59 protein-coding genes and 1 pseudogene (1 of these 60 only partly in view) are annotated in these 57,671 nt (G+C 46.7%); 38 read left to right on the top strand and 22 right to left on the bottom strand.

Going from position 1 to position 57,671, the window contains the following annotated elements; translation table 11 throughout:
* From lgrD to ACFVS2_RS04675, 14 genes are all read left to right on the top strand, one after another.
* A protein-coding gene (gene lgrD / locus ACFVS2_RS04610; protein ID WP_390231504.1) for a linear gramicidin non-ribosomal peptide synthetase LgrD crosses the window boundary here: on the top strand, nt 1-3,193 show its 3' end. 12,059 nt of this gene lie to the left of the window's left edge; only the last 3,193 of its 15,252 coding nucleotides appear in the window; the start codon falls outside the window, past its left edge; it ends in the stop codon at nt 3,191-3,193.
* Nucleotides 3,194-3,297: 104 nt separating this feature from the next.
* On the top strand, nt 3,298-3,492 hold the full coding sequence (locus ACFVS2_RS04615; RefSeq protein ID WP_007729128.1) for a PLD nuclease N-terminal domain-containing protein: 195 nt from the start codon (nt 3,298-3,300) through the stop codon (nt 3,490-3,492).
* A 32-nt stretch (nt 3,493-3,524) separates the two neighbouring features.
* Complete coding sequence (locus ACFVS2_RS04620) at nt 3,525-4,442, top strand: ABC transporter ATP-binding protein (RefSeq protein ID WP_390231508.1); 918 nt, start codon at nt 3,525-3,527, stop codon at nt 4,440-4,442.
* Nucleotides 4,442-5,227: an ABC transporter permease gene (locus tag ACFVS2_RS04625; RefSeq protein ID WP_173619275.1), complete on the top strand. Its 786-nt coding sequence runs from the start codon at nt 4,442-4,444 to the stop codon at nt 5,225-5,227. The genes ACFVS2_RS04620 and ACFVS2_RS04625 overlap by 1 nt, the downstream gene beginning before the upstream one ends.
* 15 nt (nt 5,228-5,242) lie before the next feature.
* On the top strand, nt 5,243-6,004 hold the full coding sequence (locus ACFVS2_RS04630) for a CPBP family glutamic-type intramembrane protease (RefSeq protein ID WP_390231512.1): 762 nt from the start codon (nt 5,243-5,245) through the stop codon (nt 6,002-6,004).
* 9 nt (nt 6,005-6,013) lie between these two features.
* Nucleotides 6,014-6,331, top strand: coding sequence for a heavy metal-binding domain-containing protein (locus tag ACFVS2_RS04635; protein ID WP_007729137.1), 318 nt, complete (start codon nt 6,014-6,016; stop codon nt 6,329-6,331).
* A 3-nt stretch (nt 6,332-6,334) separates the two neighbouring features.
* A complete protein-coding gene (locus ACFVS2_RS04640; RefSeq protein ID WP_173619277.1) occupies nt 6,335-6,559 on the top strand; it encodes a hypothetical protein in 225 nt (74 codons plus the stop codon).
* A 467-nt stretch (nt 6,560-7,026) separates the two neighbouring features.
* Nucleotides 7,027-7,701 (top strand): response regulator transcription factor, encoded by a 675-nt coding sequence (locus tag ACFVS2_RS04645; RefSeq protein ID WP_390231516.1) that lies wholly within the window; start codon nt 7,027-7,029, stop codon nt 7,699-7,701.
* Nucleotides 7,698-9,518, top strand: a complete 1,821-nt coding sequence (locus tag ACFVS2_RS04650; protein WP_390231519.1) for a sensor histidine kinase — start codon at nt 7,698-7,700, stop codon at nt 9,516-9,518. Before ACFVS2_RS04645 ends, ACFVS2_RS04650 begins: the two co-directional genes overlap by 4 nt.
* Before the next feature lie 113 nt (nt 9,519-9,631).
* Nucleotides 9,632-10,318 carry a GDSL-type esterase/lipase family protein gene (locus ACFVS2_RS04655; RefSeq protein ID WP_390231522.1) on the top strand — a complete coding sequence of 229 codons (687 nt, stop codon included), beginning with the start codon at nt 9,632-9,634 and terminating at the stop codon, nt 10,316-10,318.
* 21 nt (nt 10,319-10,339) lie between these two features.
* Nucleotides 10,340-11,746: an MBOAT family O-acyltransferase gene (locus ACFVS2_RS04660; RefSeq protein ID WP_390231525.1), complete on the top strand. Its 1,407-nt coding sequence runs from the start codon at nt 10,340-10,342 to the stop codon at nt 11,744-11,746.
* A 16-nt stretch (nt 11,747-11,762) separates the two neighbouring features.
* The gene (locus tag ACFVS2_RS04665; RefSeq protein ID WP_390231528.1) at nt 11,763-12,902 is read left to right on the top strand and encodes a DHHW family protein; all 1,140 of its coding nucleotides are present in this window, start codon (nt 11,763-11,765) and stop codon (nt 12,900-12,902) included.
* A gap of 5 nt (nt 12,903-12,907) precedes the next feature.
* On the top strand, nt 12,908-13,381 hold the full coding sequence (locus tag ACFVS2_RS04670) for a DUF4358 domain-containing protein (protein WP_390231531.1): 474 nt from the start codon (nt 12,908-12,910) through the stop codon (nt 13,379-13,381).
* A 657-nt stretch (nt 13,382-14,038) separates the two neighbouring features.
* A complete protein-coding gene (locus tag ACFVS2_RS04675; protein ID WP_390231534.1) occupies nt 14,039-14,221 on the top strand; it encodes a hypothetical protein in 183 nt (60 codons plus the stop codon).
* Between the two features lie 133 nt (nt 14,222-14,354).
* On the opposite strand, the gene ACFVS2_RS04680 is transcribed toward ACFVS2_RS04675, so the two are convergent.
* Together ACFVS2_RS04680 and ACFVS2_RS04685 are read right to left on the bottom strand one after the other, a co-directional pair.
* Entirely contained in the window at nt 14,355-14,783 is a 429-nt protein-coding gene (locus tag ACFVS2_RS04680) for a hypothetical protein (RefSeq protein WP_390231537.1), read from the bottom strand.
* A 134-nt stretch (nt 14,784-14,917) separates the two neighbouring features.
* The gene (locus tag ACFVS2_RS04685) at nt 14,918-15,181 is read right to left on the bottom strand and encodes a hypothetical protein (protein WP_173619286.1); all 264 of its coding nucleotides are present in this window, start codon (nt 15,179-15,181) and stop codon (nt 14,918-14,920) included.
* A 111-nt stretch (nt 15,182-15,292) separates the two neighbouring features.
* Here ACFVS2_RS04685 and ACFVS2_RS04690 point away from each other — a divergent pair, with 111 nt between their 5' ends.
* Both ACFVS2_RS04690 and ACFVS2_RS04695 read left to right on the top strand, forming a co-directional pair.
* Entirely contained in the window at nt 15,293-15,499 is a 207-nt protein-coding gene (locus ACFVS2_RS04690) for a hypothetical protein (protein WP_390231539.1), read from the top strand.
* A gap of 122 nt (nt 15,500-15,621) precedes the next feature.
* Complete coding sequence (locus ACFVS2_RS04695; RefSeq protein ID WP_390231542.1) at nt 15,622-17,577, top strand: GTP-binding protein; 1,956 nt, start codon at nt 15,622-15,624, stop codon at nt 17,575-17,577.
* 78 nt (nt 17,578-17,655) lie between these two features.
* Here ACFVS2_RS04695 and ACFVS2_RS04700 read toward each other — a convergent pair whose 3' ends face one another.
* Together ACFVS2_RS04700 and ACFVS2_RS04705 are read right to left on the bottom strand one after the other, a co-directional pair.
* On the bottom strand, nt 17,656-18,288 hold the full coding sequence (locus ACFVS2_RS04700) for a Crp/Fnr family transcriptional regulator (RefSeq protein WP_390231545.1): 633 nt from the start codon (nt 18,286-18,288) through the stop codon (nt 17,656-17,658).
* A 26-nt stretch (nt 18,289-18,314) separates the two neighbouring features.
* Nucleotides 18,315-18,962 (bottom strand): Crp/Fnr family transcriptional regulator, encoded by a 648-nt coding sequence (locus tag ACFVS2_RS04705; RefSeq protein ID WP_390232416.1) that lies wholly within the window; start codon nt 18,960-18,962, stop codon nt 18,315-18,317.
* Between the two features lie 331 nt (nt 18,963-19,293).
* Here ACFVS2_RS04705 and ACFVS2_RS04710 point away from each other — a divergent pair, with 331 nt between their 5' ends.
* The 16 genes and pseudogenes from ACFVS2_RS04710 (at nt 19,294) to ACFVS2_RS04785 (ending at nt 33,191) form a co-directional block, all read left to right on the top strand.
* Nucleotides 19,294-20,781, top strand: coding sequence for a 4-hydroxyphenylacetate 3-hydroxylase family protein (locus tag ACFVS2_RS04710; RefSeq protein ID WP_390231548.1), 1,488 nt, complete (start codon nt 19,294-19,296; stop codon nt 20,779-20,781).
* A 28-nt stretch (nt 20,782-20,809) separates the two neighbouring features.
* Nucleotides 20,810-21,346: a 3-hydroxyanthranilate 3,4-dioxygenase gene (locus ACFVS2_RS04715; RefSeq protein WP_390231551.1), complete on the top strand. Its 537-nt coding sequence runs from the start codon at nt 20,810-20,812 to the stop codon at nt 21,344-21,346.
* Entirely contained in the window at nt 21,337-22,341 is a 1,005-nt protein-coding gene (locus ACFVS2_RS04720) for an amidohydrolase family protein (RefSeq protein ID WP_390231554.1), read from the top strand. The genes ACFVS2_RS04715 and ACFVS2_RS04720 overlap by 10 nt, the downstream gene beginning before the upstream one ends.
* The gene (locus ACFVS2_RS04725; RefSeq protein WP_390231556.1) at nt 22,338-22,799 is read left to right on the top strand and encodes a RidA family protein; all 462 of its coding nucleotides are present in this window, start codon (nt 22,338-22,340) and stop codon (nt 22,797-22,799) included. Before ACFVS2_RS04720 ends, ACFVS2_RS04725 begins: the two co-directional genes overlap by 4 nt.
* A gap of 10 nt (nt 22,800-22,809) precedes the next feature.
* Nucleotides 22,810-24,276, top strand: coding sequence for an aldehyde dehydrogenase (locus ACFVS2_RS04730; RefSeq protein ID WP_390231559.1), 1,467 nt, complete (start codon nt 22,810-22,812; stop codon nt 24,274-24,276).
* Nucleotides 24,277-24,308: 32 nt separating this feature from the next.
* Nucleotides 24,309-25,154, top strand: a complete 846-nt coding sequence (locus tag ACFVS2_RS04735; RefSeq protein WP_390231562.1) for a 2-keto-4-pentenoate hydratase — start codon at nt 24,309-24,311, stop codon at nt 25,152-25,154.
* Nucleotides 25,117-26,004, top strand: a complete 888-nt coding sequence (locus tag ACFVS2_RS04740; protein ID WP_390231565.1) for an acetaldehyde dehydrogenase (acetylating) — start codon at nt 25,117-25,119, stop codon at nt 26,002-26,004. The genes ACFVS2_RS04735 and ACFVS2_RS04740 overlap by 38 nt, the downstream gene beginning before the upstream one ends.
* 25 nt (nt 26,005-26,029) lie before the next feature.
* Entirely contained in the window at nt 26,030-27,052 is a 1,023-nt protein-coding gene (gene dmpG / locus ACFVS2_RS04745; RefSeq protein ID WP_390231568.1) for a 4-hydroxy-2-oxovalerate aldolase, read from the top strand.
* Between the two features lie 11 nt (nt 27,053-27,063).
* On the top strand, nt 27,064-27,852 hold the full coding sequence (locus ACFVS2_RS04750) for a 2-keto-4-pentenoate hydratase (RefSeq protein ID WP_390231570.1): 789 nt from the start codon (nt 27,064-27,066) through the stop codon (nt 27,850-27,852).
* Nucleotides 27,853-28,019: 167 nt separating this feature from the next.
* Nucleotides 28,020-29,042 (top strand): heparan-alpha-glucosaminide N-acetyltransferase domain-containing protein, encoded by a 1,023-nt coding sequence (locus ACFVS2_RS04755; protein ID WP_390231573.1) that lies wholly within the window; start codon nt 28,020-28,022, stop codon nt 29,040-29,042.
* A gap of 89 nt (nt 29,043-29,131) precedes the next feature.
* Nucleotides 29,132-29,281 (top strand): hypothetical protein, encoded by a 150-nt coding sequence (locus ACFVS2_RS04760; RefSeq protein WP_390231576.1) that lies wholly within the window; start codon nt 29,132-29,134, stop codon nt 29,279-29,281.
* A gap of 219 nt (nt 29,282-29,500) precedes the next feature.
* Nucleotides 29,501-30,028: pseudogene (locus tag ACFVS2_RS04765) on the top strand (serine hydrolase domain-containing protein); the annotation flags it as partial.
* 490 nt (nt 30,029-30,518) lie between these two features.
* Nucleotides 30,519-30,992 carry a carboxymuconolactone decarboxylase family protein gene (locus tag ACFVS2_RS04770; RefSeq protein WP_390231579.1) on the top strand — a complete coding sequence of 158 codons (474 nt, stop codon included), beginning with the start codon at nt 30,519-30,521 and terminating at the stop codon, nt 30,990-30,992.
* Nucleotides 30,993-31,034: 42 nt separating this feature from the next.
* Nucleotides 31,035-31,682 (top strand): NAD(P)H-dependent oxidoreductase, encoded by a 648-nt coding sequence (locus tag ACFVS2_RS04775; protein ID WP_390231582.1) that lies wholly within the window; start codon nt 31,035-31,037, stop codon nt 31,680-31,682.
* Between the two features lie 281 nt (nt 31,683-31,963).
* Nucleotides 31,964-32,833, top strand: coding sequence for a PhzF family phenazine biosynthesis protein (locus ACFVS2_RS04780; protein WP_390231585.1), 870 nt, complete (start codon nt 31,964-31,966; stop codon nt 32,831-32,833).
* A 199-nt stretch (nt 32,834-33,032) separates the two neighbouring features.
* Nucleotides 33,033-33,191 carry a hypothetical protein gene (locus ACFVS2_RS04785; protein ID WP_390231588.1) on the top strand — a complete coding sequence of 53 codons (159 nt, stop codon included), beginning with the start codon at nt 33,033-33,035 and terminating at the stop codon, nt 33,189-33,191.
* Nucleotides 33,192-34,320: 1,129 nt separating this feature from the next.
* Here the strand turns inward: ACFVS2_RS04785 and ACFVS2_RS04790 are convergent.
* The 9 genes from ACFVS2_RS04790 to ACFVS2_RS04830 all read right to left on the bottom strand — a co-directional run bounded on the left by ACFVS2_RS04790 (nt 34,321) and on the right by ACFVS2_RS04830 (nt 41,509).
* Nucleotides 34,321-35,010 carry a DUF4241 domain-containing protein gene (locus ACFVS2_RS04790; protein WP_390231591.1) on the bottom strand — a complete coding sequence of 230 codons (690 nt, stop codon included), beginning with the start codon at nt 35,008-35,010 and terminating at the stop codon, nt 34,321-34,323.
* A gap of 80 nt (nt 35,011-35,090) precedes the next feature.
* Entirely contained in the window at nt 35,091-35,798 is a 708-nt protein-coding gene (gene deoD, locus ACFVS2_RS04795; protein ID WP_173619343.1) for a purine-nucleoside phosphorylase, read from the bottom strand.
* A gap of 183 nt (nt 35,799-35,981) precedes the next feature.
* Nucleotides 35,982-36,734 carry a glycosyltransferase family A protein gene (locus tag ACFVS2_RS04800; RefSeq protein WP_390232418.1) on the bottom strand — a complete coding sequence of 251 codons (753 nt, stop codon included), beginning with the start codon at nt 36,732-36,734 and terminating at the stop codon, nt 35,982-35,984.
* Entirely contained in the window at nt 36,694-37,569 is an 876-nt protein-coding gene (locus ACFVS2_RS04805) for a glycosyltransferase family 2 protein (RefSeq protein ID WP_390231594.1), read from the bottom strand. Before ACFVS2_RS04805 ends, ACFVS2_RS04800 begins: the two co-directional genes overlap by 41 nt.
* Nucleotides 37,570-37,756: 187 nt before the next feature.
* A complete protein-coding gene (locus tag ACFVS2_RS04810; protein ID WP_390231597.1) occupies nt 37,757-38,977 on the bottom strand; it encodes a D-alanyl-D-alanine carboxypeptidase family protein in 1,221 nt (406 codons plus the stop codon).
* 71 nt (nt 38,978-39,048) lie between these two features.
* Nucleotides 39,049-39,864 (bottom strand): GTP pyrophosphokinase, encoded by an 816-nt coding sequence (locus tag ACFVS2_RS04815; RefSeq protein WP_173619346.1) that lies wholly within the window; start codon nt 39,862-39,864, stop codon nt 39,049-39,051.
* Between the two features lie 14 nt (nt 39,865-39,878).
* The gene (locus ACFVS2_RS04820; protein ID WP_390231600.1) at nt 39,879-40,754 is read right to left on the bottom strand and encodes a M23 family metallopeptidase; all 876 of its coding nucleotides are present in this window, start codon (nt 40,752-40,754) and stop codon (nt 39,879-39,881) included.
* A 104-nt stretch (nt 40,755-40,858) separates the two neighbouring features.
* On the bottom strand, nt 40,859-41,116 hold the full coding sequence (locus ACFVS2_RS04825; protein ID WP_390231603.1) for a hypothetical protein: 258 nt from the start codon (nt 41,114-41,116) through the stop codon (nt 40,859-40,861).
* A 186-nt stretch (nt 41,117-41,302) separates the two neighbouring features.
* Nucleotides 41,303-41,509 carry an alpha/beta-type small acid-soluble spore protein gene (locus ACFVS2_RS04830; protein WP_007729231.1) on the bottom strand — a complete coding sequence of 69 codons (207 nt, stop codon included), beginning with the start codon at nt 41,507-41,509 and terminating at the stop codon, nt 41,303-41,305.
* A 248-nt stretch (nt 41,510-41,757) separates the two neighbouring features.
* On the opposite strand from ACFVS2_RS04830, the gene ACFVS2_RS04835 reads away from it, so the two are divergent.
* Entirely contained in the window at nt 41,758-42,636 is an 879-nt protein-coding gene (locus ACFVS2_RS04835) for a 5'-3' exonuclease (protein ID WP_390231607.1), read from the top strand.
* 60 nt (nt 42,637-42,696) lie between these two features.
* Here the strand turns inward: ACFVS2_RS04835 and ACFVS2_RS04840 are convergent, their stop codons facing one another.
* From ACFVS2_RS04840 to ACFVS2_RS04850, 3 genes are all read right to left on the bottom strand, one after another.
* Nucleotides 42,697-42,996, bottom strand: coding sequence for a MarR family transcriptional regulator (locus ACFVS2_RS04840; RefSeq protein WP_390231610.1), 300 nt, complete (start codon nt 42,994-42,996; stop codon nt 42,697-42,699).
* 157 nt (nt 42,997-43,153) lie between these two features.
* Nucleotides 43,154-44,872 carry a hypothetical protein gene (locus tag ACFVS2_RS04845; protein ID WP_390231613.1) on the bottom strand — a complete coding sequence of 573 codons (1,719 nt, stop codon included), beginning with the start codon at nt 44,870-44,872 and terminating at the stop codon, nt 43,154-43,156.
* A gap of 12 nt (nt 44,873-44,884) precedes the next feature.
* Complete coding sequence (locus ACFVS2_RS04850) at nt 44,885-46,186, bottom strand: AAA family ATPase (RefSeq protein ID WP_390231616.1); 1,302 nt, start codon at nt 46,184-46,186, stop codon at nt 44,885-44,887.
* A gap of 235 nt (nt 46,187-46,421) precedes the next feature.
* Here ACFVS2_RS04850 and ACFVS2_RS04855 point away from each other — a divergent pair, with 235 nt between their 5' ends.
* The 4 genes from ACFVS2_RS04855 (at nt 46,422) to ACFVS2_RS04870 (ending at nt 50,447) form a co-directional block, all read left to right on the top strand.
* Nucleotides 46,422-47,816, top strand: coding sequence for a hypothetical protein (locus ACFVS2_RS04855; protein WP_390231619.1), 1,395 nt, complete (start codon nt 46,422-46,424; stop codon nt 47,814-47,816).
* A 155-nt stretch (nt 47,817-47,971) separates the two neighbouring features.
* Entirely contained in the window at nt 47,972-49,003 is a 1,032-nt protein-coding gene (locus ACFVS2_RS04860) for a YkvI family membrane protein (RefSeq protein WP_390231622.1), read from the top strand.
* 554 nt (nt 49,004-49,557) lie between these two features.
* Entirely contained in the window at nt 49,558-50,064 is a 507-nt protein-coding gene (locus ACFVS2_RS04865; protein ID WP_390231625.1) for a hypothetical protein, read from the top strand.
* On the top strand, nt 50,064-50,447 hold the full coding sequence (locus ACFVS2_RS04870) for a hypothetical protein (protein ID WP_390231628.1): 384 nt from the start codon (nt 50,064-50,066) through the stop codon (nt 50,445-50,447). The genes ACFVS2_RS04865 and ACFVS2_RS04870 overlap by 1 nt, the downstream gene beginning before the upstream one ends.
* A 133-nt stretch (nt 50,448-50,580) precedes the next feature.
* On the opposite strand, the gene ACFVS2_RS04875 is transcribed toward ACFVS2_RS04870, so the two are convergent.
* The 6 genes from ACFVS2_RS04875 to ACFVS2_RS04900 all read right to left on the bottom strand — a co-directional run bounded on the left by ACFVS2_RS04875 (nt 50,581) and on the right by ACFVS2_RS04900 (nt 56,626).
* Nucleotides 50,581-51,516, bottom strand: a complete 936-nt coding sequence (locus ACFVS2_RS04875) for a DUF4261 domain-containing protein (protein ID WP_390231631.1) — start codon at nt 51,514-51,516, stop codon at nt 50,581-50,583.
* Between the two features lie 45 nt (nt 51,517-51,561).
* Nucleotides 51,562-52,203, bottom strand: coding sequence for a hypothetical protein (locus ACFVS2_RS04880; protein ID WP_390231635.1), 642 nt, complete (start codon nt 52,201-52,203; stop codon nt 51,562-51,564).
* 511 nt (nt 52,204-52,714) lie between these two features.
* The gene (locus ACFVS2_RS04885) at nt 52,715-53,173 is read right to left on the bottom strand and encodes a DUF2628 domain-containing protein (protein WP_390231638.1); all 459 of its coding nucleotides are present in this window, start codon (nt 53,171-53,173) and stop codon (nt 52,715-52,717) included.
* Between the two features lie 320 nt (nt 53,174-53,493).
* Nucleotides 53,494-53,691: a hypothetical protein gene (locus ACFVS2_RS04890; RefSeq protein ID WP_390231641.1), complete on the bottom strand. Its 198-nt coding sequence runs from the start codon at nt 53,689-53,691 to the stop codon at nt 53,494-53,496.
* A gap of 28 nt (nt 53,692-53,719) precedes the next feature.
* Complete coding sequence (locus tag ACFVS2_RS04895) at nt 53,720-56,083, bottom strand: peptidase G2 autoproteolytic cleavage domain-containing protein (protein ID WP_390231644.1); 2,364 nt, start codon at nt 56,081-56,083, stop codon at nt 53,720-53,722.
* A 378-nt stretch (nt 56,084-56,461) separates the two neighbouring features.
* Nucleotides 56,462-56,626: a hypothetical protein gene (locus ACFVS2_RS04900; RefSeq protein ID WP_390231646.1), complete on the bottom strand. Its 165-nt coding sequence runs from the start codon at nt 56,624-56,626 to the stop codon at nt 56,462-56,464.
* 259 nt (nt 56,627-56,885) lie between these two features.
* Between ACFVS2_RS04900 and ACFVS2_RS04905 the strand changes: the two genes are divergently transcribed.
* Nucleotides 56,886-57,644, top strand: a complete 759-nt coding sequence (locus ACFVS2_RS04905) for an SDR family oxidoreductase (RefSeq protein ID WP_390231648.1) — start codon at nt 56,886-56,888, stop codon at nt 57,642-57,644.
* Nucleotides 57,645-57,671: the final 27 nt, after the last annotated feature.

Consider the following 57,671-nt stretch of genomic DNA (forward strand, 5'->3'; position numbering starts at 1 on the left):
GGTGACCATGTTGGAGACATCAGACGGTCTCATCGCAACCTTGGAGTACAACAAGGCGTTGTTTGATCACAGTACGATCATTCGAATGTTTGATCATTTCCACAAGCTTCTGGAAGAAATCATTGCCAACCCGGATCAGTCAATCACCTTGCTACCGCTCATGCGTGAGGAAGAGGAACAACGACTCATTACCGAATGGAATCGTACAGAAGCGCCATACCCGAAAGAAAAATGCGTGTATGAAATGATTGAGGACATGGTGGCGAAAGCCCCGGACAACATCGCTCTCATCGTAGGAGATCAAACGACTACCTACAGGGAGTTGAACAGACAAGCGAACCAGCTGGCTCATTATTTACGCAAGCAAGGAGTAGGACCCGAAGTGCTCGTCGGTGTCTGCACACAGCGGACAACCGAGATGATGATTGGACTTTTGGCCATTATGAAAGCTGGTGGGGCCTATGTGCCAATCGACCCAAGCTACCCAGCAGATCGCATTGCCTACATCATCGAACATTCACAGGTTCCAGTCCTATTAACGCAAGAAAATCTGCTGTCAACTCTGCCTGAGCACCACGCCAAAGTGATCTGCCTAGATAATGATTGGGAAGCAGTTGCCGACGAAAGCGAGGAGAACCCGACCAAGCTTGGGAATTCCGACAATTTGATCTATGTCATCTACACGTCCGGTTCTACAGGCAATCCAAAAGGAGTAGCACTCGAGCATCGCAGCGTCAGTTACTTCCTATCGTGGGCACACGACACATTTACACCAGAAGAGATGAGCGGCGTACTGTTCTCCACATCAATCTGCTTTGACTTGTCTGTCTATGAAATGTTCGCAACACTGACCATGGGTGGCAAAGTTATCATGGCGGAAAATGCATTACAATTGCCAGCCTTGCCAGCAGCCAATCAGGTGACACTGATCAATACCGTCCCGTCCGCAGCGATGGAGCTGGTGCGTATGAAAGGTATTTCAGCGTCGGTTCGCGTCATGAACCTATGCGGCGAGCCACTTTCTAACAAGCTGGCGCAGGAATTGTATACCTTTGAAAACGTAGAAAAAGTCTTTAATCTCTACGGGCCGACAGAGGACACCGTTTACTCTACACACTCCATCGTGAAAAAAGGAGCCATTAGCGAACCACTGATCGGACGACCGCAGTTCAATACGCAAGTATTTGTATTAGATAGCCATCGCAAACCAGTGCCAGTAGGCGTGCCGGGAGAATTGTACCTCAGTGGATCAGGCTTAGCACGTGGCTATCTCCACCGCCCCGATCTGACCATGGAACGCTTTGTGCAAAATCCGTTCCGTGAGCCAGGGGAGAGAATGTACCGGACTGGAGATCTCGTACGCTACTTGCCAGATGGGAATCTTCAGTTTATGGGACGTGTTGATTACCAGGTCAAAATCCGCGGCTACCGTATCGAGTTGGGAGAAATCGAATCTGTTCTGAGACACCACCCTGAAGTCAAGGAAGTCGTGCTAGTCGCTCGTGAAGACAGAGAAGGGGACAAACGTCTAGTAGCGTACATCGTGTTCGAAGAGAATCACACAAGTACGTCTCATGACCTGAACCACTTCCTGACTGACAAGCTTCCAGCCTATATGATCCCGCAACACTTTATGATCATGGAGAGCTTACCGAAGACGCCAAACGGTAAACTGGATCGCAAAGCGTTACCGAAGCCGGAATACGACCGCTCGGAATCAGGCGTCGAATACAAAGCGCCGCAAACGCCAGTCGAGATCATGTTGCATACCCACTGGGCCGTCGTGCTGGAAATGGACAAAATCGGTGTTCACGACAACTTCTTTGAGGTTGGTGGTCACTCATTGCTCGCTACCCAGCTTATCTTCAAGATTCGCGAAGAGCTACAGCTTGAGGTACCGCTGCGAATCCTGTTCGAGACCCCGACTATTGCGGGTATGGCCAAGACCATCGAGGAAATTCTCAAACACGGTCTTTCTGCTGTTTCCCATGACATCGACGCAAAGGATCTCAAGGATGAAGTCGTACTCGATCCAGCGATTCAGCCTGAACATCCGTACATGGGTGATCCAAGCCAGTTCCAAGCGGCATTGTTGACAGGAGCCACTGGTTTCCTTGGTGCTTTCTTGTTGCGTGACCTGCTACAGATGACAGACGCTGACATTTATTGCCTCGTTCGAGCTTCTGACGAAGAGGAAGGAATGGCACGACTACGCAAAACATTAGAGCTATATGAGTTATGGAATGAGGAGCAGGCGCATCGGATTGTTCCTGTAATCGGTGATCTGGCACAGCCACGGCTCAATCTGACCGACGATCAGTTTTCCGAGCTGGCTGAGAAAGTGGATGTGGTCTACCACAACGGTGCTCTCGTTAACTTTGTCTATCCGTACGCAGCTCTGAAGAAAGCAAACGTAAAAGGGACTGAGGAAATCCTCCGCCTTGCTGCAGCCAAAAAGACCAAGCCTGTGCATTTCGTCTCAACGATTTTTACGTTTGCATCCGAAGAAACAGAAGAATCTATGGCCTTCCGCGAAGAGGACATGCCAGAGAACAGTCGCGTTCTCACTTCCGGTTATACACAGAGCAAGTGGGTAGCCGAGCATCTCGTCAATCTCGCACGCGAACGCGGCATTCCAGCGGCGATATACCGTTGCGGCCGGATGACTGGGGACAGCGAAACAGGAGCATGCCAGAAGGACGACCTGATGTGGAGAATTGCAGCAGGGATTATAGATCTAGGCAAAGCTCCTGACATGAGCGGCGATCTGGACATGATGCCAGTTGATTTTGCAAGTAAAGGAATCGTTCATCTCTCCATGACAGAACAGAGCTTGAGCGAAAACTTCCACTTGCTCAACCCGAACTCAACCGATTACGAAGACCTGATTTCAGCGATTGAAAACAGAGGATTTGTTTTGGATCGAGTCACCATGGATGAGTGGATTGAAGCGGTGCAAGAAGATACGAAAGAAAAAGGCAACGAGGCCAATTCAGCCGCTCCACTCGGCAACCTGTTCACAGACGGCCACACTAGCAGAGGAAGTGTAGTCTATGTAGGCAATAAAACGACTCGATTGCTGCGCCAAAACGACATTGAATGCGCGGAAATCGACGAAGAAGTTTTTGGCAAAGTCCTTGATTACTTTATCAGAAGCGGCCAACTAAAATTACCGGAACAAGCTTTACAATAAAAAAATGAAAGCCCATCCGTCACCTCATTTCATGGCGGCGGGTGGGAAAATTATCAAAATAATGATAAACTTTATAATAACTATAAAAATTGGAGGTTTTATCCATGCCATTCGACATTCAGCTTCTTGCGCCTATCATTGCTATTCAATTGATACTAGCAGTTATTGCTTTAATTGATTTGGCTAGACGCGAAGCGTACCGAGTTGCAGGTGGAAAAAAATGGCCGTGGGCTCTCGGCATTATCTTTATCAACACCTTGGGTCCGATCGTGTATTTCTTTGTAGGCAGAAAAGACTAGCTCAAGAGAACCGAGGAAAGGGTTGACATTCTTTGCGAGTTATTGAATGTGAAGGCCTCACAAAGGAATATAAAGACCATAAAGCGTTAAAGAACGTAACCTTTTCCGTCGATGGCATCGGTTGTGTCGGTTTTCTTGGGGGAAATGGTGCCGGGAAAACGACTACCATTCGCATCCTAACCGGATTAGCTGCACCGACCAGAGGAAAAGTGAGAGTAGTAGGCTACGACGTCGTGACCGACCGCAATAAAGTCACAAGTGAAGTAGGGTATTGTCCACAAATCCCAGCCTTTTACAACTACATGACAGCGACAGAGTGGATGCATTGGGTGGGTAGACTTTATGGATTGGACAAGCGCACAATTACGCAGAGGACAGATGAACTCTTGGAGTTATGCGGAATCAATGAGGCGAGGAACCGCCCAATAAGCGGTTACAGCGGAGGGATGAAACAGCGTCTGGGGATTGCCCAGGCGCTCATCCACAACCCCAAGCTACTCGTCTTGGACGAGCCCGTTTCGGCGCTAGACCCAATGGGCAGATATGACGTCTTATTGCTAATAGAAAAGTTGAAGCAACATATGACTGTCTTCATGTCGACCCACATTTTGGATGACATCGAAAGAATCGCCGACCATATCGTCATCATCAAGGACGGTACAGTGGTGCTGTCGTCCAGTTTGGATCAGCTGCGAGCAAACCATGTGGAGCCGCTGATTGAGTTCAAGCTTGATCAACAGGACATCGATTTAACCGATGTATTGAATGGGCTAACCTGGATCAGAGAATGGAACCGAGACGGCGGTATTTACAAAGTTCTTACCGATGACATGGAAAAAGCCAAGGCACTCCTGCCTCACATTCTTCTGGAGTCTGGCGGGACACTGGCGTATTATCGCTTGTCCGTATCGACCCTCGAAGATATTTTCCTAAAGGTTGTGAATAACTGATGACTTCCCACCCAATGATCAGAAAAGAATTTAATGAATTGGTCAAAACCTACAAGATACTCATTGTCCCGATTGTGTTTATTGCTTTAATGATTACACAGCCGATTACGATGAAAATGCTCCCTGATATTTTGGCCAATTCCACTGGACTGCCGGAAGGGGCAGTCATCAAAATTCCAACCCCGTCTGCTCCGGAAGTGCTCTCGACGGCGATTAGCAAATTTAGCTCACTCGGCACGTTTGTGCTAATCCTTATCGTCATGGGATCCATTGCAGGAGAGAAAGCCTCTGGGGTAGCATCCATGGTATTCGTCAAGCCCATCAGTCGAGCTAAATACTATCTCGCCAAAGCCATTACCTATTACACGTTGACAATGGCAAGCATGCTGATCGGGATGGGGATAACCGCCTACTATACAGAGATCCTTTTCGGAAAACTAGATTGGACCCATGTATGGATAGGTACGTTGATGTATATACCGAATCTATTCCTTGTCGTCACAACAACGCTGTGCGCCTCCAGCTTTTTTAACAATGCTGTTGGTGCGGGTGGAGCCTCGCTGGTATTCAATATCCTGATCTTCACGGTTCCACAATTTCTCGGTAAATTTTTGGATATGGTATCTCCAGGTGGATTGTCAAATGCGGCGATGATGATTATTCAAGAAAACTCAACTCTGTCGCAAGCATTCATCACAGGTTTACCGGGTCTCGCAGGTGTCTTTACACTCAACATCGTGTTTTTCTTCATGGGCTGGTACTTTTTAGAACGATCAGAAATCTAAAGAGGAGGCGTAGAAATGGAACATTTTTGGCTGATCTGGTTGGTTAGCGTACTGTGCGCGCTATGCACTATACCTATTCAATCCAACACGATTCGCCAACATGTGCAGCTGCAAGCAGCCATCTACCCTAACAAAAAAGTCCCGCCTATTTCCGTCATGGTTGCGGTTATGATCATTCAGACTTGTGTATTTCTGACTGTGGCGACTGCTATAGGCTTATGGCTCATGCCTTCCACTGGTCTTCGACTCTGGATTCTCGATCACTGGGTGTCTGGAGCGGAGCTGCCTTTTTCCATCTGGTCGTTGTGGACAGTAGCGATTGGTTCAGGTATCGCCGTAGGCCTCTTGGTAAAATGGGTGGACCGTTCTTTCTTTCAACAACACATGACTACAATAATGGGTAAAGAACCTATTTCATCACGGTTCTACGGCTTTCTCTCGTCTTTTTACGGAGGGGTTTGCGAAGAAGTGCTCATGCGTCTAGGGGTTATGACTGTTGTCGTGTTTTTGGCACAGAAGATGGGATGGATGGGAATCTCCTATTGGCTGGGCATCTGCGTCGCCGCCATTGTTTTCGCTGCATCCCATCTCCCAACCAATTACATGACGTACGGAAAAAGCAACGTGGTCACTGTATGGACGTTGTTGCTAAACGGTATCTTAGGCATCTTGTTTGGCTTCCTATATTGGCGATACGGTTTAGAAGCTGCGATCATTAGTCATTTTAGCGCTGACATCGTGCTACATGTGATCTTCAAAAATAAAAGCAGAAAGTAGGAGAAGCAAATGATCGTCGTAACAACAGAAAACATTCCAGGATATCGTGTCGTTGAAGTAAAAGGAACGACATTCGGTTTGATCGTTCGAGCACGCGGAATTGGGGGAGACATCATGGCAGGTCTTCGTTCAGTAGTTGGCGGAGAAATCAAGGAATACACCGTGCTCCTAGAGGACGCGCGGAAACAGGCGCTTGACCGCATGATTAAAAACGCAACTGCCATGGGAGCTAACGCTGTGGTAATGTGTCGTTATGACTCTGGAAATATGGGAAATATGGGGGAAGTTGTCGCTTACGGTACAGCCGTTGTCGTTGAAAAGGTGTAATGAATGATTTATGTCCTTTATTACATTGTGTTTCAGATCTTGCTTTTCATCACCTTGCTAATCATTTCCAAAATCAAGGACAAGCGACTGCACGCAGACCACGGAGAAATCGTCCCGCCCGGATTTGAGTCGACGAATGAAGTGACAATCGATCCGGTAACGCAGGAAAAGCGTCGTGTCTACTTCAATCCAAAGACCGGGGATCGCTATTACAAAGTTGAAAAATAAGCGATGAGGATGATTGTCCAACTCGTGGGGCATGCTGGTTTTATCATTTGGTGGAAAGTATGTAGTTAGATTTGTAGTAGAAACGAGCCAAATCTTGTTAGATGACAAGATTTGGCTTTTGTTGTGCGCCGAGCATGAGAGATAGCTCTAGGGTGTAAGTCCCGAACGGGGTTGGCTGGACCAACCTTACCATTTTTTTCATCGTTAACTAATAAACAACAGGTAAACCAATCATCTATGAAGTACAAATTGAAAAAATAAAGGAGGCAGTCGGTCAATTTAACCGACTGCTTTCCCTAATTCATGGATAACGCCCCGCTGTGCAGAGATAATAAAGTTTTAGACTGATTAGAAAATGGCGTCCTCTAGGACCTTCGGCAATACTGCCCATATTGTGATGACCCCAAAGTCATGATAACATTCTAAAAAATATCTTTTGGAGAGATAGAGGACGAGAGGTCATTAGCATGACGAAAACGATACTGATTGTGGAAGACCAACAGGTTTTGCGAGAGATTATGAAGGAATACTTGATGGACGAGGGATACGAAGTGCTGGAAGCGGGGGACGGGAGTCAGGCGCTGACGTTATTTCAAGAGCATGAAGTGCATTTGATCATTCTGGACGTTATGCTGCCGGAATTGGACGGGTGGTCAGTATGCAGACGCATTCGCAAAGTCTCCAACGTCCCCATTCTGATGTTAACAGCTCGTTCGGATGAGGATGACACGTTGCTTGGATTCGAGCTCGGGGCGGACGATTATGTGGTGAAACCGTGCAGTCCTCCCATCCTTCTGGCACGCTCCAAACGGTTGCTGGAAAACCGGCAAATGCGCGAACCGGGGGATATGTTGTCCGGCGGCGGGATTACGATTCACTTGCCGTCTCGAACCCTCTCGATTGAGGGAAAGAATTATAGCCTGACTCACACGGAATTCGAAATTTTGGCCTACTTGATGAAAAACAAAGGCATCATCCTCACCAGAGAACAGCTCATTACAAAAATCTGGGGTTACGACTTTATCGGCGAGGATCGAACGCTCAGCAGCCATGTTCGGAATTTGCGTTCCAAGCTGGGAGAGCATGCGAAGCATATCGTCACAGTTGTTCGTTCCGGTTATAAATTCGAGGACCGGCCATGAGAACAAGCATTGTACGCAAGCTGTTTCTGCTCACGACAGGATTATGCCTGTCTGTGATTGCGAGCATTTTTATCGGACAAACCGTATTTTTCGAGCAGTATTATGTGCATCAAAAGGTAGAAAAGGTGAAGGAAGCCCTTCAATCCTATCGGCAAAACGAGTTGAATCATGCCGGAGCTTCCCAGGATGAAGTCAGGAAGGAACAGGAGTTCTATCAAAAGACGAATGCCTGGCTTGCTCGATTGGATGATAGAGGCTATTTAAAATACACGAACGATTTCCAGATGGAGGTCCGTCTGGAGCACTCGGACGCCCCCCCTGCTTTTTCTGGCAAGTCGATTGTCGTTCCGCTGTACACGGTCATGGATGTGGAGGATGTAAGCACCGATAACCCCTTCATCGATACCTTTGTTAAAGCGGGGCAACAAATTGCCATGGAAGGGATCATGATCGATAATCATTTGTTTCCGCAGCGGATCGGGAGGAGTGTCTCCAATCTCAGAGAGGAAGATCGACTGGAGAATCAGCAACTCGTCAAAAAAGAGTATGAGGTCGTCCCGAGATTCAAGAGTCCAACCGAATACCATGAGCGTTATCCCAGCGTTTTGGTGCGCGGAACCATCACACAGGTCCGGACACCGCAAGGCGCGGATGTATCCCGCTATACGAACCGCTTATTTCTTGAACGGGTGAAAGCTTTTCAAGCGGATCTTCTATACGGAGATGATAGGGAGCAAACGAGCACCATAACGGACTACAAAGAAAACAATATCGATTACAAAATATTCGTTGAGCGCGTGACCGATCAAACAGGGAAACCCACCTATTTGTTCGCCATGACATCGCTGCAGCCCGTAAACGAAGCAGCGGGGATCATGAGAAGTTATTACGGTTACATCATTGCAGGTACCTTGCTGCTCGTTCTGCTCGCCTCCTTCTATTATTCCCGCAGAATAGCAGCTCCTTTGCTCCGCATGGACGACATGACGCAAAAAATGGCCAAGCTGGATTTCTCTGAAAAAATTCCGATCAAAACAGAGGATGAAATCGGCAGCCTGTCACGGAATATTAATCGGCTTTCGGATATGCTACATGACCATATTGTCCGGCTGGAGCAGGATATTGAGAAAGAAAAGCGGCTGGAGCAAACGCGCAAAGAATTTATAGCTGGCGTGTCGCATGAGCTGAAAACTCCGCTTAGCGTCATGGAAAGCTGCCTATACATTTTGAAGGATAAGGCGGACAGCCCGAAGCGGGACTACTATTTTGCTGCGATGGAAGATGAAGTGAAGAAGATGAACCTGCTGGTTGCGGATATGTTGGAGTTGGCAAAATATGAATCCGGTACGTATAGAATGCAGATGGATTCGTTCCGGATTGATGTGCTACTGGAGCAAATCTGCGTAAAGTTGGCACCAGACCTCGCCGGCAAGCAATTGCAGTTGCACAATCGGTTATCCCCAGTTGAAGTCATCGCCAATCAGCATCGAATCGAGCAGGTGATCGTGAATTTCCTGACAAACGCCATACGCTACACGCCGGAACAAGAGGATATTGTCATTTCGACGGTTGAAGGGGAGGATGCTGTCAAGATCTGCATCGAAAACAAAGGCGTCCAGATTCCTGCCGAGCAGCTGGAGAAGATATGGGATCGTTTCTACCGAGGCGAGCATTCCCGCAACCGTTCGACCGGAGGAACCGGATTAGGCCTGGCTATTTCCAAGCAGATACTAGAACTCCATGGGGCGTTCTATGGAGTAACGAATACGGAGGATGGCGTCTTGTTCTATTTTGAATTGAAGAAAAAGAAAGTGTAGAACTTCGGTTCTGCACTTTTTTTATTGCATTTCTACCCAATCTGCACACGATCTGCATCTGATCTTGATCTCCGACGATTACTCTTTACCTTGTTCAAGAAGAAAGGGGAAAGATGAAAATGCAAAGGAAAATGATGGGTATTACACTGTTCGCAATGGTCGCCTTATCGGTTGCGGCATGTGGCACCAATGGACAACCAACCGCTTCCGAGATTACCAGGCAGGCCGGGGACATCTCCACTCCGGAGCAAACCTCATATGCATCACAGTATCAAACAAGCGTTTTTCTCGGAGATTCGATTACGGAGGGATTGTCTTACCATGATGTGCTGAAAGAGGAGAACGTGCTGGCAGGTGCAGGGAAAACGGCTGAATTCGCGCTGGAAGATGTGGACGAATTAGTCAAGCGAAAGCCCGAGCATATTTTTATCCAACTGGGTTCGGACGACATTTTATGGCCGACCGATCATCCCAAGGAATATTCGTTGTCGTACTACGCCCAATTGATCGACCGCATCAAAGAAAGGCTTCCTGAGGCGTCCATCACGATGTTATCCGTTACCCCGGTTACGGAAAAGGCAGAAAAAACGGAACCCCGCTATCAAAATATCGGGGACTACAATAAGGGACTGAAAGAGCTGGCAAGTAAGGTACAAGTCGGATACATCGATGTGTCGTCAATTGCGGTCGATCATCCTGACATGTACGATGCGGACGGCATTCATTTCCAAGCCAAATTTTATCCGATCCTGCTCGATTACGTAAAAGATGAGCTGGGTCGTAAAAAGAGCGTAAAATAACGGCGCGGGAGGAAAGCAACATTGGTATTCAGTAGTCTGATTTTCCTGTTTCAATTTTTGCCCGCCGTGCTGCTCGTTTATTATTTGTCGCCCAAGAAGCTGAGAAATGCTGTTCTGTTCGTATCGAGCCTCATCTTTTATGCATGGGGCGAACCGGTCTATATCATCCTCATGATTTTTACAACCGTATTTGATTATATCAACGGGCTTGTGATCGACAAGTACAGTCACCGCAAGCCGATCGCCAGAGCAGTGTTGTTCGGCTCCATCTGTGGCAGTCTGGCGATTCTCGGTTTCTTCAAATATGCCGGGTTTGTCGTTCAAAATATGAATGATCTATTCGGTCTGCATATACAGGTGGCTGATCTGCCACTACCCGTCGGTATTTCCTTCTATACGTTCCAAACGATGTCCTATGTAGTGGATGTATACCTAGGAAAAGTGCCAGCACAACGAAATTTCGTCGCTTTCGGCACTTACGTCACGATGTTTCCTCAACTGGTCGCAGGTCCAATCGTCAAATATGGAGATATCGCGGAGCAACTGGTCTTTCGTAAAGTGACACTGGAGCGGTTCGGAGAAGGAGCGGAATGGTTCATCCGGGGATTGGCCAAAAAAGTGCTGCTCGCCAACAATATCGGACTGCTATGGACCAATGTGAAGTCGACGCCGATGGAGGACTTGACTGTCCTTTCCGCGTGGCTCGGCATCCTGGCATTTACGTTTCAAATTTACTTCGATTTCAGCGGGTATTCGGATATGGCGCGCGGGCTCGGCAAAATGTTTGGTTTCGAATTCCCAGAAAACTTCAGGTATCCGTATATTTCACGAAGCGTCACAGAATTTTGGCGCAGATGGCATATCTCCCTCGGTTCCTGGTTCCGGGAGTATGTCTATATTCCGCTCGGAGGCAACCGAATGGGCTTGGGCAAGCAGTTCCGTAACCTCTTGATTGTATGGTTCTTAACCGGTCTGTGGCATGGGGCGAGCTGGAACTTTATCGTATGGGGCTTGTATTTCGGCTGTTTCGTTGTGTTTGAGAAGCTGTTTTTGCTGAAATGGCTGAAGCATTGGCCGAACTGGGCAGGACATCTCTACACGCTGCTGATTGTCGTTGTCGGGTGGGTCTTTTTTGAATTCGAACATTTGCCTTCCGCGTGGATGTTCATCAGTGCGATGTTTGGTTTCGGGGCACACGAATGGGCGGATCGCCAGGCACTCTACGACCTGACGACGTATGGGGGATTGCTCGTTCTGTTGGCCTTGTGCGCGACACCTCTGCCCCGCAAAGTATTGGAGCAGGTGAAAGCCCGATGGAATTCAGTAGGCATGATCGCTGCTTTGGCACTTTCTATCATCAGTTTGGTTTTGTCTTCCGCTTATTTGGTCTTTGAGGATTACAATCCATTCTTATATTTTCGGTTTTGAGAGGGAGGGAGCGATCTTGACCACCTATGACAAACGGACACGAGCAGTGACGGGCTTGTTGTTCTTGCTGTTTATCCTCATGGTGGCTGTTTTGAACATACTGACCCCTGATCAGGCGTTCTCGGAATCGGAAAACAGGGTGCTCGAGAGGAAGCCGCCATTTTCACTGCGATCACTGCTGGCGGGGAAGTTCACTTCTGATTACGAGACCTATATCACCGATCAATTTGCTTTTCGGGACGTTTGGATCGGGCTAAAAACGGATGCGGATCGTGTTATGGGCAAAAAGGACAGCAACGGTGTTTATATGGGCAAGGATGGGTACCTAATTCAACATTTCTCATCGCCGCTGGACGCCGAGGTGAATGACAGAGTTCAGGCCATCCATTCGATTCACCAGACAACGCCTGACCTTCGCAAGTACTTCATGCTGGTACCGACCGCCGCCGCGTTGCTTCGGGATAAACTGCCCTCCTACGCACCAATTGGCGACGAACATGCGGCTCTGAATCGAGTTCGGCAATTGCTTCCACCTGATATTCGCTTCGTTGATGTCTATCCCGCGCTGTTTGCCAGACGCGAAGAAGCCATTTTTTATAAAACGGATCATCATTGGACGAGCAAAGGCGCTTATTATGCTTATCGGGTGTTGTGCAAGCAGATGGGGATTGTTCCAAAAGACGAAGCTGCGTTCAACATCCGGCAGGTGACCGATGCATTCTACGGATCGCTCTATTCGAAGAGCGGCTTCCGTCATCTGCAGCCTGATCGTATCGATCTTTATCTGCCGAAAGAGGAAAGCAAAAAGAAGGTGGAGTACGTGGACGAAGGCCGTACCGCGGCTTCCATATATCAGATGGACAATCTGGCCAAAAAGGATAAGTATGCAGTATTTCTGAACGGCAACCATGCACTGGTCCGAATCACAACCGGCCATCCGGAAGGGAAAAAGCTGCTGGTAATGAAAGATTCATACGCCAATAGCCTGATTCCCTTTTTAGCCGAACACTTCGCAGAGATTGATGTCGTTGACCTTCGATATTATGAGGGATCCGTAACAAAGCTCATACAAGATCGGCAGTTTCATGACATGCTATTCCTTTACAACGTCAAAACGTTTTTTGAAGACACCTCTATTCTGAACATCATGGAGTGAATGTAATGAAGCGATTTTTGTCTGTACTGCTTATGTTTGCTATCGGAATGGGAATGTTGGTCGGATGCTCCAATGACGACGTGACTTCCGGAGAACTTTCGGCCGCAGAAGTGGGAGAAAGAATTCAACAAACGGTAAGTTTTCAGGATATGAAGCAAGGGGATCTGGAGAAACTGCAAAAATTGTATCAGATCGAGGCAGGAAAAGTGGATGATTTCATCCTGTACACGGCTTCCTCCAATGTGAAAGCGGATGAACTGGCTGTTATCAAAGTCAAAGATGCGAGCGACAGCGAAAATGTAAAAGAGAAGATACAACAACGGATCGAGGCCCAAACAATCAAATTCAAAGACTATCGCCCGGAAGAGTATTTTCTTATCGAAAAGCATGTTTTGAAGACGAAAGGGCAGTTTATTTTATTCGCGGTGTCGAAAGAGGTTGATCAAATAGAATCTGTGTTTGAAGAAGCTCTGAAGTAAAAACAAGCTGCTCAGAGACCCAAGTAGGGAGAGCAGGAAGATTTAGCAACCCTTAACTATAAAAGGACTCATCCTGATTCTGATAGGGTGGGTCCTTTTTCTGACAAACTACGAAGAGAAGGATTTCTAGTGGTTATAAACCGTACCTCACGCATAAAGAGCATGAGAGGTTCAACATGACAAAACAAGTTGTGTATGTTGTAACAAAAGAAAACGGTAACCCTATTAGTTACCGTTTTCATACGGACCCATTTATCTTACTCGGATAAACACCAAAACATTATCTCTTGATAACACACGTTGGAACCCGTTATTCAAGAGACAACGTGCAGCTGGACCCACACGTCTACCAATCATTAAAAATCGGTTGCATGGTGCGGCACTTCCAATGATGCTAACGTCGCGAATAATTCGCCTCCGTACGCCATTCACTCTGATACGTCTGAATAGGATTACTACTACATCAGTCATATTAATCACCTCGCTTCTCTCTGCATGATATAGAGCATGCAAATGGGGGAAGCTTGGCAACTGATACGAGCCTATAGTAAATGAAAATGTGCTAATTGATACGGCAATTTACAAGAAAGCGTTAGTCAAAATTCAGAATAACTAAGTAATCATGTTAGTGACAAATTAGTTAGGGAGGAAAGTGCAATGAATAGACAAGCATTTTTGGACATTCTGAACAGCCTGCAAGTCGTTGATAGTGAAGGTGGCGAATCTGCGTATATCCTGGTCGAAAATAACGAGGAAGTGCTCCGGAAACTCAACGCCGTAGGTATTGTTGATGAAGTTATCAACCAATACGGCGATGATGAATCGTTTGATTTACTATGACGCTCTACAGTGAAAGTATTTCATAGGATGAACAGGTACTCGTTCGCATCTATGTAGACCATAATAGCGGTGAATTAAAAGTCGGGGGATCAGATTCAGATGATTAACACATCGGTACTTATTTAAATAACTTTTATGGAAGTACAAGAGCGCTTAGAGATCTATATCCAACTTTGACATTGGAGAGATTACCCGCTTCCCCTACATTCATCTCGATATAATAATTGTGAGATCCAGATGACACTAAATGTACCCAATTTAAATTGATCGGAAAGTTAATGGTAAAAGATAGTGGTACAGTGACGACGTGAGTATTCACCTTTCTAACAAACAATTCTGTAATCACTTGCCTTGAAGTTTGATTAGACTCAATCAAGGCAAGATACATAACCAATATGTAGTCTGAGCCGATTCCCAGACTTAATTCAACATTTATCATTGAATCAAATTTAATTTGTTGATTATACCCTGTTGTTATCGTAGGAATATTTAGAACACGTTGAGGATATCCAGGTCTGAGAGATAAGTTGTCATAGCGCTGATCAAAAACGAGATAAGCCATAATGATTCACCTTCTTTGGTGGGTGTTATCTCAGTGTATTCAAGGTCTGAAAAATCATTCTAGCATGTGAGGAGAATTTTGGACTCATCGTTCTTCGATCGCTCCAAAGAAAAGACATCAGAAAACTTGGAACTTCACCTTTCCATAACGGCTTCATCGAAAATTTTTCTGTAATGGTGCAAATCAAATTGAGAGGCTAATGCGTCGACTGTAGACCAAAATTCATCTTCATTGAAGCCAACAAAATCTACGACGATAAACTCTGCGAGATTATGGAATGCATGCACTATACGGAAATTTCTATAAAAGGTAGCCTCGTCAAAAGAACCACTGTTTTTTAGGTCTAGGAAAGCTTGATGAATCAACTTCTTATAACCGATCTTCTTTACTTCAGTCATCAGATCATCTCCTTTACCTGAATAAATAGGACAGGGGGGTGGAAAATTCCTGCGTGAAGAAAGCAGTTCATTTATCAAAACATTACGTTTGTACCCAGGGAGGGATAGAACATGGTTGAAGTCTTGAAAACGCCTAAATATCCATGCTCTATCTGCAAAAGGAAAGAGGCGACGCAGTTCTGTGATTTTGTAATCGGGTATGGATTACTAGCGCGAACGACGACCAGCAAAAATGATGGCAGATATAGCATTTGGGAGGTAAGCGGAATGAATTTACAGGCACTTTTCGAAAAACACAACAGCTTGACGTTAACTTGACATTCATTCCAAGAGAGGTGAACGCACGCATGGTTCAAGCTGGCAAGCCTATTCTTCTTCTCAATTTTTATGTTTTAATGAAAAAAGAAATTGCAGTCGAGTAGCTATGGAAGAGGGATAACATGAAGCGTCTAACGATCGGCTTGTTTGCCCATGTGGATGCGGGCAAGACTACTTTCGCCGAACAGTTGCTATATCATACGAACAGTATCCGGTCGCGGGGCCGGGTGGATCATCAAGATGCCTTTTTGGACAGCCACGATATTGAGAGGAAAAGAGGCATTACCGTGTTCGCCGATCAGGCGGTTATGCACCATAAGGGCGACGTTTATTATTTGATCGACACGCCTGGACACGTCGATTTTTCTTCCGAGATGGAACGGGCGATCGGGGTAATGGATTATGCGATCGTGATTGTCAGTGCGGTAGAAGGTGTCCAGGGTCATACCGAGACAGTCTGGCAGTTGTTGCGCAAACATCGGATACCAACATTTTTCTTCATCAATAAAACAGATCGCATAGGCGCGGATGCCAGTAGGACGGAAGAGGAGATACGCAGTCAGTTGACAGGGAATGTCTGTTCCGTCAAGGACAACTTCGCCAACGGTATCGTTGGTGAGGAGCTACGGGAGATGATGACGGAGCGGAACGAGGCACTGCTAGAAGCGTTCATAGAGGAAAGGGACGATCAAGCTTTTTGGCTGGGTGCCTTGCAGGAGATGATACGAGAGGGGAGTCTTTTCCCCTGCGCGTGCGGCTCGGCACTGCAGGATGATGGCGTTGTAGAGTTCCTGAATCAACTATCCTTGTTGACGACTGCGTCTTATGACGAGACGGCTCCGTTCGGGGGGCGCATTTATAAAATTCGACACGCAGCAAACGGGTTGAGGCTAACATTCGTCAAGGCGCTGAGCGGCAAGCTGAAGGTACGGGAGCTGCTTAGCTATGAAAGCGGTGGACTTCGATACGAAGAGAAGATTACACAAATCTTACTGTTTAATGGTAGGAAATCACACTCGGTTGACCAAGTAACTGCCGGCGATTTGTTCGCGGTCGTCGGCTTGTCCGAGGCCGAGGCTGGACAAGGGGTGGGGCTCTACTCAGACAAGTTTGCTTATGAGACTGAGCCGACACTACAGTCGAAAGTACAGTTTGACGGTTCGCTTCACGTGCAGCAAGTGCTCAGTGCGTTTCGCATTCTGAATGCGGAGGATCCGTCTCTGAATGTGGTTTGGGAAGAGAGCTTGCAAGAGATTCACATTCGCGTCATGGGTCTGATCCAATTAGAAGTGCTGGAGCAGGTTGTAAAGGAACGCTTCGGTTTCGTTGTCTCTTTCGGCCAACCGGAAATCTTGTATAAAGAAACAATACAGTCTGCTGTGACGGGATATGGACACTTCGAGCCACTCAGGCATTATGCGGAAGTGCACCTCCTGCTTGAACCGGGAGAGCGAGGCAGCGGGATTCACTTCACTAGCATATGTCATCCTGATGAACTGAGTTATAACTACCAGAATTTGGTTCAGTCTCATCTCTACGAACGGGAGCATCATGGGCTATTAACAGGCATGCCGGTCACCGACATGAAAATTACGCTCCTAAGAGGCCGTGCGCACAACGAACATACGCATGGTGGCGACTTTCGTGAGGCCACCTTCCGCGCGCTGCGGCAGGGGCTGGAGAAAGCGGAGAATATGCTGTTAGAACCCTATTATGACTTCAAAATAAAGGTGGGAATGAACGAGATGGGGAGGGTACTTTCGGATATTCAGCGCGCCTCAGGTTCATTCGAGCCACCGCAAATGTCGGATACGCATGCGGTCATTACGGGAAGGGTGCCCGTAGCAACATTCATGAATTACAGCACCGAATTCGCTTCTTTCACGCATGGACGAGGCAGCATCCGCTGTGTATTTGGCGGATACGATCGCTGCCATAACGCGGAGGAAGTGATTGAAAGGAAGAGCTATGAAAAGGATGCAGATCCGGTTTATACATCCTCCTCGATCTTTTGCGCCAAGGGAGCAGGCTACTCGGTGCCGTGGGACGAGGCAGAAGCCAAGATGCATCTGCTCTAAGCAGCGTCGAACAGTGCTGTATCAAGAGTTTCAAGGGTTATTTTCAATGCAGAGGGGCGAGCCTGATTAGGCCTCGCCCTATTTACATTGGATGCGAGAATAAATCTCACGCAATCCCTCTATATCCACAACTCGAATGGCACTACGCTCAGATAGCTCAATCAAGCCTTGCTGTCGCCATTTCTGCAAAGTCTTGTTCACCGTAATGCGAGACGTATCAATATAGCGTGCAAAAGACTTCTGATCGATAGGGATATGATTATTTCCATGCACAGCTATCAGTTTGAGCAAATAATTAGCCATCGCAAGCTCAATCGGACTGTCAGTGAACGCGATGATTTCAGCTAGGAGACGGAGCTTATAGATTTGTGAATTGGTGAAGATCACTGCCGACTGTGGGTGGTCTTGGCATACGCGCGATAAGACCTCGTCGGAGAAAAAGTAAATGACGGAAAGAGAAGTAGTTATGGCTGATGTCAGGTATGAGCCGTTATAAGCGCCGTGCTCCCCGAACAACCCACCTGTGGGAATGTAATCGATAGATCGCTCATGCCCGTTCTCAGATAAGAGAGTGATCTTTACGCTCCCTTTGTCTAGATAATAAAATCCAGTTCCCACATCGCCTTGATGGTAGATAGTTGTATGTTTTCCCATTTCGATCTTCTTGCCATACATGAGGTACGGGGTCCACTGATAGCGGAGACAGGCCATTGTGACCACCTTTCACATGGATAGGCTTACACTGTGCGAGCAGTGTGTGCCGTAAGTTGTGGAGGCTTCAGCATATCTGGGCGTTTGACGACAAAGGATCGGTTTTTGATTTCAATGATGCCATGTTCCTTCCATGTCTTCAGGATCTTGTAGACAGTGATACGGGTGAGGCCAGCACATTCAGCAAGCTCTTGTTGCGTGAGGGGAACCTCGTGGTTTTTAAAGTCTTCGCAAATGTTGAGCAAAAGACGAGCGATTTGTTCTTCTGAAGTCAGTGCCTTCATGTTGATGGCGGTTAGAAGAATCCGCATTTTTTGATTGATGGTTTGGGTGAAAAGAGACAAGAGTTCAGGGCGTACCTTCAGCATTTCGAGGAATTGCAAACAGGAGAAATGGTAGACGACTGCATTTTTTACAGCAATAGCCGTGGTGAAATGGGGTTGTTGATCCATCGTTTGAAGTCCCATGATTTGACCAGGGACTACGATGTTCACCAGGCGATCCTTCCCCTTGAAGGTAGAGGTCACAATCTTGACTAATCCCTTATGAAGATAATAAAAACCTTCTCCCATCGTCCCTTGCTTATAGATAGCTGTTTTTCCTTTCACAAATTGACGGTTGCCGTATTCTAAAAGGGTTTCCCATTTCAAATCTGTTTCAAAAGGGGATACCATCTTCACCGCTCCTTTCCTCATCAATGATCTTGCCTCTTCCAAGCATCCATCCAAGGTTAAGTCTTAATTTTCTGAACTTACTACTTTTGATTATATGAAAATAAAAAGCTCCTTACCAATATTTCAACGTGAAAATGACGTGCATTCGAAAGAAAAACAGAATTGATGTTAATTCGTTTACATATCCGCAGTGGCCCGTGAATCAGGTGAGAAGCATTTTATATTTTTCAGCTGTGATGTTAAGTGGGTTACATTTTTCAGAATAGCCAGACACTATAATGCGGTTTAAGAACAAAATCGATTCAACAAAAAACAACAAGGAGGAATTGTGGTGGGGATCCGTACAGGTGACCAATACATTCGGGGCTTGAAATCACGGCAACCGGAGATTTGGCTACAAGGCCGCAAGGTGACAAATGTATGTGAGGAAGCTGTTTTTCGACAGCCGATTCATGAAATAGCCAAACTATATGACATGCAGCATGACGAGAAGTACCAGGAGAAGATTACCCATATTTGTCAGGAGACCGGCGAGCGTGTGAACAACGCCTTTCTCGTTGCAAAGACCCCTGAGGAATTGCAGGCGAAACGAGCCTTGTACGAAGCTTATGCGGAAGCCACTTTTGGCTTGATGGGAAGAACGCCGGATTTTCTCAATGTCGTCTTGACGTCGCTATACAGCAATGCGTCTTTCTTGGAAAAGTACAATCCGCAGTGGGCGGAAAACGTGAAAAATTATTACAAGGATGTTCGCGACCAAGACCTGTTTTTAACGCATGCGATTATCAATCCGCAAAATGACCGCAGCAAGTCCTCGCACGAACAAAACGATGTGTACACCCATTTGGGAGCAGTAGAAGAGACGCCGGAAGGGCTGATTGTCAAAGGAGCGAAAATGCTTGCGACACTGGCGCCGATCACGGATGAAGTCATCATTTATTCGTTCCCTGGGTTCAAGCCAGGAGATGAGCGATACGCCTTGGCATTTGCCATTCCGATTAACACGCCGGGCTTGCGCATCATTTGTAGAGAGCCTATGCAGGATGGAATTCGTTCCGTTTACGACCATCCTTTGGCATCGCGCTTCGAAGAAATGGATGCTCTTCTTGTCTTTAATGACGTACTCGTACCTTGGGAGCGCTTATTCCTGTACAACAATGTAGAAGCAGCCAACCTGCTTTATCCAAAGACAGGAATCGGACAGCAGCCGGCGCACCAGACAGGGGTGAGAGGACTGTTGAAGCTCCAATTTGCCACGGAAGTTGCCATGCGGCTTGCAGACTCCATCGGGGTAGACGTCTATCCGAATGTCCAAAACAATCTCGGGGAGCTAGCGCAATCGCTGGAATCGGTCAGAGCGCTCCTAAGGACAGCTGAGCTGGACTACGAGACTTTGCCGTCGGGCGAGCTCATGCCGGGATACGTACAGCTCGAAACCATTCGCGGACTGCTTCCGAAGCTGTACCCACGGGCGATCGAAGTCATTCAAATTATTGGAGCAGGCGGATTGCTCATGTCCCCGACTGACAGTGATATGGAGCATCCCGAGTTGGAGGAGGATATGGAAAAGTTTTATGCCGGACGGGAGGGTATCACCGGTACAGAGCGGGTTCGCCTGTTTAAGCTCGCGTGGGACATGTGCGGGGAAGCCTTCGGACAGCGTTTGCTGCAATACGAGCGGTACTATACTGGTGATCCGGTGCGCAAATTGGCGATTTTTTACAACAATTATAAGAAGTCTCATGCATGCACGATGGTGGATGACGCGCTCAGCGTTTTTGCTGCCAAATCGACATCGCAGACGGAGCAGATTCTTTAAACAAGTAAAAACAAGGAGGGAATAGAGCATGCGTACATTGGCACCTATCCATTTGTGGAAGTTTATCGAGGATCACATCGATCAGCTCAAGCCACCGGTTAATAACAAGGTGATTTGGAAAGATGCAGAACTAATGGTAATGGTAGTAGGAGGGCCGAATAAGCGGCGGGATTTTCACATTGATCCATCCGAGGAAGTCTTTTACCAGCTCAAGGGTGATTGCTTCGTAGAGATCATCAATCCGGATGGGAAGCGTGAGATCATTACGGTCAGAGAAGGCGAAATGTTCCTTCTTCCTGCAAATGTCCCGCATTCCCCTCACCGGATCGCGGATACGATCGGACTCGTGATTGAGCGCAACAGAGATGAGGGAGAACTGGAGGACTTTGCTTGGTTCTGCGAAAACTGCGACCACGAAATGCACCGCGTACGGATTCAACTAACCAACATTGAGGTGCAGGTAAAAGAGGCGATCGAAGGATTCAACAGCAATCTGGAGCTGCGAACATGCCAAAAATGCGGGCAGGTTATGTCTCCGGAAGCGAGTGAGTGGAAATGCGAGTAGACTTTCATACCCACATTATTCCAGAGGATCTTCCCAACCTGGCTGAGCGCTTTCAAGGAGAGCGCTGGCCAGTTCTGCACCGCACTTGCACATGCGGGGCAAATATCATGGTCGGGGGAAAAGTATTTCGCGAAGTGACGGATCAAGTGTGGGATCCCCAAAAACGGATTCATGACATGCAGCGGGAAGGCGTGGATATGCAGGTGCTGTCACCCATTCCGGTCACGTTTTCCTACTGGGCCCCGGCAGCCGAAGCGGAAGTGATGGCGCGGATTCAAAACGATTTTATCGCAGAGACGGTCAACCAACATCCGAATCATTTCATCGGACTGGGTACAGTTCCATTGCAAGACACCGAGGCAGCCATTCGGGAAATGGATCGCTGCATGCACGAGCTCGGCCTGAGAGGGATCGAAATCGGTACCAATGTAAATGGCAACAATCTCGATGACCCGGGACTGATTCCTTTTTTTGATATGTGTCAGACATGGGATGTGCCACTCTTCGTACATCCATGGGAGACGCTGGGCAGAGAACGGATGCCGCGGCACAACCTGATGTACACAGTCGGGATGCCAAGCGAGACAGCGCTTGCCGCAGCAAGTCTTATCTTGGGAGGCGTGATCGAGAAGTTTCCGCGCCTGAAAATCTGCTTTGCCCATGGCGGCGGCTCTTTTCCTTATATTCTACCCAGGCTGGACCAAGGCTGGAAGGTATGGCCGCATCTGCGTCTGACCGATCAACCGCCTAGTGTGTACGCGAAACAATTCTACTTTGATTCCTTGACGTACGACCCACTGAACATCCAATACATGATAAAGCGCTTTGGCGATAATAAAATCATAATGGGATCGGACTATCCCTTCCTGCTTCGTGAAACACCTCCCGGGGAAGTCATCGATCATACTTTGGAGCTGACTGACGGACAGAAGCGGGCGTTGCTGGGTGAAAACGCGCTTTGCTTCCTGAACATAAAGGAGATGAACGGACTGTGAAGCATCAGACTGAAACGCCGGAACAACGTTTACAGGCTATGGGCCTAGTCCTGCCCGAACCGAGACAGCCGGCCGGTAATTATGTCGGTTGTGTCCAAGCGGGCAATCTCCTCTTTCTGGCAGGCCAAGGGACAAACGAATATCGAGGGAAGCTAGGACAGGATGTCACGATAGAGGAAGGCTACCTAGCTGCCAGGCAGTGCATGCTCAATCTGCTGACTGTTGCCAAACATGAGCTAGGGGAACTGGGGAGAGTCAAACGAGTGGTCAAAATACTCGGATTCGTTAACAGCGACCCAGCTTTCATAGATCAGCCTAAAGTCATGAATGGGGCATCCGATTTGTTGGTGGAGATATTTGGAGAGAAAGGCAGGCATGGGCGGTCCGCTGTAGGGATGGCACAGCTCCCGCTAAATAACGCCGTAGAAGTAGAGATGATCTTGGAAATCGAGAATTAGGAGGATTCCCATGAGTCAGACTGCCAAGGAAAACCAAGTACGAAAAGACGCCAAGCTATTCATAGACGGAGATTATGTGGACGCTGTTTCCGGTGAAACCTTCGAGACGATCAATCCAGCGACAAATCTCAAGCTGGCTTCTGTGGCTAATGCAAGTGAGCAGGATGTAAAAAGAGCGATCGACGTGGCCCAGCGTACGTTTGAGTCAGGTGTTTGGAGTGAGATGTCTGTAGATGAGCGCGCCAAGATTCTTTGCAAAATGGCTGACCTGGTGATGAAGCGTGTGGATGAACTCGCTTTGGTGGAGACGCTCGATGTCGGCAAACCGATCAAAGAAAGTCGGGGCTTCGATATTCCGAGGGCGGCGGCCAATTTGCGCTTTTTTGCCGAAATGGCTAAATACATGGTCCACGAGCATTATGAAATGCGCCATTTTATGTCCTACGCCAAATATGCTCCGGCAGGTGTGACAAGTCTGATCATTCCATGGAATTTGCCCTTCATGCAGATGACATGGAAAGCATCGGCGGCTTTAGCAGCGGGAAATACCGTCGTTGTAAAGCCAGCCTCGTACACGCCTCTCTCGGCGGTGATGCTTGGAGAGATTGCCAATGAAGCAGGTCTGCCTCCTGGCGTGCTCAACATCCTGACTGGTCCGGGCGGGACTGTCGGAACTGCGATGACGACGAATCCCCATGTGCGCCGGATATCTTTTGTGGGAGAATCAAACACTGGCAAGACCGTCATGCAGAATGCCGCTTCGCATTTGATTCCGGTATCGCTCGAACTGGGAGGCAAATCAGCCAATATCGTGTTTGAGGATGCCGATCTTGATGAAGCGGTAAAAGGGTCGGTCGAGGCAATATTCCGCAACCAGGGCGAGATTTGTCTGGCAGGATCGCGTTTGTTGGTACAAGAAAGCGTATATGATCAGTTTCTGGACAAATTTGTGGCGGCTGTTCAAAGGATCAAGGTGGGAAATCCTCTGGAACCGGAGACGGATATGGGAGCGTTGGTGTCCCGCAGTCACTTAGAGACGGTGGAGCACTACATCCAGATCGGACTGGAAGAAGGAGCCAAGCTCGGTTACGGCGGAAAACGAATCAGCGGGCTGGGTGACGGCAATTTCCTAGAGCCAACCGTTCTCTATGATGGTAACAACAAAATGAGGGTGGCGCAGGAAGAGATTTTCGGTCCAGTCATCGTGATCATTCCATTTCGTACAGAAGCGGAGGCTATTCGGATCGCCAATGATTCGGCTTACGGCCTGGCAGGAGTGGTTTGGACCAACGACCTGAGGCGCGCGCATCGCGTGGCTGATCGAGTGAAGTCAGGTCTTTTATGGATCAATTGCTGGTATGTGCGTGACTTGCGAACTCCGTTTGGCGGTGCCAAGGACAGCGGTATTGGCCGAGAAGGCGGGCGTCACAGCTTCGAATTCTACTCCGAGGTCAAGACAGTCACAATGAAATTATAGTGAGAAGAACAGCAAATCAGGGAGGGGACCGTGTGGACATAGAAAAGATCACACGATATGCCGATCATTTAGCGGCGGTGAGTCGTGAAGGGGTGGGAGTAGCGCCACTCACTTTACTGGATCCGCAAATCAGCGAGAGAGAGGCATACCACGTTCAATTGGAGACGATTGAACGAAAAGTGAAAGAAGGCGCGAGGATTACAGGGAAGAAAATCGGCCTGACCTCTCGTGCCATGCAGACACTGCTTGGCGTAGAACAGCCAGATTATGGACATCTATTGGACGACATGGTCGTGGAAAACAACGGAGAACTGCCTTTTGAGCATGTCCTTCAGCCAAAAGTAGAAGCAGAAATTGCCTTCCTGTTGAAACGCGATCTGGAAGGGCCACATGTAACCATCTATGATGTCTTGATGGCAACGGAATATGTAGTGCCTGCTTTGGAAATCGTGGACAGCCGTATAGCCAACTGGCAAATCAAACTAGAAGACACAATTGCGGACAATGCATCCTCAGGCTTCTATGTGCTGGGTGGACATCCCGTGAAACCGCAAGATCTGGATCTTCCTCTGGTAGGAATGGCGTTTTATAAAAATCAGGAGCTGGTCAATACCGGTGTGGGTGCCGCCGCATTGGGCAATCCCGCATCCTGTGTGGCGTGGTTAGCAAACAAGCTGTACGAATTAGGGATTACACTCAAAGCAGGAGAGATCATCTTGTCTGGTGCGTTATCGGCAGCGGTTGAAGCTAAGCCTGGCGATGTATTTCACACACGGGTTGCTGGACTTGGTTCAGTAGGAGTCAGGTTTGGCAAGTTAAAAATAGGAAAGGAGTGCCTGTATGAAGAAAGTAAAAGTAGCCATACTGGGCTCGGGTAACATCGGGACAGACCTGATGACCAAGCTGGGAAGGTCGCCAGTTCTTGAGCTGACGTCCATGATTGGAATCGATTCTGATTCGGATGGTCTGCGTAGAGCAAAGGCAGCTGGATACTACGTATTTGACGGCGGATTAAAACCGTTTTTGGAAAGCGGTGCGGAGCTTGCGGATATCGTCTTTGACGCTACTTCAGCCCATGCACATATTCGGCATGCCACGGCGCTCAGGGAGGCAGGAAAGTTCGCCATCGATCTGACGCCTGCTGCTGTAGGCCCTTATGTAGTACCATCTGTGAATCTAGGTGCGCATTTGAATGAAAAGAACATCAATCTGATCACATGCGGCGGCCAGGCTACGATTCCGATCGTTCATGCGATAGGGAGTGTGAGTCCGGTCAGTTACGCAGAAATCGTGGCCACTATTTCCAGTAAAAGCGCGGGACCTGGCACACGTTCCAACATCGACGAATTTACGGAGACGACTGCACATGGTATCGAAGCGATTGGCGGCGCGAAGAAAGGCAAGGCGATCATCATCCTGAATCCGGCGGAGCCGCCGATCCTGATGAGAGATACGGTCTATGCCGTAGTGGAGGAAGGTGCCGACCGACAGGCGATCGTGAAAGCTATCCACCAGACCGTTGCCTATATTCAATCATACGTTCCTGGTTACCGCCTGCGCACAGAACCGATCTTTGATGAAAACAAAATCACCGTTTTTTTGGAAGTGGAAGGCGCGGGCGACTACCTCCCTACTTATTCAGGCAATCTGGATATCATGACGGCGACAGCGGTGAAGGTAGCAGAGGAATATGCCAAGCATGCTGTCGGCATCGGCACAGGTATATAGCCACGAATGAAAGGAGGAACCGCATATGAGTCGTGATATTGTGATCACAGAGGTAGCGCTTCGAGATGGAAGCCATGCGATCAATCACCAGTTTACTGTAGAGCAAGTAGTCGAAGTGGCGCGCGCATTAGATGAAGCTAACGTACCGTATATTGAAGTCTCCCATGGAGATGGGTTGGCCGGATCGTCTCTACAGTATGGGCTGTCCAGGACCCCTGAACTGGAGCTGATCGAGGCTGCCGTTTCCGTTTGTAATCAAGCGAAAGTGGGCGTGCTCTTGCTGCCGGGAATCGGCACGATCAAAGATTTGAAGACAGCTGCAGGGCTAGGGATAGGCATGGCAAGAATCGCCACACATGCGACCGAAGCGGACGTCTCCGCTCAGCATATTTATCGGGCGAAAGAGCTTGGTTTGACGACAGTTGGTTTTTTGATGATGTCTCATATGGCTGCCCCGGAAAAACTGGCGGAGCAAGCTGGACTTATGCAAAGCTATGGAGCCGATGTCGTGTACATCGTCGATTCGGCTGGCGCTCTGCTACCTGATCAAGCAGGGGAACGAGTCCGGGCGTTGAAGCAATGTCTACATATTCCTGTTGGCTTCCATGCACACAATAATTTGTCTTTAGCTATGGCTAATACGCTCGTCGCCATTCAAGAGGGTGCGACCTGGATTGATGGCAGTGTTCGGTGCTTGGGTGCTGGTGCGGGCAATACACAAACCGAGGTTCTCCTTGCTGTACTGGATCGAATGGGCATTCAGACGGGCGTCGATCTGTACAAAATGATGGACCTAGCAGAGGAAATCGTGTCGCCGATTCTTCAAGTACCACAGGAAATTACCAGAGACGCTCTGGTTCTCGGATACGCGGGTGTCTATTCCAGCTTCCGGCTTCATGCCGAGCGTGCAGCCAGAAGATTCGGCATCGACTCCCGGGATATTTTGATCGAGCTCGGAAGGCGAAAGGCCGTGGGGGGACAAGAAGACATGATTGTGGATGTCGCAGCGGAAATCGCCCAACTGAACAGCTCTTCCAAAATCAGATAGGGGGTATCAGCGTGCAATCGGAACTATTGTACAAAAGGTTGGCTCAGAAGCTGGTGGATGCGGAGTTGAATAGGGAGGAGATCGTGAAACTGACGGCTGAATACCCCGAGCTGACAGTGGAAGATGGATATCGTATTCAAAATGAGCTGGTATCCCTCAAGCTTGAGCAGGGACATCGAATCTTTGCCTCTAAAATGGGTTTGACCAGTCAGGCAAAAATGAAGCAGATGAATGTGCACGAACCGATTCGGGGCTACATTTTTGACTATATGAATATCGAGGACGGCATTCTGCGGATCAATGAATTGATTCATCCCAAGGTGGAAGCGGAAATCGCCTTTGTTTTGAGTGAGGATTTGGAAGGACCGGGCATCACGGAGGCTCATGTTCTGGCATCCACTGACTATGTGGTTCCCGCACTTGAGATTATCGACAGCAGGTATGCGCAGTTCCAGTTTGCCTTACCAGATGTCATTGCCGACAACACTTCGTCTTCCCGTGTGTTTATCGGATCGACATGGAAAAAGCCTGATGAACTTGAACTCGATTTGGTAGGTGTTACTCTTTCGATCAATGGCGAGCTCAAAGACTTGGGGGCTGGTGCGGCTGTTCTCGGTCATCCAGCCCACGCGGTCGCGATGCTGGCGAACATGCTTGCTCGCGAAGGGCGCAAGCTGCACAAGGGAGATTTGATTTTGTCCGGGGGCATTACCGGTTCCCACCAGCTACGGGAAGGGGATGTCGTAAGCGCCAAATGGGGTGGCCTCGGAAGCATTGAGTTTGTGGTGAAAACGGGATAGGCAGTAAAGGCGAAAAGCCGAGAAGAATGCAGGGAGTTATCCCGTATTCTCTCGGCTTCTTTTTACGTTGGCTTTCTTGACATTAGGTCTGACCTAAAGTTTACGCTTCTATTAAAAAGTCGGAGCAACCTGTCAAAATGAATACAAATCCTGCGGAGGTAGATGTTATGGAGAAAAATCTGGCTCAAGGAGAGTCAAACCGTATTTTTTATCTAGATTTTGCAAGAGGATTGGCTGTGTTTTTTATGATTATGCAGCATGCTATGATCATGCACGAAAGAACATCAGGCGAAGGCGACACCCTGTTGGGCAATCTGTTTGTTTTATTAGGTACCGCACCTGCTGCGCCTGTATTCATATTTATTATGGGAGTTTTCGCAGTACGCTCAAAAAAAAGCGTAGCAGAAAATATGATACGCGGCTGTAAAATATTCGCTTTTGGATATGTCTTAAATGTACTTCGATTTACCATTCCTTTTTCATTGGCCGGTGATTCGGGGGTAGCGATGTCACATTTGTTCATGGTAGATATTTTTCAATTAGCAGGATTGTCACTGATCTTTTTCTCCGCTTTAAAAAAGCTTGCAGAGCATGCATTCATTCTGCCGGCATTCATCCTGGGCATACTGCTGATCTCACCCTACTGGTGGGGATTGAAAAGCGATTTGTATATTTTCGACCCGCTTTGGGGGGCTGGCGCCAATACTCAATTCCCCTTATTTCCATGGGGGGTATACTTCCTTTTAGGCATGTATGTAAGTAAACACCTTCAAACACAGAAATTGGAGGAGCAGATCAAGAAAAAATATTTGATGGGATGTCTGATTTTAGGGATAGCTGGTGCTGCAATGTTTCCGCTATTTCCAATAGGTGATTACAACCGAAGTGGACTGGCTATTCATTTGCTGATGATGAGTTTTATCTTTTTATGGATGGTTCTAGCTGATTACTTTGTTAAAAAGTTAAATAAAGCCGGATTTCAGAAGCTGTTACATCCAATATATTTCTGGAGCAGTCATGTCACTGGGATCTATATCATTCAATGGGTAATCTTTGGCTGGAGCGTGCTGCTCTTGGGTTTACAGCAAATGACGGATTATTCAGCTATGATCTTTGGTTTCGTTGTCATGCTTGTAACAGACGTTTTGTTAAGATTTACGAATCTGAAACGTATTTTACCTAAGCTGTAGCCCTGCTTCAAACCAAGTGACAATTTATATTGCTTTACGTAAGTAGCCCTTTACACCATCTATCAAAATTAATGTTAGGGATGATCCTTGTGAGCGGGATTGAAAACACGAAGGTAGCAGCAGTATTCGAACATTATCCAATAAATATTCAGGAGAAGCTGTTTTTTCTCCGTCAGCTCATTCTGGATACTGCATCGGAAACAGATGGAGTTGATTCCGTGGAAGAGACGTCTGGTTGAGACATTCAGGGAAATTTACCGTGATAACTTCAAATTTAAAGGCAACCGAGGGATCGTGTTCGATGGAGACGACGATATATTAGTAGACGAACTAAAGCAATTTCAAAAGAGAGGGAATTTATATGAATCGTACACACAATCAAACAACACAGGCAGCGATTGACCAATTATTTAACAAGTTCTCACCCAATGAACCTGGTTGTGCTTATGTCGCGAATTGGAAAAAGCCTTCGCGAATTTTCGAGGGAGCGTATTTTTGAACCTTTACACATGAACGACACAGCGTTCGTGGATCGCTATCCCACAAACTTCCCAGTTGCTCGTGGCTACTTGAAGAACGAGCAAGGGGCATATGAAATCTATGAAAGCCCATGGGAACATATGGGCGATGGAGCCATGCATTCAAATGTGGAAGACTTGATAAAATGGGGACAAAACTTCACTTCAAGTACGGTTGGTGGGAAAGACCTTGTAAAGAGAATGGCTGAGGTAGGCCCGAAAACTTCTCCAGATGGTCAGATGATTATTGATGATGAAGATTATGCTTTTGGCGTGTCTCTTGGCAAAGATTTTAATTGTCCATACATGGAACATTCAGGAAGTTGGGCTGGCTACAGTTCACACTTTATGCGTTTCCCTGAAGAACGTTTGACTATTGCTGTATTAAGTAATTATGAGGCTTTTGATGCTGAAGAGTATGCGAAAAAAATCGCAGAAATTGTATTAGGGAAAAGCACAAAAAAATAGAAGAACAATGATTAAACATGAATCTTTTTGATCAGAAGCTGTCTCCATTTTGTTGTATTTCCGACATCACTCGATTGCCTCAGCCATCACAAGTACCTAAATTTTCGTAATAGGGAGCCTAGTTTGTGCTTACATAAAAAAGAAAGGATGACTTTTTCTGATGTAACGAGATTATGCCTCAGATATAAGTCGATTAACAATAGGGATAATGAAAAGGATAAAGTGGAGCTTCCAAATGAGGAGGGCTCCACTTTTTTTACGTATTAGAAAGTATAAATATGAGCAGAGGGCGCTCGGCGATTTTCTTGTGGGACCCTATGAGTGCATGGTAAGAAAGCTGTGCCGCTGCAGCCACTGGCGCCTGTAATTCTGCTTTATCATTATTGTCTGATGAAGATTCTGATTCGGTCACACTCTCTCCGTTCGTTACGTCATTATAGTGAGAGGCAGAATTAAGGGCTTCTCTCAGATAATCAAAGGAGTGTTTCCTATGCAATCCAGAATGAAAAACCCTGTTATCATTTTGCCCGAAGTGGGCCAATCCTTGCAGGCGTTGGGCAAAGCCTTATTTACGTCAGCCGAGAAAAACGGCGTGTCGGCCCGCACCCTTTTCCTTGCCTACCTTCGTATTAGCCAAATCAACGGAGATAGCGTCTGCGTCGATCTTCATTCCAACAACGCGAAGAATGCAGGCGAATCTACAGAGCGAATTCTAGCTGTAGCCGCATGGCGCGATACGTCGAATTTCACCGATGCGGAACGTGCTGCGCTAGCGCTGAGTGAGTCGATGACTCGACTTAACGAACAATCCCAGCCTGTGCCGGACGAAGTATACGAAAAAGCAGCCCGTCACTATGATGAAGCGGCGCTGGCTACGCTTATTGCTGGAATCGCTACAGCCAACCTTTATAACCGGATTAACATCTCTACTCGTCAAGTCGCAGACGTTTTGGCCAAAAAATAAATCGGCAGTCGCTGCCCATTGAAAACGGAGGTAGTTCTTTTTATGGCAACCGTACTTTATATTACAGCTCACCCGCGTGATGATGAGCGTTCCTATTCCATGACAGTAGGGAGAGAATTTTTACAAGTTTACCGTTCCACCCATCCGCAAGACGAGGTCGTGCATCTCGATTTGTTTAAGCTGGATCTCCCTCAACACGATGGTGATGTATTGGATGCACGGGACAAGCTTAGACAGGGAGTGTCTTTCGATCAATTAACGCCTGCGGAGCAAAGTAAACTCGGACGTATTTTCCAAGTTCTTGAACAATTCATAGCTGCAGACAAATATATTTTTGTCTCGCCGATCTGGAATTTTTCCTATCCGACAGTTATGAAGAACTATCTTGACGCGATCGTCCTTCCAGGAAAGACGGTTAAATATAATTCTGACGGCAGTAGAACCGTTGTGCTTGGCGGTAAAAAAGCAGTTCATATTCAAGCATCTGGAAGTATCTTGTCGCCTGGCTCAGGGGGGACCTACGAAGATTGTGAAATGGGGCACCGTCACATAAAAGCCATTCTGAACTTTTTAGGTGTAACGGATTTTCAAGGCATCTTTGTTGAGGGGATGCAAGAGTTCGCTAATCGAGCGGAGGAGTTCAAGGAAAAGGCGCTCCGAGAAGCGCGTCAAGTAGCGGAAATTTTCTAATTGAAGACATCCTTAAGATGAGGGAAGCTGTTCGATCGGCTTCCCTTTTAAAATGGAGGAAATGACATGTCTCATTCCACAGACAATCATTTGGCGACAAGAAAAACTACGCAAGCACAAAGTATTAGACTCGCATTCAACTAACGAGCAGGCTAATTCAATACACACATGGAATTCGTTGGATATAATATTTAACGGGAAGATGAAATTACGTGTTGGATTCCATGAAGGAAAACTATATTTTATAATTAATGTAAAAATTACGAAAGAAGGAAAATATATTGAGAACTAAAGTATACGTTTTATCTGCTTTCACTAAAAACGGAGAAGGGGGAAACCCAGCGGGAGTAGTTCTAGATACGAAAGATCTCACAGAGAAAGATATGCAAGTTATCGCTAGTACATTAGGTTTTTCAGAGACTGCTTTTATATTCCCTTCTATAAATTCAGATTATAAAATTAGGTATTTTACACCGAATGAAGAAGTAGATGTATGTGGGCATGCCACGGTTGCAACTTTTTCCTTACTAGCTCAAAGAAGAATCGTACATCCAGGAATTTATACCACGGAAACAAAAGCGGGGGTACTACATGTACAAAATTTTGATGATCACAGGATTTTCTTACAGCAAAACCCCCCGAGTTTTTTAGAAATACTTCCTTCTAAAGATATAATAGGATCATTACGTATAAATGAGGACCAATTAATGCCTAATATGCCTATCCAAATTGTTTCTACAGGCTTACGCGACATCATTGTACCTGTAAAAAGTCTTAAAGACTTATTAGAAATAGACCCTGATATGGAAGGAATCACTAAAATAAGTAAAAAGTATAATGTAACGGGGTATCATTTATTTACTCTAGAAACCCTACATGATTCCACAGCTCATTGTAGGAACTTTGCACCTTTATATGACATTCCTGAAGAAAGTGCTACTGGTACATCAAATGCTGCTTTAGCTTGTTACTTAGTAAAATATAATGACAAGAAAAAAAGTAGAGAAAGAACCTTTACTTTTGAACAAGGGTATACAATGAACAGCTCCTCAGAAATCACTGTAAATGTATCTGTTCACTTAGGTGATATTACATATGTTCAGGTGGGAGGTTCTGCTTCTACATTCCAAGAAAAATGGATTGATATTTAAGTAAAGTGAATTATCAGCCTGGTTCTTGTGTCCGCGATTGGCTTGAAATGGATTTCATAAACTCAGGGACCGTCGGGTGGACCAAAAAAGGAGCTGCGGATGCGGCTCCTCTTTCTTTTACACCAACTGACAGCAAACTCCGTGCCTAACGGGGGGTATTTTTTGCCCCGAAGGAGCGGTGCGGGAGGAAGAGGAGCTGATGAAGTTTCTACAGAGCTTGGATAACGTAGCTACGCCTACAAACGGATGGGGAGCTACTGCAGGAGCCGAAATGTTTAAAGTGCTAAATTTCCTGCAGCGTGCAGATTCGGGGCTTGGAAAACGAGGTCAGTCATGCACGGTTGAGCCAGGTAGGTGAGAAGACGTATTAGATTACGGTCGCAAAGCTCCTTAAATCGAAACCAAGAGAGATTGGCGAGTTAAAAAAGGAAAATAATGAAATTATCAATTTTCAGTTCATAAAAGAGCCATTTCATGAACTGAAACGAAAACGGATCATTCACTGGGAGAGGAACATATACATATCGGGTCTATTCTCGAATAACTACCTTATAAAAGAATACTACGTACTTTTGTATGCCTCGACATTTGTTTGTCTATGTAACCTTTAAGGCCCTTGCAAGGAGTTTAATACGGGATAAACGCTAAAATCAGACCTGATTAGTAGCATGTTTGTGTCACCAGACAATGATTAATTACCTTATTATTGCGCTCGTTTCATAAACATTAATTAAACTGCGACACAAACAAGTATACCAATGATCTAGTGTACTTGTTTGTGTCATTTTCGTATTACATGTTTGTGTCGCTAGACAACAAAATCCCATTACATTTACACCTAGCCGATTTCTGCTCTTTTTATAAGTTTACATAATATATATTATCGGACTCAATACGAAATGCATAATTTCTGAAAGAGGTACTCACCTGTTTTTACAAGCTACTTGTCACAAACTCATTCGTACATGGATCTAATTGAAAGATGATGCAAAATAAATAGCTTTTTTCCATCCATCCGTGCCAATTGACATACATGTAATGTATTACCGAAACTTGCTCTCATAAAAACCTAACTAGTAATAAGGAGCTTTCCAGTATGTTTATCAGCTTCACAATAAGACATTAACAACAGCAACCAAACTGCTGATCATCTAATAAGACCACTCAGTCATTTATCATCTACAATAAAAAAGTTCATTTAAATTAAAAGACACTATTTACATTTATTGTAAATTCATTTATATTATAATTAAGATCACTATAACTAAAAATGCCCGGAGGTCCCCAAATGACCAAAGTAATCCCAAAATCGAAAACGATCACCACTTCACCGAAAAAAAGATCGTATGAAAATACCTTGAATAACCTGGCGCAATACCTCGAACGAAATAAGAAAAAATAACCAATAAAAAGAGTGCCACCGGAGGCACTCTACTTTGGCGTCTATAAGCTTTTCTTCTCTCTTCCTTCCCCGTTTCCCCCAACTTCTATTCTTCAGCCGTTCCCATCCAATCCAACAAGTAAAAATCGGTTACCAAACGTGCGATTTGTCCCTCGGCATCATAACCAATATAGCTCGCGTAGCTGCCGTCTCCCCATCCTGTTGAAAACATGGCAACATTACAGCCTTCCGCTAAATCTATTAGACCCCAACTCCGTGTGTGTTTATACGTTTGATCCATTTTCTTCGTCAACGTCTCATAGAACATCTCGTCTTTCTCCATTTCTCGTTCCAAAAGCGCGCAAGCTTCTGCATCCATGAACGAGCCTGTACCCGCATCCACACCGTAGCCAAAAAATTCACCTTCGCCAAGCTGTGACACATCTGACTCCGCCCAAACAGCCATTTTCCAAGACACAACAGGTTTCTCTGAGAAGACAATCCGTGCCAATGCTACCCGTTCATCTGGTTCCAGAGCGTCATCCGTTTGCTCATCCTTTGACAGGGATTGAACTTGCGCGATAGCGAGCTGTACGGAGAAGCTCCCCTTTGGGAAAACCTCTACAAACGGTTCCGTCTCAAACATGACAAACGGATCGTTCGCCACGATTTTTCCAGTTTTCACCTGAAGCTTGCCCATATCTTGGCGGAACAACCGATATAAATAGCCATCCAGCTCTTGCGTATACCCTTCGTCAAATGCCGTTTCAAAAAAGGCAGGGCAATTATGTTTCATGATTCCATCCCCTTTTTCTATCCTCTACATAAAATCCCACTGACGATAGTTTGCCAGTGGGATGTCGTCTGCATGCTAATTTACTTGATCAGAGCTGCTTCCAGCGCCACTTCAATCATTTCATTGAAAGTTGTTTGGCGCTCGTCAGCGGAAGTTTCTTCACCGGTCAGGATGTGATCACTTACCGTGAGGATTGACAATGCGTTGCGCTTGTATTTTGCAGCCAAAGTGTACAGCGCGGAAGATTCCATTTCAACAGCAAGCACTTGATAGGATGCCAATTTTTTGTACAAATCTAAGTTCTCGCGATAGAAGCTGTCGCTCGTAAAGATATTGCCCACTTTAACAGACAGATTGCGCTCTGTCGCTGCTTGATACGCTTTGTGCAGCAAATCAAAGTTAGCAGTAGGAGCAAAATCAACCTGATTGAGCAGGAGACGATTTGTTTGGGAATCGGATGATGCAGCCATACCAATAATCACGTCACGAACTTTGATGTCTTCCTGGATCGCGCCGCAAGTGCCTACTCGAATCAGGTTTTGAACGCCATAAGATTGCATGAGCTCATTTGCGTAGATCGCGATAGAAGGAACTCCCATGCCCGTTCCTTGTACAGAAACGCGCTTACCTTTGTATGTACCTGTGAAGCCGAGCATGCCACGCACGTTATTGTAGCACTCTGCTCCTTCGAGGAAAGTTTCAGCAATGTATTTGGCCCGTAGCGGATCGCCCGGCAGTAGGATGGTTTCAGCAATTTGACCTTGCTGTGCTCCAATATGAATACTCATAATCTGTTTGCTCCTTTATCAAGAAAAAATGACCTACTTGCCTATCGTACTACAAAAACCGAACAATGCAAAGTCAAGAGATCAAATGATTCCAGCAGCTTATGATTGCACGTTTGCGCGAGACTTTTGAAAATAAGGAATAAGCGATACCGACAGATGGCATCGCCTCGACAACGGTTTCATTCATTTTAGGGACATCACGTAATCCATTGCTTCCAGGTGATCTCCCAGGATCGTCTGGTTAACGCTCGGTTTATTCTTTCTTTGTGTCGCTCTTTTTCTCGTAAGCTTTGCTGACGAAATGTAATGAGATGGCACGACTCGCAAATGATTGTGTAGAGCAATGGCGTGCGCAACGGCAGGTACGACCAAATGTTGAACGCCGATAATTGAAGCGGCTTGTCGCGTAATGGCAAAAGGTAAATCGTACATCGAGGAAGTTCCTAGTTCATGGTGCGAAACCAAGGTATTGAGAAATGTCTTCGCAAACCAAACCATATCCGGTTCCATTGATGGTTGTCGAAGTGGCGTCATACTCTTTCTCAAGGCGATGTCTGCTCCCCGGTAACACGTTCTGACAAAGGACTGCATGTCATTTGCAGCCACCACGTGATCCGCATCGAGAAACAACCACACATCTCCTGTGGCCTCCTTGGCACCTATTGCTCTCCATACATCTTCCCCTAAAGGAAACGGGTACACAAACGCTGTGAGTGGACACGAGGAATAGGTGAGTATCTTTTTCACCGATCGATCCGGGCAGCCATCCACAACGAGTACGATTTCCATGGGCCTGAGCTTCTCAATTTGTTTGAGTACTTTTTTGATCGTCCGCTGGTGGTGAACAGAGAGGATGACACTTAATCGATTTAAGTTCTGGTATTTTTCTTTACCATTAATGTGCTCTTCTCTGCGTTTTTTTGTGGGATCTCGCATATTTCGCTTTGCGTTTGCCACCCCATCCACCGCCCTCCTTTACGCGCGATTCCAGATGAAAGACCGAGCGCAAATGCAGAACACCTGATGAATGCACCAAGTCGCGGTGTCGTTGTCCATCCTGATCTGCGTGTCGCAGCTTCGTTCCACCCGTTAGTAACTGGATTGCCTTCGCATGCTCCCGATAAATCGTACGGATGTCTTTTCGCACGATAGCACGAGTGGCTGTTGGGTGTTTTTCCGAGGCAAACGGGGCAATTGTTGTTATTTTGAGCCCCAAGACTGACGCTTGAACCAAGGCAACTGCCGGATTGCATAAAGTCCCGGAACCAATTGCCTCTAGAGCATTTCGGCTCAAGGCAAATGGAATATTTTCAAAGGAAGCGGAGCCCATTTTTTTATGACCAAGAAGATGGTTCAACAAGCAATAGGCACTTCTTGGTGAACGCTTTCCTCTTCTGGATACCGAGCGGTCTGAGCATGTCGTGATAATGACATCTGATCCCTTTTTGACCAGCGTGACATATTTCTTCAAGTATAAAAGAGGCATGACGAGTCGTTCGTCGATAAAAAGGACAATGTCTCCCCTCGCGTGAGCACACCCGATCGCTCTTGCCTCATGGCTGTCTACATCCAAACCGGTTGAAATGACTTGTGCCCCCCAAAGATTGGGCAGCATAGCTTCTTGAGAGCTCACTCCGTTGCATACGACGATTACTTCCGTGTGTGGATCTATTCTTTTGACAACAGAGAGCAGTTTTTTCATATTCCTGGCGTTGTCACTTATTGGGATGATGACGGACACGGCAGGGTGATCATAGATTCGGTTGTCCATCTCACTCCCCCTCACCAGATGATCAATGATTACTCTAATGTACGCTCGGTTTCCACGATTGGACACGGCATCTATCCCTCACAACTCAACAAGAGATGACCTGCTTGGAACACTCGGTTTCACGGTCATTTCACAAAAAAACAGGACGTGCATATTGCTACGTCCTGTTTTGATTCTCATTTTTGTATTAGTAGAACCGCCGTTGAAGACTGCGTTCGCGAATTCGTTTATTCCTCTGTGCACGGGAAAACGTATACACGATTAAGAAAAGGTTCATTCCTAACCAGACGATTAATACGCTATAGCGAGCCAGTGGATGACTGTTGCCACTTTCTGAATCCCCAAATACAGTAGCAGCAGCAGGAGCAGGCGGATCATGACGAAGCAACGGATAAGAAACGGCTAGCTTGCCAGCCTGGACAGACAGGTTTCCATCTGCTTTTAGCTCTACCAAAGGCTCCACACCTTTGGGAACCGTCGCATACAAGTCCTCCTTGGCTGTAAAAGTCACGACCGAGTTGTTGCCAGGAACAGCTACTTCTGAAAAAGAATCCCCTTTTTTGGCGATTGGTTTGGTCTCAAATCCTTGAAAACCATAGTCCAGTAGCTTTTTCACATCTTTGTATGCATTTGCACTCGTAGAGGCCTTCATTGTGACAGCGATGAGCTCCATTTCTCCACGCTTGGCGGAGCCTACCAGCGTATGCATCGCCTGATCAGTAAAACCGTTCTTGATTCCCGTCGCACCTTCGTAGTCGCGCAGGAGCTTGTTGTGATTCACCAATACCGTTTCCCACGTTTGTCCATGCCAAGGCAGCCGCTTCGTACCGACAATTTCCCTGAAAACGGGGTTTTTCATCGCGTACTGCGAAATTTTGGCCATGTCCGCAACAGTCGTGTAATGATTCGGATCATGCAGTCCGTGTGGATTGGTAAAATTCGTTTCGGTGACACCTACTTTTTCTTTCAAAAAGGCGTTCAAATCCACTGCAAAACGCTCTGTCGTCTGGCTCATATGCTCAGCAATCGCAGTACCAGCGTCGTTACCTGAATTCATGAGCAGTCCGTACAGCAAATTGCGTAGGGAAATCTGTTCTCCCTCTTCCAAATAAACACGTGTTCCTTCTTCACGGCGTGCTTTTTTTGAGACAGTGACAGTGTCATCCAGATTCCCTTTTTCTATCGCGTAAATACCTGTTGCGATTTTTGTAATACTAGCAGGGTACAACTTCTCATGAGGGTTCTTTTCAAACAAGACTTGTCCCGTTGTAGCATCAATCAGAATGGCTGATTGTCCAGTGAGAGTGCTAGGCTCCAGGCTTGATGACTCCTCGGCAAAAGCGGAAGGCATGCCAAGATTGAACAAAACCATCACCACAACGAGTAGGTTCGTTAGCAAAAAGCGCATGTTAGTCAATATCCTTTCCTACTTTGTCGCGTTTTTTCAGGTTACATTTGGTCTGTAGACAACAAAAGACGTTATTTCAACCGGATCCCCAACAAATCGTGAATCATTTTAAACTTAGGATTGTCCGCAAAAGCCTCTTCGAAACCACTGACATGTTCTCTGTACAAGGCTGCAGCCGAATCCAAATCCTGCTTGACGTACAGGGAAAATATTTCTTCTAATTTTTCTTCCAGTGTCGTATCAACTTCTGCCGGTGTGAGAATTTCTTGACGCAAATTGTTCATCAACACGTCGAGCTGATGCGTGATCACGGAAGCTTCATGAAGCTGCTCCAACACATCTGTCGGAATGTTGCCCGAATACTTGTAGCGCAGTTCGTGTTCATTCGTCGCCCAGAAGTTCATTCCTAATGTACGGATTTGGATCTCACAAAAGAGTGTTTTCTTCTCGCTGCCGTGGTAGACCGTATAAGAAACAATCATGTGAATACTTCTGTATCCAGAATCCTTTGGAGCTGCGATGTAGTCTTTGACATCGTGAATGACGATATCCTCCCGCTCCTGCAACAACTGCAGCACCTCGCGCACGTCGTCTACATAGCGGCATACGACTCGAAGTCCCGCGATATCCTGGACTTCCTTGGCGACGTCACTTTGCCAATGATCTCCCAAAAAGTCGATTCCTTTTTCGTTCGCCTTTTTTACTAAACTGTCGACCTTTTTCACTCGTCCGACAACAAATTCAATAGGAGAATAACGGCCGCTTTTTAGAAAGCCGTATTTAATTCCTTTTAGTTTTAACTTTAGCTCTTCAACTGCCTGTTCATACGGCGCCAAGAAATGAACCATGTTGTTGAGCACTTTGCTTGGCACATTTGTGACTCTCATGAAGACACCTCCAATTACTTCCAGAGGAAAGGTGATGCATCAAAAAACGGCTGAGGATTTACATACGTATTACCCACTAGCATGCCGTAATGAAGGTGAGGACCTGTAGAAAAACCGGTGCTACCCATTTGTCCAATCACCTGTCCCTGTTTCACTTCTTGTCCTGTCTTGACATCTAGTTTGGACAAGTGTGCATATATGGAAAAAATATTTAACCCGTGATCGATGATGATGGTATTGCCTGTTAAGTATAAAGAGTCGGCCAGAACCACTTTCCCATGGTTGCTCGCCCAAATTGGCGTTCCTGTTTTGTTCGCGATGTCAATCGCCGAATGCCTGTTGGCTGGTACACCGTTTACTACGCGTTGATAGCCGAATGGAGTCGTTAATTTTCCGACTGCTGGCTGTTTAAACGGCTCAGAGAAATACTGAATCGCTCTCGAGTTGGACCTGGCTGCGTTGATCTTTTTTTGATCTGCATTGATTCGATTCGTATCCTGTCGCATTTTGTTGAGTTGTTTACTTACCGTGAGCTTGTCTACTTCAAATTTTTTCGGTGCGATTGTCACAGATACGGAAAGTTTTTTGTCAGCAGATGTAACTTTATAGGTGCCCGCTTTCGTGTTAAAAGGAATCGGGATAAACCGGGCATACTCATCCTGTGTCTTTTGCAAACGATAGTTCTGAGAGAATACCGTTACGGTTTGTGGCTCTTTACTGCGTACTAAAATAACGTCCCCAGGATATGTTTTGGCTGGTGTTACGCTGATCGCTGGTTGTTGTTTCGTTGTTTGGGCGTAAACCCCTTCTGCTGTCTGGCTGAATATGCTTGTCCCAGAGACGAGCGTCAATGCTGTGACCAACATGAGACTAACCATTGATTTGAACATAGACATGCTCCCTCCCATTTTCTAGTATAACAAAACACACCCTGAAATGAAAAAGAAAAAGAAGGCTAATGAGCTAGCCTTCTCCAATCATACCAAATGTAATCTTATTGTTTCTTCGAATAATCCGACATCATTTCCATGATGGATTGCACGCCTGTCAGCATTTCGCTTGCACGTTTGGTTTTTTGCGAGATGCCGTCAAAATCAAGCATCCCTTTTTTTCGATCGTTCCATCTTTTAAACAATTCTTCCGCCATATCGGGGTTGCTTTTGACCGCTCTAATCCGCATGGAATCTTCGAGAACCCACGCTTCAAATTCGGGATGCTTTTTTAAAAGCTGCTTCACTTCTTTTTTCTTCATAGCCGGACGTCGCTCCTTTCCACTGGACAAACGAGGATAGATAACTGTTCGTTACACCATATGACTAGTCCGCGATTGTGCTTGTGTGTTTGCACCACACAGGAAAGAAAAGGGCTTTTCATGGTAAATATAGAAAGGCCCCTAAAAAGGGGCCTCTCTTCATCCAGCTATTTACTTGTCAGTTCGTTAGACTTGACGGCCTGCCATTTGTTGCTCAGCAAAGCTCACCAGACGTTTGGTAATTTCGCCACCAACAGAACCGTTTTGGCGAGAAGTAGTGTCTGGTCCGAGATTTACACCGAATTCAGATGCAATCTCATACTTCAGTTGATCCAAAGCTTGGTTCGCTTGAGGAACTACCAGATTGTTGGTGCCACCTTGGTTGTTAGCCATGATTGATTCCTCCCGACGCGTTTTTTCTCCCGGGACGGGTTTGAACCGTCAGCGTTTGCTTCTCGCCTTGAGACCGGAAGTTGATTTCAAGAGGTGGTTGTTGACCTCTTGTGGTACTATCATCCCACCGTAACAAAAGTACATGCACGTTTTCTTTCGATATTTCAGTTGTAAAATCTGACAAGGTTGTCCCGCTCCTTTATGCTATAATGGTGCGTATAGTTTGGTAGTGAGAGGGGCAAGGATTTGTGAGTAATTCAGGAAAAGTACTGCTCATCGATGGCATGAGCTTTTTATTTCGCGCCTTTTATGGTTCTGCTTGGGGTGGAGCCTATCGCCAGACTTCAACAGGTGTGTACACAAATGCGGTTTATGGATTTACCAAAATGATGCTTGATTACGTAGAGTTGACACGTCCTACTCATCTCGTGGTAGGCTGGGATGTCGCTTCACGCGAGTCTTTGGTGCGTAGTCAATGGTATGACGGCTATAAATCAAATCGTCAAGCGGCGCCGGATGAGCTCATTCCACAATTCGATTTGGTGAAAGAAGTAACGGATGCGTTCTCGGTTCCGAACATAGGTTGCCCAGGCTTTGAAGGCGATGATGTATTGGGTACGCTCTCCACACGTCTTTCCGAAGAAGGACACGAGGTTATCATTGCGACAGGTGATTACGATAGCTTGCAGCTCGTATCTGAGCGAGTAAGTGTAAAAATCCTGAAAAATGGTGGCAAACACGAACACTATAATCCAGCGAGCCTCTTGGTATTGCGTGGAATTTCAGCTGAACAAGTCGTTGACGTCAAAGCTTTAATGGGAGATGCATCTGACTGTATTCCAGGCTGCCCAGGAATTGGCGAGAAAACAGCGACAAAACTGATTACCGAGCATGGTGATCTGGACAACCTATATGTAAATCTGGCAAGCTGTACGCCTAAAATGCGCAGCAAGCTGGAAGAAAATCGCGATCAGGTGTACTTGAGCAGAAAGCTGGCTACGATTATCCGGGATGTTCCGGTGGAGTATGCGCTGGAGGATGCCGTGTGGGAATACGATCGTCAAGTCGTTCAGAGCAAATTCGATGAGCTTGAATTCGGTCGTACGATGGCAGCAAGAGTCGGCTAATTGGGTCATGATCATCGGCTGAGAAGAAGCGGTCTATCCACTTTTTTTCAGCCGATTACTTTATGCACTGCATAATCGCTCCGTCAGTGAAACCCACACGATTCGGCGATCCGTTCGGTCTCGGAATCTTCGTACCAAATTTTCCTCCTCCAGCCTACTAATTAAGCCTGAAGTTGTGCTGTTTGACAAATCAACAGCTTTGCTAATGTCCCCCATTGTTTTTGGCCCGTTTCCAAGAAATTCGAGAATCAATACTTGCTGCCAATTGAGTTCATTTGTCTCTAGCTCTTTTTGTGCAATATTTGAAAACAAGACATTGGCTCCCCGTATAAGCTTGGCCAGCTTGATCAGTTCCTTCATGGTGTCCTCCTTTTACCATTTTCCTTTTGTTAGCTACGCTCAGCATAGGCGAAACTATTAAAGAAAAAAGTGGGTAAGAGTTAAATTTTTTCTTAAGCTTCATAAAAAAATCCCGTCCCACGAGAGGAGACGAGATTTGGAAGTGAAGTCGAATCACTTATTTGGTTGTTTGAAATACATCCAGGAGCAGTCCCGTATTTTCTTCCCCATCCGCTTCCCAGCTCGTAGCAAATTTGACACGGTGAGAAACGCCCAGCAAATCATACGCTTGTACGAGATGCTGCCTCGCAGAACCCACAATCAAGCTGTGCAAACGAACTTGTTTGTGCTGGCCCAAAGAGATGAGCTTTTCTTGAACATAAGGAGAAATGCCCCCTATTCCATCCGTTACCATGACAAAATCTGCTCCACGCCACGCTTGTTCCTTTTCAACCAGCTCGATGGCTCGCTTCATCGGGGCGTCAAAGTGAGTCCCACCGCCAAACGCCATTTGTGCCAGGCCGTAAAAGGCAGGCCAATCTGGCTTTTTGTGATAAAGCGGTTGCTCTCTGATCTCGCCTTTTGCCCCGAACAAAAGGAGGATAAAATCACGTTTTTCCAGCATTGAGAGGGCCGCAAACGTCATGATGAAAATTTGTGCAAGCCGCAGCTTACTTCCGCGCATCGAATGGGATGTGTCCAGCATGCAGATCACCGGACCTTTTGGCGGTTCTTCTACCCATCCCGAGGTATCGTAGGTCATGAGCTTTTGCTCCAGCCATTTGAGCATAAAGTAGTTCTCGAAGTCCGGATCAGCGAGAAGCACAGCTTCACCAGGTAGCATGTGTGCAATATCGCCTGATTGCCGCAAATCATAGTATTCCTCAGGAAAATGTCTGGAGCGAATTTCTTTGCGTTTCACACGAAAGCGATGGACTTGCCTGCCTACTTCGTTCAGAAAAGCGACCAGGTCAGGATGGCGCTTCAATTTCTCAATCCATTTCAAATACTGCTCAAAGCTTTGCCTGCGCAGCTTGCCTAGTTCATGACCCCAGCTTCGGTTGGCGAAACGCTGACTAGCCGTAAATACCTCTTCAACAAAAAGCGTATCAAGTTCTTCAGTGGATAGCGTCGCCTTTAATGATCGCTCCAGCCATTGTCCCAGCTCTTTTTCAAAAGCGGCGATCGCTTCCTTCTCTTGCTTTTGTAGTCGGTCCAGCTGCTTTTCGCGTTGGGCGAGCTCATCCTCCAATTTTTTCACCTTTTGCAGAAGCTTGGTCCGTTTCGTGAACTGGACTTTCATTTCTTCTTGCAGCTCAGTAATGCGATTTTGCAAAGACAATACCTCTGCCCGCACTAACGGCTTGGTGTCCATGGCCTCTTGCTTGTCTTCCACAATACGCTTCCCCTGTTGAAGCGTATAACCAACTAGCTCGAGTTTGGCCTTTTGTTTTTCAGTCAGTAGCTCGGAAAGCTGTGCTTGTTGACTTCCTTCCTGGCCTTGCTTGTCTTTTAAGCCAGTTAAGAGCGGAGAAAGCCGTTGATCCTTCTCCCGCTGCTTCACTTCCTCAGAAAATGTCTCTGTCAGCCACAGCAAGGCCTTGATTGCGGTTTTGAACGACGCGCTTTCCTGCCCGACTGTACGAGGATGAATCATGCGTGTAAAATACTGCTTCATGAGCGTACGAATCATCCAATGTTGAAAAGGAGTAGATTCTTGCGTCAGATCGATCTCCGGCTTTTCCAAATAAAAGACGAGGAAAAAATCCGCCAAGAGCTCCAAATCAAACCATGCTGCTCGTGCCCGCGCCTCATGAACCCATTCCTGAGCGGTGCGCGAAGAGGCGAGGTACGTTTCAAATACATAGCGATCAACACCGCTAGCGCGAATGATCATACGAACTACCCCCTACAACGTAAAATCATAATCCGCCCCGGGGATTTCCTTGTCAAAAATCGTCCGATACGTGCGCTGTAGCTGCTGCAAAATCCGTTCGCCTTCAATTCGCAGGTATGAATATTTGACCGCGTATTTTTCTGCATGCGGAATCAAGCGGTTTTTTTCTAGGACATAGGCATGCAAATCGTGCTCCCGCTTCTCCCACTGAATGAGACGATTACGCAAGTCTCGCGCCGTCTCTTCCACCTCATCCCGACTCTCCTCCAACAACCGGACATTGCGCTCCATCGCTTCCTTGCCCAGCTTTGCGCCCACTTCTTTTTTAAACTGGAAGGCATGCAGCTCCGATTCTTTTTCCTTCCATTTATCTGCAATTTGTCCGAAGCGCTGGAGTGGCAATTCATTCTCCATATCATTCTTCAGCATTTCCGTAAATTGCTGTTCAAACGCTTCTTGCATGACCGTCAAGTCCTCAGGAACATTCCACAACATATGCGGAGTAAAAACCGTGTCCCAGATTGTCACCTGCTCACGTCCGTGCAAGGCAGCAGAAGTACGCCATACATGCGCGATTTTGCTCCAGCGACGGTCGGAGAGCACATACTCTTTTGCTTCCAGGTCTTGTTTTAGGCGATACAAGAAATAAATGATGGTTTCTGGAATGACCACTTGCTTCGCTGCCGCTTGAATATCCTTCACGTCATACAGAGAGAACACAACAGGAAGTGGCGTCGTTGGCAATGAAAACATGCGCTCATAGCTTGCAGCATGCTTCAAATAGTGAACCTCATAGCGGAACAAGAAGCGGTCATAAAGAGCGGTCAATTGATCATCATCATCGGGAAGTTCATTCGATGCAGCGATTAAGAACTGCAACGGAACCTCCTCTTTTTCTCTGCCATTAAAATAAATTCGTTCGTTCAATATAGAAAGCAACGCATTCAGAATCGCGCTGTTCGCTTTGAAAATTTCATCCAAAAACGCAAACTGAGCGTTGGGTAAATAGCCTGTTGTTTTTCGTACGTATTGATCTAGCTTCAATTGTTGAAGAGAGACTGGACCGAATATCTCATCGGGCGTCGTAAAACGGGTAAGCAAATACTCGAACCAATGTTCCGATCCGAAGAGCTGAGAAACAGATCGTGCTAGCTGAGACTTGGCTGTTCCCGGCGGACCGATTAACAAAGCATTTTCCCCGCTCATGATGCCAAGCATTAAAAGGCGAATCAATTCACTTCTTTCCAGGAAACGACGTTCCAAAAGCTCAATTGCCTGGTCCATTTTACGTTGGATGGGTGTAGTCGAATTCATCGTAGTTGGCTGCACGACGGACTGGTTAAGAACGTCGATGTGCCGATCCCCCTCTCTTGCTTGGAACCCAAATATTCGTCATTCATTAATAGTGGCATATCATGGACAAAAATGCCAGTTTTCCAGTTGATCCCACTCGTCCTCTCTAGGGTGTGCGTTCACCCATGGCCTATTTTTCGCATATGTTGTGACATCAAGGTACTTACATCGGAGTAACGCAAAAGGAGGGTGCGAAATGGGAATCGAGCTTTTGTGGATACATGGTGTGTACGTTTTGTTCGTGATCGGCATTATTCTCGTGATGGTTTTGCGAAAAGATACGAGTTTGATCAGTATCGTGGGTATAGCAATCCTTGGTTTCGTCGCGACAGGGTCTGTGACAACTGCCGTCGGCGGAATATTCGGCAGCTTCATCTACGCGATCACCGAGCTATTGCCGACGATTTTAGTTATCTGTATCATCGTGGCCATGAGTCACGTTTTGACGGATACGGGCGTAAATGAAACGATGATTCGGCCGATGACCCATTTGGTTCGAAATCCTACATTGGCTTATTGGGTGATCGGGATCGTCATGATGGTCATTTCCTGGTTTTTCTGGCCTTCTCCAGCTGTCGCATTGATCGGTGCTGTCATGTTACCCGTGGCATTGCGCGCTGGCCTGCCGGCGATGGGTGTCGCCGTTTCGATGAACTTGTTTGGACACGGGATTGCACTGTCCGGCGATTATATTATTCAAGGGGCTCCCACTTTAACGGCCAAAGCCGCAGGAATTCCTGTCTCAGACGTGATTTCGGCCAGTGTCCCTCTCGTTATCATTATGGGCGTCGTGACGACTGCAATCGCATTCTGGTATTTGAAAAAGGACATGAAGCTCGGCGTGCTTGCGTCTCCCAAAGAGACAGTCATACCCGATGATGTTTTTACTTCCGCACGAGTCCCGTTGTCAGATGGTGTGCGTCGTACGTTAGCTGGTCTCGTACCGGTATTATTTATCCTCGATGTCGTGGCGATGTTTGCTTATGATTTACGCGGAGGCGATGCAACGGCGCTTGTAGGCGGAACCGCCTTGCTCATTCTCATCATTGCAACGATGCTCGCGCACAAGCAAAGTGGTCTCGAGCAAGTAACCACACATCTCATCCAAGGCTTTCAGTTCGGCTTTAAAGTATTTGGTCCGGTCATCCCGATTGCTGCTTTCTTTTATATGGGCGACAGTGGGTTTATCAAGGTGTTTGGGGAGGTCCTGCCGCAGGGTTCACACGGAATCGTGAACGACCTCGGCGTGGCGCTTGCACAGACGATACCCATTAACAAGGAAGTAGCTGCTCTTACTGTATCCGCAGTAGGGGTCATTACAGGACTGGATGGCTCAGGGTTCTCGGGTATTACACTGGCTGGCTCTTTGGCTCAACTATTCGCAACTGCTTTGGGTGCTGGTGCGGCTACGTTAACAGCGCTAGGACAAATTGCCGCCATCTGGGTCGGCGGTGGAACGATCATTCCGTGGGCATTGATTCCTGCTGCGGCAATTTGCGGGGTAGACCCATTTGAGCTAGCGAGACGAAATCTGTATCCCGTGGCGATCGGACTTTTGGTGACGACAATCGTGGCGATGTTTCTTCTATAAAATGTCGGTATCTATACGAAAAAGCGAATGGTCACGTGCCATTCGCTTTTTTTCTAGGTTAGGTTATGAGATAGACGAGTTTTCTCATTCTGTTTTTCTCCGAGACTCATACACTTGTACTAGCATCTATTTGGATGGGAAAGGAAAAAACCAGTATGAAGTTGTGGGGAAAAAGTATCCAGGTCGCAGCAACGTACATTGGAACAGTCGTAGGTGCCGGGTTTGCGAGTGGTCAAGAAATTCTCGCGTTTTTCACCGCTTACGGTCATGCCGGAACAATTGGCATCCTGCTCGCCACATCTCTTTTTGTTTGGTTGGGCTACAAGATGATGCTAATCGCTCATCATTTGCGCACACCCTCCTATGAATCCTTTAATCAAAAACTTTTTGGACCGATGATCGGTCGTGCGATGAATATTTTGGTCTTTCTCACCCTTTTTGGCGTAACGACTGTCATGCTGGCAGGAGCGGGTTCGGTCTTGGAGGAGCAGTTTGACATTCCGTATTTGGTCGGGACCACAGCCACCGTTTTGTTCGCTCTGTTGCTTCTGCGAAAAGGGTTGGAGCAACTACTCGTCGTGAATGCGATTGTCGTTCCGTCCATGTTATTGTTCGCTTTGCTCATTTTGTTGGATGGCACCGCAGAATCCCCCATGCCTCTTTCACCCCCAGCTGATTATTCCTTCTTATGGAAAACAGTCTTATACGTGTCCTTTAATCTGGCCATGGCCCAATCCGTACTCATCCCAATCGGCTATGCGATCCGCGACAAGGTCGTTTTGTTTCGGGCAGCCGTCATTGGCGGGGTCGTGCTTGGATTCATGCTCCTCGTCGTCCATACTGCCATGTTGGCCAACTGGGACGATGTCCGTCTCATGAATATCCCGATTCTTTTTGTAACCGATCAATGGAACGAGTGGCTCCAGCTGTTCTTTGTTTTCGTGCTCTATTCCGAGATTTTTACCACACTGATTTCGAACGTGTTTGGTATTGGTCAGCAGCTACGTGAATTATTGGTCGTTCCGGAATCGCGGCTTTACTTGTATTTATTCTCTACTTCTTTCGTATTGTGCCTGATTGGGTATAGTCAGTTGCTCATGTTTTTGTATCCGTTGTTTGGGTATTTGGGGTTGTCTACGCTCTGTCGGATTTCGATTCCAGGGACTATTCCTCGGCATAGATTTTAAAAACGTACGACCACTCTTCAAAGCAAGATCAAGATCACATATTGTTCGTGTTTAGGAGAGATGTTTACGATAACAAAAAGTATTACCCCCGAGAATTTTTTAACAAAGTGAGATAAGGCCTCAATATTTACGAACGATTTTAAAATATTTTTCTATATAGTTCGGAATAAATCCCGAACGTGTTTCTCAACAGTCATTCACATATGTACCTATACTTATAAGCCGACTCTCCTCCGTGAAGCAGTCGGCTTTTTACTATCAAATGATCAATTGATTACTTTTTATCCATTGGCTTACAGCTACCCTGTCAATGTTGGTTGGCTTTTTTCCACCGTTCATCATCCCCTCTTTTTCGCTTGCGACTGGCTTCTTTGATCATATCTCCGATCATTCCACCCGCTCGCTTTCGTTTTGTTGATTTGTACCCGCCAGATATATTCGCTTTCTCTTTTGGACTCTTTCATTTATTTGCAAACGAATGGTAACATTCGTCACGATTAAACCGTCATATTGTCAGACTAACCTCATCAACGTACTAGAAAGGAAATTCTATCATGAAATTTTCTACCCTATTAAAAACCATGCTCGTTCTGCTGCTCACCTTCTTCTCTACTTCGCCAATCAAGGCTGAAGAGCAGGAAGACCCATTAAATCCACCGCAATTACCAGTGGTGTATCAAAACCTGCAAATCCCGTCTCATTTGACAGAGCCATTCTTTCTTTTCACGAAGCAACCTCTTTATAAGCACGATTCACCTCCAAAGCCTTACACCATGTCATTGGTTTCACCGTCTGGAAAAGTAATAAAAAGCAATTACCTCGCTTATAAAAGTGAAGTGTACCCCCTCCGAAATGGGTACGGTTATTTTTATAATGGCAGCTTTTTTAAGCATAGGGAATATTTGGTCTACGATAAGCAGGGCAAAGTTTCACCGATGGGTACCTGTTGCGATGTTGCTTTCAAGCAGATACATGGGGAATGGTTTACGGGCACGGACTTTCCGGGAAACCTGCCGTCGTTGTCTCAGGCAAGCTGGGGAACGAAGAATTTTATGTGCTGATGAATAAAAAGGGACTCATTGTTTCCAAAAAGTATGCGTTTATCCTCCCTACATCCGATGGTCACTTTCTCGCTGTGACGAAAACCAACAAGCAATATACCTTTACCAAAATAAATGCAACGGATAAAGTCGTCTCACCCCAACAATATGTGCTAAATAAGCCAGAACAAATGAAAGAGCTCAAGCAGACGGGACAGTTGTTCCATACCGATACCCAGATCATTGCGAACACAGCTAACAATCAAAGCTTCAACTTTCCACATCAATTGCTGATCACTCCTACGAATGAGACAGTCGCCATCGAGTACACCATCTCGGGAACCAAAAAGATTGGCGTGTATACGCATGACGGCAAGCTGATCTATGAGGAGATTATCAAATAAGTAGGTACAGTGAGCCTGGCTTCTCTAAAATACTCAATCTAACGAATAAAAGCACGACAATGCCCTGTTAAACAAGGGGTATCGTCGTGCTTTTCCTATCAAAGTTCCCTTGGTCTCCCAAGTGATAATGCAATTATTCCAATCCCGCAGGCTTTTCCCTTCCATCCAACGGATACCAGCGAAGCACATCACGCGGAGGGCTTGCCAACCCTTCCTCCAGCAAGACACACTTCCAAATTTCTTCACCCGGACCATCGGTTGTATCGCCGTCATTAATAACAGGACCATTCTCGTATACATAGTTCGATATATTACGCAAGAAACTCGCGACCTCATTCGGATCGTAGGCATCCCCATTAAATACAGCCTCATGATCGATCACATCCAACTGCTGCATGCCGACGGTATCCATCAAGAGCCATCCTTCTGGAAGATTGAACAACCGGACATTGGACCACAGCTCCAGCGGAAGGAGCTGTATTTGCTCATAACGTTGATTCAGCTCCTGCATCATCTCGGCAGACGCAAGGCACTCCCCATTCGGATTAAAAAAGCAAAGAGCTTCTGGCATTTTCAACAGCGACTCAGCAATGGCAGTGACAGTCATCAACTCCGGGAGCGCTTCATAATCCTCAGGCAGTACAGGAGCCTGATCGTTTGACTCTCCCAACACGAAAGAAGAGCGAATACGGATAAACGCTCCGTGCTCGGATGCGGCTTGCCGCCCTTCGGGATATCCCCACGACTGCTGAGCTGCCCGCTCCAGGCTATTCGAGAATGTAAACGGTCCGAAAAAGCCCATCGACCAAGCGCCGAACAGCATCGTATCGTCTGCCGGGTCTCCCATACTATCCGGCCAAGGCTTATCCACGACATCGACCTGAATATATCCGTTTACTTCTGGACGATACGGAATAAGAAAGCTAGGGCCGCTGAACACCCATTGGTCGAACGTTTCCATGATGTTGGCAATTTCGAATTGATCCTTGAGCATATCTGCTATTTTGTGAATCGGAACCGCCGTTGACAACAGGACGGCAACCCCTTGAGAATACATACCTTTTGGCATTTCGTCATCTTCTTTCCATTGTATTTTTATGAGGCATGGTGTACTTTACGTAACTGTAAATCCGATCTCTTGAAGCTCCTTCATCACCATTTCCAGATCAACTTCTGGATTCAGCTCCATAATCATCTCTTTGGTTATTGCAGTATTTGTAAACGCGTAACCAACTACATCATGTGGAAGCTTCACCTCGTAGTAGTCCTCTGCCCACTCTACATAGTCATCTGGACTGTCATATATCATCCCAAGCAAAAAATCTGATCCATCATCTAGCCCTTGCGGATTATGTATGTCTCCCGTTTTCCACACGTGATCAGTAGATTCTCGCCATAAGCAAAATGTAACGTCCTCCCTGGTCAACGCTTCGTCATCCAGTCGATGAAGCAAAGCGGGAGGGACTTGCTCAAAGATGCCAGGCCAAACCTCGTATTCTTCCCTGGCATGAGGACTCATTTCCGATTCATGATCGAATCCTTTTACAATAACGCCCTCGGGGGTAAACAGGATGTAAAGATCGTCGCCCGCTCCGTTGTTAATGCTCGCGAATCTTGTGTTTTCATCCCATTGTGGATCGAACTGATATCTGCGCAGCCATTCCTCTTGACACAATACGATATCCAGAGCGCTCAGGATATGCAGACGCTGTTTTAATGCTTCAGGTTGTAGGAAAGTCTTTGGCCAACTTTTCATTTGCATCCACCTTTACGATTTAAATATCTGGTTCATCGCAGCAAATTGCTGCCCCAAACAAATCAAATGATTCTCCCCCTAATCCCAATCCAAAAAACCTTCCACGGACAACTTTTCCTCCCCGCATTCAGGACAAGTCGGCGAATACCCGTGATCCAGCTCCTTGTCAATCGGTATAGATGGCATTTTCTCTGAACATCGTGGACAATCATAGCTTTGTATATACGAATCAGTGTCCGACTGCAAGTGCAAATAGTGGGCATTTAGCAGGTATTTGCATTTTTCGCAAACATATAGACCATGGAAACAGTTATACTTTGTACGATCGTCCTTCATAAATTCTCGGATTCGCTCCTTGCCAGCTTGATCTTCGAACCATTCTTCGATTTCGCTCAAATAACCATATCTGAACCCAACGCCCACGTATACAATTAGCTTGTATGAGCAACATTCACAATGCAACTTATAAGCTACTCCCATGATTTCCCCTCCCCAAATGAGGAACTTCTCTTCACGATGTGAGTAGTAAATCTAGCAGACTAAAGCCAATATTGACCAACACAACCACTACTACGCCGCGAATACTAACGCCACCAAGCTTTCTTGTATCTTCTAAATCAAGCATGGCATTTTTACTGTGAGCTTTTTTTATTTTACGAACAGCCGAAACATAGTATAAAAAATTGCAAATCAGTCCAAAAAGCACGCGTTGAAATAATGCAAAGAGTAGGTACACTTCATTAAAAGTAGCATCATCGAGTGCCATGGCACCCAAGGCAAAACCCACAAAGAGGTTCACCAAATAAATAACGGTCGCCCATCCATACATCTTCCGATAGGCAAACCATGCTACGCCAAAAAGTGCTGCTCCCCAATTCCATGAGAGTCCTTTTGTCCTCCAAGCCTCCAAATAGTATTTATGATGGTGGACATATGCGGACAAGAAATTCAAGGTAAGATGTGTCTCCAAGCTTTCTCCCCCAAAACTATTTATCTGTAACTAGTATCTATTTTTCTATTAGTTCCTTACCCTTTTTCGAGCTTTGCTGGGCGCGTACGTTCTCGTTCTTACTTTTTCAAGTAGTCGAATCCCCAATCCCTAACCCTCTCTAATTATACCAAAAGTAACCAAGCCATTCGATATCGAACCATTCGTATTAGAGGTCAGCCAGTTTTACTAGTTGACCTCTTTTCATTAAGGAGTCGCATCATTTAGATCTCGCATCACTGGCAATGCTGTGGAACTACAGAGGAAGAGATGTATGAATCCAGTCATCAGTCTGCTATCGTTCAATTTTTGGAATACCAACGATAATCTGTATTGCGAATGTCATTCTCGATCATTTCGATACTGCTCTTCATCATGTCGATCATCTTCATCTGTTGCTCTCGCAAAGGTTCGGGAATCGCTCCCAGTCTCGCCTCCATTTTGGAGATCTTCTCTTTTTTCTTCTCAATCCGTTCTAAGCGTCTCTCTTGAGAATTCATTTTTCCATCTCCCTATCAGAATCTTCTTCTATACTCTGTTCCCATTAAACAGTATCAAGATTTGATTCTTTCCTGTTCGTTTCATTACCCGATAACCTGTACTCGATGCCGTCGCCATTCCTTCGTCGTTCGGCTTGCAATATCCCCCCGCCCGGCACGTTCCATCGTCGCGAAGAAGCAGTTTTCCGATAAGACCGATAGCCACCCAGTTGGGCAGTTCTTTCCGTGTTTTACACTTCCGGTTCGGATCCCAATACGGATTGATTTTGGGTCTCTGCTCTGTTCGTTCGGGTATGATGATAGTACCTTCCTGATCGGTTACTGCCGGAATCACAACCTCGTGGTATTGGATCCGACTCCATTCATCGAGTACGAACTTGCTGCACCCCGGATCTTCCACATCCGCCAAAATTGCCGGATTGGAGCTGGTCACTCCTAGAATATAATCGTCGTTGGAAGTGGCTTTCCGGATGGTCTCACTTTCTCCGTCAAAGCTTACAAAATAACCCACATCAACCGGCAGGCCATCCGCCGTCTCAAACATCTCGGCAAAATCGCAAGCGCCGGCGGCTATATTGAATGCCGAAGCTGTGACGGTAGAGTCGAAACACGCACTGCCGTTATTTAAAATTTTGGCTTTGACGCCTGCAGGGTCACAGGGAGCTGCTCCATTAACGAGGTACCAGGAAAATGGCAAATCTCCCGCCGCAGGATTGGGAGCGCCATTAACTCCCATCACATGCACTCCCCCAAGTGTGCCAGCGCATGTGCCCAAACCTTCTGTATGGGAGAAGTTTCCATCCGCAAGAGTGTTAACACCCTCCGCATGGGATGCAAATCCTGTGGCATTCGTAGAATTACCCTCCGCATGGGACGCAAATGCACTGGCCAGTGTATGAAAACCCTCCGTATGCGACACCTCTCCACTTGCCACTGTACCAGAACCCTCCGCGTGGGACGCAACTCCAGTGGCATCTGTCCCATCACCCTCTGCATGGGAAAAATTCCCGATGGCATCTGCGAAATTCCCCTCCGCATGGGCCGCAAATCCAATGGCATTTGAATGAAAACCCTCCGCATGCGACAAATTTCCACTGGCCACTGTGCCAGAACCCTCTGCATGGGACGCAACTCCAGTGGCATCTGTCCCATCACCCTCTGCATGAGAAAAACTGCCGATGGCATCTGCAAAATTCCCCTCTGCATGGGACGAAAATCCTGTGGCATTTGTAAAATTACCCTCCGCATGGGACGCAAATCCTGTGGCATTTGTAGAAACACCCTCCGCATGCGATGCAATTCCACTGGCATTTGTATGAAAACCCTCCGTATGGGAAAAATTTCCGCTCGCCACTGTACCAGAACCCTCTGCATGGGACGCATTTCCAATAGCATCTGTCCCATCACCTTCCGCATGAGAAAAAAAACCTATGGCATCTGCGAAATTACCCTCTGCATGCGACGCAAATCCGCTAGCATTTGTAGAAACACCCTCGGCATGCGACGCAAATCCACTCGCCTCAGTAGTCACACCCTCCGCATGGGATGCTATTCCACTGGCCTCTGTCACAGAGCCCTCGGCATGGGATGCAAATCCACTCGCCTCTGTACCAGAACCCTCCGCATGGGATCCTAATCCAATGGCCTCTGTATTAGAACCCTCTGCGTGAGAAAAATTTCCGCTCGCCACTGTAAAAAGCCCCTCGGCATGGGATGCAAATCCACTAGCAATTGCCCGAGCACCTTCCGAATGGGATGCATCTCCGCTGGCTTCTGTCTCACGACCCTCCGCATGGGAAAAATCCCCTAACGCCTGTGGGCCTGGCCTCGATAAGATACTTAAAGTTCCTCCTTCGGCATGAGACGCAAACCCACTTGCGATTGTTCCAACCCCTTCTGCATGAGCACTTTGACCACTTGCAAGGTTAGGAGCAGGATTACCCAATTGATCTACACCACCGCCCTCTACGTGGGAAGCGCTTCCACTAGCGGTGTTTCCTTCACCTTCTGCATGTGAAGCGCGTCCACTCGCCGCGGTGGATATCCCTTCCGCATGGGCAGCCAGTTGAGTTGCTGTTGTTAGGAGCCCCTCTGTATGAGAAATCAGTCCGCTTGCGATCGTCCCTTTCCCTTCCGCATGCGACTCATCTCCACTTGCTGTCGTGTTGAATCCTTCCGCATGAGCCGCTAGTCCGCTTGCCGTTCCTCCGATCCCTTCTGCATGAGCTGCGAAATTGCTTGTCGTAGTTTTGAATCCTTCCGCATGCGATCCTTTACCGCTGGCTGTGGTGTTGACTCCCTCGGCGTGGGAGCCTTCACCACTCGCGACTGTGCTTATTCCTTCCGCTTCGGAACACAGCCCGCTTGCGATTTCGTTGCAACCATTTGGCATACGATACCCTCCCCTCTAATAAACAGTTATGGTATCGTATGCCATGAGAAGAATGGTGGACTGGTCGGCTTAACGATGGATAAGGGTGGAATTTTTCCGTAAGACGAACGAAACAACCCCTCCCGCTAACTCGATGCTGATACCATTGAGTCGAAGTGTTTGCATCGTCCGCGATGGCGTCGTGATGAAGTTAAATACACACGCCAAATCTCACTTTCTACGTTGGACATTCTCCTAATCATCGTAGGAAAGTTGATAGCTCCTCTAGTCTTCCAAAATTGGAGATAACCGCATAACTCTAAGCTAGTCCTGGGACATTCCACAAAATGGACGCAACAGATTGTTCGTTTAACTGATATATTTCTCGTCCATCTACGATTATTTTGGCTTCACCCATAAAGTCTCCATTGTCGGGAATGCCGAAATAGAAATAAAGCAAGACTTCTTTTTCGTTCCCAAGTATACATTCGAGTCATCAATGCCAAAGACTTCTGCAATCCGGTGTTCCTGGACAAGATGGTTCTCGGATACAAACTTTTTCAAAATATCCTCTTCTATCGGCCCTGCATGCATTTGCACAAAATGAGGAGCCTTTGAAGTCGTTAGCAGATGATTCAAAGAGCCGGTCAATGCAAACAACCTTAATGACTGACGGTAGGTCAAATTTAATTAAAGAGCTACTCCAGATAATGTCAATTACAGCCAACGAGTGAAACGCTCTTTTTTTCCTTGACCTTCACATTAGCGTGAACGTTTAGACTACATGCAGAAAGATAACTCATTCACTCAAGGAGGAACAAAAATGAACAACTATACAGGGAAAAAAGCAGTCGTAACTGGAGGTACACATGGTATGGGCTTGGCCGTGGCAAAAGCATTGCAGGCAGGCGGCGCCGAGGTTATCGTCTCTGGTCGCAATCCGAAAAATGTGGAAGAAGCAAAGCGTGAGCTGGGTGAACAGGCACATGTTGTGGTGTCTGATGTATCGAGTATGAAGGATGTACAAGCATTCGGAGATTATGTTGAAAAGCATTTTGGCAAGATCGATTTTCTCCATGTGAATGCAGGCACTTCCATTCTGGAACCGTTTTTGGAAGTCACTGAGGAGACCTACGATCGGATTTTTGAGGTAAATACGAAAGGGGCATTTTTCACCGTTCAGCGATTGGTGCCGCTCATTCATGAAGGAGGTTCGATCGTATTTACATCTTCCGTAGCAGATGAAGGCGGATACCCCGGCATGAGCGTATACAGTGCATCCAAAGCGGCATTGCGTTCCTTGGCCTCCGTGTTTGCGGTGGAGCTGCTAGACAAGGGTGTTCGCGTCAATGTCGTAAGTCCCGGTTTCATTGATACGCCTTCCATGGGAGTTGCCGGTTTCACGGATGCAGAACGCGCTACCTTCCAAGAGCTTGGCGATAAGGTTACACCAATGAAACGTCATGGTTCATCAGAAGAAGTGGCGAAAGCGGTGCTTTTCCTCGCCTTTGACGCTACCTTTACGACTGGTGCGCGGCTAACTGTGGATGGTGGCATCGGTCAGAACTTGCATGCTTTGTAAAAAGACGGCCCCGGAGCAGCTGATCGC

It is taken from the genome of Brevibacillus sp. NPDC058079, from assembly GCF_042885155.1.
Lineage (GTDB): Bacteria > Bacillota > Bacilli > Brevibacillales > Brevibacillaceae > Brevibacillus.

Coding starts and splice junctions, on each gene's coding strand:
- ACFVS2_RS04615 (WP_007729128.1), top strand. CDS start 3,298: ATGCCATTCGACATTCAGCTTCTTGCGCCTATCATTGCTATTCAATTG.
- ACFVS2_RS04625 (WP_173619275.1), top strand. CDS start 4,442: ATGACTTCCCACCCAATGATCAGAAAAGAATTTAATGAATTGGTCAAA.
- ACFVS2_RS04630 (WP_390231512.1), top strand. CDS start 5,243: ATGGAACATTTTTGGCTGATCTGGTTGGTTAGCGTACTGTGCGCGCTA.
- ACFVS2_RS04635 (WP_007729137.1), top strand. CDS start 6,014: ATGATCGTCGTAACAACAGAAAACATTCCAGGATATCGTGTCGTTGAA.
- ACFVS2_RS04640 (WP_173619277.1), top strand. CDS start 6,335: ATGATTTATGTCCTTTATTACATTGTGTTTCAGATCTTGCTTTTCATC.
- ACFVS2_RS04645 (WP_390231516.1), top strand. CDS start 7,027: ATGACGAAAACGATACTGATTGTGGAAGACCAACAGGTTTTGCGAGAG.
- ACFVS2_RS04650 (WP_390231519.1), top strand. CDS start 7,698: ATGAGAACAAGCATTGTACGCAAGCTGTTTCTGCTCACGACAGGATTA.
- ACFVS2_RS04655 (WP_390231522.1), top strand. CDS start 9,632: ATGAAAATGCAAAGGAAAATGATGGGTATTACACTGTTCGCAATGGTC.
- ACFVS2_RS04670 (WP_390231531.1), top strand. CDS start 12,908: ATGAAGCGATTTTTGTCTGTACTGCTTATGTTTGCTATCGGAATGGGA.
- ACFVS2_RS04675 (WP_390231534.1), top strand. CDS start 14,039: ATGAATAGACAAGCATTTTTGGACATTCTGAACAGCCTGCAAGTCGTT.
- ACFVS2_RS04680 (WP_390231537.1), bottom strand. CDS start 14,783: ATGGCTTATCTCGTTTTTGATCAGCGCTATGACAACTTATCTCTCAGA.
- ACFVS2_RS04685 (WP_173619286.1), bottom strand. CDS start 15,181: ATGACTGAAGTAAAGAAGATCGGTTATAAGAAGTTGATTCATCAAGCT.
- ACFVS2_RS04690 (WP_390231539.1), top strand. CDS start 15,293: ATGGTTGAAGTCTTGAAAACGCCTAAATATCCATGCTCTATCTGCAAA.
- ACFVS2_RS04695 (WP_390231542.1), top strand. CDS start 15,622: ATGAAGCGTCTAACGATCGGCTTGTTTGCCCATGTGGATGCGGGCAAG.
- ACFVS2_RS04700 (WP_390231545.1), bottom strand. CDS start 18,288: ATGGCCTGTCTCCGCTATCAGTGGACCCCGTACCTCATGTATGGCAAG.
- ACFVS2_RS04705 (WP_390232416.1), bottom strand. CDS start 18,962: ATGGTATCCCCTTTTGAAACAGATTTGAAATGGGAAACCCTTTTAGAA.
- ACFVS2_RS04715 (WP_390231551.1), top strand. CDS start 20,810: ATGCGTACATTGGCACCTATCCATTTGTGGAAGTTTATCGAGGATCAC.
- ACFVS2_RS04720 (WP_390231554.1), top strand. CDS start 21,337: ATGCGAGTAGACTTTCATACCCACATTATTCCAGAGGATCTTCCCAAC.
- ACFVS2_RS04730 (WP_390231559.1), top strand. CDS start 22,810: ATGAGTCAGACTGCCAAGGAAAACCAAGTACGAAAAGACGCCAAGCTA.
- ACFVS2_RS04740 (WP_390231565.1), top strand. CDS start 25,117: ATGAAGAAAGTAAAAGTAGCCATACTGGGCTCGGGTAACATCGGGACA.
- dmpG (WP_390231568.1), top strand. CDS start 26,030: ATGAGTCGTGATATTGTGATCACAGAGGTAGCGCTTCGAGATGGAAGC.
- ACFVS2_RS04755 (WP_390231573.1), top strand. CDS start 28,020: ATGGAGAAAAATCTGGCTCAAGGAGAGTCAAACCGTATTTTTTATCTA.
- ACFVS2_RS04770 (WP_390231579.1), top strand. CDS start 30,519: ATGCAATCCAGAATGAAAAACCCTGTTATCATTTTGCCCGAAGTGGGC.
- ACFVS2_RS04775 (WP_390231582.1), top strand. CDS start 31,035: ATGGCAACCGTACTTTATATTACAGCTCACCCGCGTGATGATGAGCGT.
- ACFVS2_RS04785 (WP_390231588.1), top strand. CDS start 33,033: ATGAAGTTTCTACAGAGCTTGGATAACGTAGCTACGCCTACAAACGGA.
- ACFVS2_RS04790 (WP_390231591.1), bottom strand. CDS start 35,010: ATGAAACATAATTGCCCTGCCTTTTTTGAAACGGCATTTGACGAAGGG.
- deoD (WP_173619343.1), bottom strand. CDS start 35,798: ATGAGTATTCATATTGGAGCACAGCAAGGTCAAATTGCTGAAACCATC.
- ACFVS2_RS04800 (WP_390232418.1), bottom strand. CDS start 36,734: ATGCGAGATCCCACAAAAAAACGCAGAGAAGAGCACATTAATGGTAAA.
- ACFVS2_RS04805 (WP_390231594.1), bottom strand. CDS start 37,569: ATGGACAACCGAATCTATGATCACCCTGCCGTGTCCGTCATCATCCCA.
- ACFVS2_RS04810 (WP_390231597.1), bottom strand. CDS start 38,977: ATGCGCTTTTTGCTAACGAACCTACTCGTTGTGGTGATGGTTTTGTTC.
- ACFVS2_RS04815 (WP_173619346.1), bottom strand. CDS start 39,864: ATGAGAGTCACAAATGTGCCAAGCAAAGTGCTCAACAACATGGTTCAT.
- ACFVS2_RS04820 (WP_390231600.1), bottom strand. CDS start 40,754: ATGTTCAAATCAATGGTTAGTCTCATGTTGGTCACAGCATTGACGCTC.
- ACFVS2_RS04825 (WP_390231603.1), bottom strand. CDS start 41,116: ATGAAGAAAAAAGAAGTGAAGCAGCTTTTAAAAAAGCATCCCGAATTT.
- ACFVS2_RS04830 (WP_007729231.1), bottom strand. CDS start 41,509: ATGGCTAACAACCAAGGTGGCACCAACAATCTGGTAGTTCCTCAAGCG.
- ACFVS2_RS04840 (WP_390231610.1), bottom strand. CDS start 42,996: ATGAAGGAACTGATCAAGCTGGCCAAGCTTATACGGGGAGCCAATGTC.
- ACFVS2_RS04845 (WP_390231613.1), bottom strand. CDS start 44,872: ATGATCATTCGCGCTAGCGGTGTTGATCGCTATGTATTTGAAACGTAC.
- ACFVS2_RS04850 (WP_390231616.1), bottom strand. CDS start 46,186: ATGAATTCGACTACACCCATCCAACGTAAAATGGACCAGGCAATTGAG.
- ACFVS2_RS04855 (WP_390231619.1), top strand. CDS start 46,422: ATGGGAATCGAGCTTTTGTGGATACATGGTGTGTACGTTTTGTTCGTG.
- ACFVS2_RS04860 (WP_390231622.1), top strand. CDS start 47,972: ATGAAGTTGTGGGGAAAAAGTATCCAGGTCGCAGCAACGTACATTGGA.
- ACFVS2_RS04865 (WP_390231625.1), top strand. CDS start 49,558: ATGAAATTTTCTACCCTATTAAAAACCATGCTCGTTCTGCTGCTCACC.
- ACFVS2_RS04870 (WP_390231628.1), top strand. CDS start 50,064: ATGAATAAAAAGGGACTCATTGTTTCCAAAAAGTATGCGTTTATCCTC.
- ACFVS2_RS04875 (WP_390231631.1), bottom strand. CDS start 51,516: ATGCCAAAAGGTATGTATTCTCAAGGGGTTGCCGTCCTGTTGTCAACG.
- ACFVS2_RS04880 (WP_390231635.1), bottom strand. CDS start 52,203: ATGAAAAGTTGGCCAAAGACTTTCCTACAACCTGAAGCATTAAAACAG.
- ACFVS2_RS04890 (WP_390231641.1), bottom strand. CDS start 53,691: ATGAATTCTCAAGAGAGACGCTTAGAACGGATTGAGAAGAAAAAAGAG.
- ACFVS2_RS04895 (WP_390231644.1), bottom strand. CDS start 56,083: ATGCCAAATGGTTGCAACGAAATCGCAAGCGGGCTGTGTTCCGAAGCG.
- ACFVS2_RS04905 (WP_390231648.1), top strand. CDS start 56,886: ATGAACAACTATACAGGGAAAAAAGCAGTCGTAACTGGAGGTACACAT.